This window comes from Vibrio sp. 10N.222.49.C9 (assembly GCF_041474985.1).
Taxonomy (GTDB): Bacteria; Pseudomonadota; Gammaproteobacteria; order Enterobacterales; family Vibrionaceae; genus Vibrio; species Vibrio crassostreae_C.
Window position 1 is genome coordinate 1 of the sequence record NZ_JBFRVD010000025.1, and the last position, 57,671, is coordinate 57,671.

43 protein-coding genes and 2 pseudogenes are annotated in these 57,671 nt (G+C 44.9%); 18 read left to right on the forward strand and 27 right to left on the reverse strand.

Translation table 11 applies throughout. The features are described from left to right. Positions 1-145: 145 nt before the first annotated feature. Positions 146-922 (forward strand): annotated as a pseudogene (locus AB4585_RS11265) (hypothetical protein); the annotation flags it as partial. 86 nt (positions 923-1,008) lie between these two features. Here AB4585_RS11265 and AB4585_RS11270 read toward each other — a convergent pair. From AB4585_RS11270 to AB4585_RS11280, 3 genes are all read right to left on the reverse strand, one after another. Continuing rightward, on the reverse strand, positions 1,009-2,232 hold the full coding sequence (locus AB4585_RS11270; protein ID WP_372169838.1) for a DUF819 domain-containing protein: 1,224 nt from the start codon (positions 2,230-2,232) through the stop codon (positions 1,009-1,011). Between the two features lie 540 nt (positions 2,233-2,772). Further along, positions 2,773-4,698: a monovalent cation:proton antiporter-2 (CPA2) family protein gene (locus tag AB4585_RS11275; protein WP_048608770.1), complete on the reverse strand. Its 1,926-nt coding sequence runs from the start codon at positions 4,696-4,698 to the stop codon at positions 2,773-2,775. Continuing rightward, complete coding sequence (locus tag AB4585_RS11280) at positions 4,698-5,315, reverse strand: NAD(P)H-dependent oxidoreductase (protein ID WP_046223961.1); 618 nt, start codon at positions 5,313-5,315, stop codon at positions 4,698-4,700. The genes AB4585_RS11275 and AB4585_RS11280 overlap by 1 nt, the downstream gene beginning before the upstream one ends. 303 nt (positions 5,316-5,618) lie before the next feature. Between AB4585_RS11280 and AB4585_RS11285 the strand changes: the two genes are divergently transcribed. Then, positions 5,619-6,695, forward strand: coding sequence for a low specificity L-threonine aldolase (locus AB4585_RS11285; protein WP_372155147.1), 1,077 nt, complete (start codon positions 5,619-5,621; stop codon positions 6,693-6,695). Between the two features lie 102 nt (positions 6,696-6,797). Here the strand turns inward: AB4585_RS11285 and AB4585_RS11290 are convergent, their stop codons facing one another. Beyond that, entirely contained in the window at positions 6,798-6,923 is a 126-nt protein-coding gene (locus AB4585_RS11290; RefSeq protein WP_017060906.1) for a hypothetical protein, read from the reverse strand. A 247-nt stretch (positions 6,924-7,170) separates the two neighbouring features. Here AB4585_RS11290 and AB4585_RS11295 point away from each other — a divergent pair, with 247 nt between their 5' ends. Beyond that, positions 7,171-7,605 carry a YccF domain-containing protein gene (locus AB4585_RS11295; protein ID WP_004730224.1) on the forward strand — a complete coding sequence of 145 codons (435 nt, stop codon included), beginning with the start codon at positions 7,171-7,173 and terminating at the stop codon, positions 7,603-7,605. Between the two features lie 104 nt (positions 7,606-7,709). On the opposite strand, the pseudogene AB4585_RS11300 reads toward AB4585_RS11295, so the two are convergent. From AB4585_RS11300 to AB4585_RS11310, 3 genes and pseudogenes are all read right to left on the reverse strand, one after another. Further along, positions 7,710-8,633: pseudogene (locus tag AB4585_RS11300) on the reverse strand (hypothetical protein). A gap of 195 nt (positions 8,634-8,828) precedes the next feature. Next, positions 8,829-9,977, reverse strand: coding sequence for an L-threonine dehydrogenase (yiaY, locus tag AB4585_RS11305; protein ID WP_102428336.1), 1,149 nt, complete (start codon positions 9,975-9,977; stop codon positions 8,829-8,831). A gap of 260 nt (positions 9,978-10,237) precedes the next feature. Beyond that, positions 10,238-10,390 (reverse strand): hypothetical protein, encoded by a 153-nt coding sequence (locus tag AB4585_RS11310; protein ID WP_372155149.1) that lies wholly within the window; start codon positions 10,388-10,390, stop codon positions 10,238-10,240. Between the two features lie 234 nt (positions 10,391-10,624). On the opposite strand from AB4585_RS11310, the gene yjjG reads away from it, so the two are divergent. Both yjjG and yddG read left to right on the forward strand, forming a co-directional pair. Beyond that, complete coding sequence (gene yjjG, locus AB4585_RS11315; RefSeq protein WP_065584585.1) at positions 10,625-11,299, forward strand: pyrimidine 5'-nucleotidase; 675 nt, start codon at positions 10,625-10,627, stop codon at positions 11,297-11,299. Positions 11,300-11,458: 159 nt separating this feature from the next. Then, the gene (yddG, locus tag AB4585_RS11320) at positions 11,459-12,391 is read left to right on the forward strand and encodes an aromatic amino acid DMT transporter YddG (protein WP_371721354.1); all 933 of its coding nucleotides are present in this window, start codon (positions 11,459-11,461) and stop codon (positions 12,389-12,391) included. 47 nt (positions 12,392-12,438) lie between these two features. Here the strand turns inward: yddG and AB4585_RS11325 are convergent, their stop codons facing one another. Continuing rightward, positions 12,439-13,335, reverse strand: a complete 897-nt coding sequence (locus AB4585_RS11325; RefSeq protein ID WP_017060900.1) for a cation diffusion facilitator family transporter — start codon at positions 13,333-13,335, stop codon at positions 12,439-12,441. 288 nt (positions 13,336-13,623) lie between these two features. On the opposite strand from AB4585_RS11325, the gene AB4585_RS11330 reads away from it, so the two are divergent. After that, positions 13,624-13,974: a hypothetical protein gene (locus tag AB4585_RS11330; RefSeq protein WP_052880051.1), complete on the forward strand. Its 351-nt coding sequence runs from the start codon at positions 13,624-13,626 to the stop codon at positions 13,972-13,974. 34 nt (positions 13,975-14,008) lie between these two features. On the opposite strand, the gene AB4585_RS11335 is transcribed toward AB4585_RS11330, so the two are convergent. Next, complete coding sequence (locus tag AB4585_RS11335; protein ID WP_016797108.1) at positions 14,009-14,887, reverse strand: LysR family transcriptional regulator; 879 nt, start codon at positions 14,885-14,887, stop codon at positions 14,009-14,011. Positions 14,888-15,048: 161 nt separating this feature from the next. On the opposite strand from AB4585_RS11335, the gene AB4585_RS11340 reads away from it, so the two are divergent. The 3 genes from AB4585_RS11340 (at position 15,049) to AB4585_RS11350 (ending at position 18,523) form a co-directional block, all read left to right on the forward strand. Beyond that, positions 15,049-15,648 (forward strand): class I SAM-dependent methyltransferase, encoded by a 600-nt coding sequence (locus AB4585_RS11340; protein WP_017064785.1) that lies wholly within the window; start codon positions 15,049-15,051, stop codon positions 15,646-15,648. 338 nt (positions 15,649-15,986) lie between these two features. Continuing rightward, complete coding sequence (locus AB4585_RS11345) at positions 15,987-17,552, forward strand: YjjI family glycine radical enzyme (protein ID WP_372155150.1); 1,566 nt, start codon at positions 15,987-15,989, stop codon at positions 17,550-17,552. 56 nt (positions 17,553-17,608) lie between these two features. Next, positions 17,609-18,523, forward strand: a complete 915-nt coding sequence (locus tag AB4585_RS11350) for a YjjW family glycine radical enzyme activase (protein ID WP_372111625.1) — start codon at positions 17,609-17,611, stop codon at positions 18,521-18,523. Between the two features lie 75 nt (positions 18,524-18,598). Here the strand turns inward: AB4585_RS11350 and AB4585_RS11355 are convergent, their stop codons facing one another. The 5 genes from AB4585_RS11355 to yccS form a co-directional block, all read right to left on the reverse strand. Continuing rightward, entirely contained in the window at positions 18,599-19,510 is a 912-nt protein-coding gene (locus AB4585_RS11355; protein WP_372155152.1) for a LysR family transcriptional regulator, read from the reverse strand. A 75-nt stretch (positions 19,511-19,585) separates the two neighbouring features. After that, positions 19,586-20,848: a hydroxymethylglutaryl-CoA reductase gene (locus tag AB4585_RS11360; protein WP_029235254.1), complete on the reverse strand. Its 1,263-nt coding sequence runs from the start codon at positions 20,846-20,848 to the stop codon at positions 19,586-19,588. Positions 20,849-21,009: 161 nt separating this feature from the next. After that, complete coding sequence (locus AB4585_RS11365) at positions 21,010-21,330, reverse strand: hypothetical protein (RefSeq protein WP_017060893.1); 321 nt, start codon at positions 21,328-21,330, stop codon at positions 21,010-21,012. Between the two features lie 121 nt (positions 21,331-21,451). Next, positions 21,452-21,637 (reverse strand): hypothetical protein, encoded by a 186-nt coding sequence (locus AB4585_RS11370; RefSeq protein ID WP_029235859.1) that lies wholly within the window; start codon positions 21,635-21,637, stop codon positions 21,452-21,454. A gap of 332 nt (positions 21,638-21,969) precedes the next feature. Next, positions 21,970-24,153, reverse strand: a complete 2,184-nt coding sequence (yccS, locus tag AB4585_RS11375) for a YccS family putative transporter (RefSeq protein WP_017067021.1) — start codon at positions 24,151-24,153, stop codon at positions 21,970-21,972. 177 nt (positions 24,154-24,330) lie between these two features. On the opposite strand from yccS, the gene helD reads away from it, so the two are divergent. Together helD and AB4585_RS11385 are read left to right on the forward strand one after the other, a co-directional pair. Beyond that, entirely contained in the window at positions 24,331-26,406 is a 2,076-nt protein-coding gene (gene helD, locus AB4585_RS11380; RefSeq protein WP_372169844.1) for a DNA helicase IV, read from the forward strand. An 87-nt stretch (positions 26,407-26,493) separates the two neighbouring features. Next, the gene (locus AB4585_RS11385; RefSeq protein ID WP_017071128.1) at positions 26,494-26,844 is read left to right on the forward strand and encodes a VOC family protein; all 351 of its coding nucleotides are present in this window, start codon (positions 26,494-26,496) and stop codon (positions 26,842-26,844) included. Between the two features lie 120 nt (positions 26,845-26,964). Here AB4585_RS11385 and AB4585_RS11390 read toward each other — a convergent pair whose 3' ends face one another. Next, on the reverse strand, positions 26,965-27,420 hold the full coding sequence (locus tag AB4585_RS11390) for a methylglyoxal synthase (RefSeq protein WP_017064778.1): 456 nt from the start codon (positions 27,418-27,420) through the stop codon (positions 26,965-26,967). A gap of 60 nt (positions 27,421-27,480) precedes the next feature. After that, a complete protein-coding gene (gene torT, locus AB4585_RS11395) occupies positions 27,481-28,509 on the reverse strand; it encodes a TMAO reductase system periplasmic protein TorT (RefSeq protein WP_102332911.1) in 1,029 nt (342 codons plus the stop codon). 92 nt (positions 28,510-28,601) lie between these two features. Here torT and torS point away from each other — a divergent pair, with 92 nt between their 5' ends. Then, a complete protein-coding gene (gene torS / locus AB4585_RS11400) occupies positions 28,602-31,607 on the forward strand; it encodes a TMAO reductase system sensor histidine kinase/response regulator TorS (protein WP_017060885.1) in 3,006 nt (1,001 codons plus the stop codon). Between the two features lie 135 nt (positions 31,608-31,742). Here torS and AB4585_RS11405 read toward each other — a convergent pair whose 3' ends face one another. The 3 genes from AB4585_RS11405 to AB4585_RS11415 are packed head-to-tail and all read right to left on the reverse strand — an operon-like array spanning position 31,743 to position 35,783. Next, positions 31,743-33,323, reverse strand: coding sequence for a hydantoinase/oxoprolinase N-terminal domain-containing protein (locus AB4585_RS11405; protein ID WP_065584595.1), 1,581 nt, complete (start codon positions 33,321-33,323; stop codon positions 31,743-31,745). 4 nt (positions 33,324-33,327) lie between these two features. Beyond that, positions 33,328-34,452 carry a DUF917 domain-containing protein gene (locus tag AB4585_RS11410; RefSeq protein WP_102332909.1) on the reverse strand — a complete coding sequence of 375 codons (1,125 nt, stop codon included), beginning with the start codon at positions 34,450-34,452 and terminating at the stop codon, positions 33,328-33,330. A gap of 5 nt (positions 34,453-34,457) precedes the next feature. Further along, entirely contained in the window at positions 34,458-35,783 is a 1,326-nt protein-coding gene (locus tag AB4585_RS11415; protein ID WP_017064775.1) for a cytosine permease, read from the reverse strand. Positions 35,784-35,876: 93 nt separating this feature from the next. Here AB4585_RS11415 and AB4585_RS11420 point away from each other — a divergent pair, with 93 nt between their 5' ends. Further along, positions 35,877-36,815 (forward strand): LysR family transcriptional regulator, encoded by a 939-nt coding sequence (locus AB4585_RS11420; RefSeq protein ID WP_017071124.1) that lies wholly within the window; start codon positions 35,877-35,879, stop codon positions 36,813-36,815. Positions 36,816-36,916: 101 nt separating this feature from the next. Here the strand turns inward: AB4585_RS11420 and AB4585_RS11425 are convergent, their stop codons facing one another. The 3 genes from AB4585_RS11425 to AB4585_RS11435 form a co-directional block, all read right to left on the reverse strand. After that, a complete protein-coding gene (locus AB4585_RS11425) occupies positions 36,917-39,271 on the reverse strand; it encodes a fatty acid cis/trans isomerase (protein WP_372169846.1) in 2,355 nt (784 codons plus the stop codon). A 215-nt stretch (positions 39,272-39,486) separates the two neighbouring features. After that, positions 39,487-41,151, reverse strand: coding sequence for a VRR-NUC domain-containing protein (locus AB4585_RS11430; RefSeq protein ID WP_136974410.1), 1,665 nt, complete (start codon positions 41,149-41,151; stop codon positions 39,487-39,489). Positions 41,152-41,208: 57 nt separating this feature from the next. Then, a complete protein-coding gene (locus AB4585_RS11435; protein ID WP_017067032.1) occupies positions 41,209-42,447 on the reverse strand; it encodes an OFA family MFS transporter in 1,239 nt (412 codons plus the stop codon). Positions 42,448-43,041: 594 nt separating this feature from the next. On the opposite strand from AB4585_RS11435, the gene AB4585_RS11440 reads away from it, so the two are divergent. Beyond that, positions 43,042-43,422, forward strand: a complete 381-nt coding sequence (locus tag AB4585_RS11440) for a hypothetical protein (protein WP_017064770.1) — start codon at positions 43,042-43,044, stop codon at positions 43,420-43,422. Positions 43,423-43,602: 180 nt separating this feature from the next. Here the strand turns inward: AB4585_RS11440 and AB4585_RS11445 are convergent, their stop codons facing one another. Continuing rightward, the gene (locus AB4585_RS11445; protein ID WP_017060876.1) at positions 43,603-43,947 is read right to left on the reverse strand and encodes a YajD family HNH nuclease; all 345 of its coding nucleotides are present in this window, start codon (positions 43,945-43,947) and stop codon (positions 43,603-43,605) included. Positions 43,948-44,231: 284 nt separating this feature from the next. On the opposite strand from AB4585_RS11445, the gene yghU reads away from it, so the two are divergent. From yghU to AB4585_RS11460, 3 genes are all read left to right on the forward strand, one after another. Further along, positions 44,232-45,089, forward strand: coding sequence for a glutathione-dependent disulfide-bond oxidoreductase (yghU, locus tag AB4585_RS11450; protein ID WP_017064768.1), 858 nt, complete (start codon positions 44,232-44,234; stop codon positions 45,087-45,089). A 276-nt stretch (positions 45,090-45,365) separates the two neighbouring features. After that, complete coding sequence (locus AB4585_RS11455; RefSeq protein ID WP_372169850.1) at positions 45,366-49,853, forward strand: SslE/AcfD family lipoprotein zinc metalloprotease; 4,488 nt, start codon at positions 45,366-45,368, stop codon at positions 49,851-49,853. Between the two features lie 204 nt (positions 49,854-50,057). After that, positions 50,058-50,381: a DOPA 4,5-dioxygenase family protein gene (locus AB4585_RS11460; RefSeq protein ID WP_017060873.1), complete on the forward strand. Its 324-nt coding sequence runs from the start codon at positions 50,058-50,060 to the stop codon at positions 50,379-50,381. Between the two features lie 165 nt (positions 50,382-50,546). Here the strand turns inward: AB4585_RS11460 and fruA are convergent, their stop codons facing one another. The 3 genes from fruA to fruB are packed head-to-tail and all read right to left on the reverse strand — an operon-like array spanning position 50,547 to position 54,425. After that, the gene (gene fruA / locus AB4585_RS11465) at positions 50,547-52,289 is read right to left on the reverse strand and encodes a PTS fructose transporter subunit IIBC (RefSeq protein ID WP_372155164.1); all 1,743 of its coding nucleotides are present in this window, start codon (positions 52,287-52,289) and stop codon (positions 50,547-50,549) included. 15 nt (positions 52,290-52,304) lie between these two features. Then, complete coding sequence (gene pfkB / locus AB4585_RS11470) at positions 52,305-53,282, reverse strand: 1-phosphofructokinase (protein ID WP_372155165.1); 978 nt, start codon at positions 53,280-53,282, stop codon at positions 52,305-52,307. A gap of 9 nt (positions 53,283-53,291) precedes the next feature. Beyond that, positions 53,292-54,425: a fused PTS fructose transporter subunit IIA/HPr protein gene (gene fruB, locus AB4585_RS11475; RefSeq protein ID WP_372169851.1), complete on the reverse strand. Its 1,134-nt coding sequence runs from the start codon at positions 54,423-54,425 to the stop codon at positions 53,292-53,294. A gap of 363 nt (positions 54,426-54,788) precedes the next feature. On the opposite strand from fruB, the gene cra reads away from it, so the two are divergent. After that, positions 54,789-55,793 (forward strand): catabolite repressor/activator, encoded by a 1,005-nt coding sequence (gene cra, locus AB4585_RS11480; protein ID WP_048608697.1) that lies wholly within the window; start codon positions 54,789-54,791, stop codon positions 55,791-55,793. A 50-nt stretch (positions 55,794-55,843) separates the two neighbouring features. Here cra and AB4585_RS11485 read toward each other — a convergent pair whose 3' ends face one another. Then, complete coding sequence (locus AB4585_RS11485) at positions 55,844-57,634, reverse strand: protein kinase domain-containing protein (protein WP_372169854.1); 1,791 nt, start codon at positions 57,632-57,634, stop codon at positions 55,844-55,846. Between the last annotated feature and the right edge of the window lie 37 nt (positions 57,635-57,671).

Sequence of the window (57,671 nt, forward strand, 5' to 3'; positions counted from 1 at the left end):
ATAATGCTCAGGTTGGTGAAACCTACGCCATGATTAAAGCGTTGAATAAGCTCACAGGGTTAGGTATGCCTAAAACGATAGAAATAGCCTAATAATCACCCATACTGGCCGTTTCTATCTGAGATCCAATTAGGAAACAAAGCCATCTGAAAGCGATCAAGCAGCAGAACAGGCAGCAAAGGAACTTGCAAACCCAAACACAGCTTACGCTAGCCTTAATTTAAAGCTCCAGTATTCAGGTGGTTACGATGGTGGAGGGGACAGTTTCGCTACAGTATTACAGCCGACACTGCCGTTTCCCATGGATAACGGCGACAAAGTGATCTTCCGCCCGGCCATCTCTTATGTACAGAACGATTTCCATGTGGACGCACCAGCAAGCTCGCAACACACGGAGCAGTCAGGCTTTACAGACATCTCATTTGATTTAGCTTATGCGCCTAAAATGGAGGGCGGTACTATTGTCGCGTTCGGTATCTTTGCTTCGTTGCCAACGGGCAGCAGTGACTTAACAGCGGATCAATTTGCTGTCGGACCAGAGTTTATGGTCGGGAAAGCGAGTAGCGAGCGAGTTGTCGGTATGTTCCCAAATCACTTGTATGGTGTTTCTGGAGACGGAGCCGACCATTCTGATACTCGAATCAACAGGACGTCGACACAAGTGTTTTGGGTGGAGATCTTAGGAGGCGGTTGGACGGTGGGCTCTGCACCAACATTCTCGTACGACTGGAATAAGGATCTGGCGGAAATTCCGTTAAACATCAGTGTTAGTAAAACAACGGTTCTGAATGGACGCCCTTGGAAGTTTGGCATTGAAGCGAACTATTACCTTGAGAAAGACGAAAAAACGCGTCCAGATTTTATGTTGAGCTTTAATATCAGCCCTGTGGTGGAAAATAAACTGACATCTTTGTTCGATTAAGCCGTTATTTGAAATACAGTTTTAGAAACGAAAAAGGCTGAACGATCATCGTTCAGCCTTTGGTGTTATTGGATTAAGCGATTCTATTAACCAGCAGCAACTTGCATGATGAGACCACAGATGTAAGCGCCGTATGTACCGAGAGCATAACCCAATACCGCCATTAGGATACCTACTGGTGCCAATGCTGGGTGGAATGCAGCCGCGACGATAGGTGCCGATGCAGCGCCGCCTACGTTAGCTTGGCTACCTACAGCCATAAAGAACAATGGTGCACGAATTAGCTTCGCCATCACAATCATTAGAAGGGCATGGATAGTTAACCATGTAATACCAATGAAGAAGTAACCTGGGTTGTCTAATATAGCTGTCACATCCATTTGCATACCGATAGTTGCAACTAGGATGTAGATGAACGCTGAACCTACTTTAGACGCGCCGCTGTGCTCAAGGCTACGTGTAGATTTGAAGCATGAAGCGATCAGCGCGAACGTTGTCACCATTACGATCAGCCAGAAGAAGCCAGATGTTAGGCTATATTTCGCAAGCTCCGGCGCGTTGGTTGAGATCCATGGTGCAATCATGTCACTGAATAAGTGAGCTAAACCCGTCAAACCGAAAGCAATTGCCGTGATCTTCATAAGATCGGTTGTTGTTGTTGGGCGAGCGTTCTCTTCTTGGTATTTAGATACCGTCTCTTTTAGCTCTTCGATAGCTGATGTGTCTGCTTTTAACCATGCATCAATTTTCTTCTGGCGACCTGCCATGATAAGTAACACGGCCATCCAAATGTTCGCACAGATAACATCAACCGTAATCATTGCAGAGAATAGTTGATCATCAACCTCGAACACTTCTTTCATTGCTGCTTGGTTCGCACCGCCGCCGATCCAAGAACCAGCGACAGTTGTAAGGCCACGCCATACATCGCCAGATACGAGGTCAGGGTTAACTTGATCGATAATTAAAATCGCCAAAGGGCCACCAATGATGATGCCGACAGTACCCGTTAGGAACATGATGACGGCTTTTGAGCCAAGGCCGAAGATTTTGCGTAGGTCAGCTGAGATGATCAGTAGAACGAGTGCGCTTGGTAATAGGTAACGACTTGCAACAAAGTACAGCTTTGAGTTTGATGCGTCGATGATGCCTAGGCTGTTCAATAGAGAAGGAACAAAGTAACAGAGCAATAGACCCGGAACGAACGAGTAGAATTTTTTCAGTGCGCTATTTTGGCTACTTTCCGTGATAAAAACACCGCCAAGAATAACAGCTAACATGCCCATTATTACAGCATCATTAGTAATCATTATTATATCTCCTTTAAGGTGAGCGCAAAGGTCTCACTTTTTGAATTGCAGGACTATACCGACAACCGCCATTCGTTACAAATTGTAACGATAGACATATTTTGAAATGTTTATGTTAATTTTGATAGTTTGAATTTGTGAATGTTGTGCGTTATTTATTTGATTGATGAATGGGTTTGTTGGGGCTTTTGCGGCGCATTTCGATATATGCAATGTAATTCAAGCCTTAGTTAGTGGTCGCTATGAATTGGGTGGGTGCTTGAATGGTAGGAATGAGTGCATATATAGCCATGTTTATGGTGTGGTTTATGCAGGGGTGGAATGTTTCAATAATGTAAAAATTGAATCCACTTTTGCTATGTGGTCAGAAATTAAAAATTTTAGCTAGATCACACAAATCTCTCGGATTACGAGTTTCAGCACCCGCTACTTATGCTCATTTGACGTTTTGTAGGGGGTAAATGAAAGAAAAAGCGGCTTAAATAGCCGCTTTTGATGGTTGAATTGCATGGTTATCTAGAGCTGAAGTCTAGATGCCGTTTAAGACTCTTCTTCCTCAAAGCCATCTGCATAGCCTTTTGGTGGTGGTGTCCAACCACGTTCAGAGCGAGAGTGTTTGTCTGAACGGTCTTTTTTCATATCTTCTTTCATTGCTTCTTCAAGGTGAATGAAGATTTGTCGGTAGTTGTTGTCGTAGCGTGGGTTCTCTTCCGCTTCAGACCAAGCTTGATAGAGCTTTTCAGACTTACGGCTTTCAACGCGTTGATACGTCGATTTTTGCTGTTCAACGAAGAATGGGTGATGACCCAAAGAGCGCAAGGCTTCTGCACCCATTTCAAGAGCAGAATGGTAGGTCTCTGATTCCACAAAGTCTGCACCTGCTTCTCGTAAGCGATAACTATGACCACGGTCGAATGCGCGGGCTAAGATTTTCACTTTAGGGTAGGTGTGTTTAACGTATTTGACCAATTCAACGCTTGAGTCTTGATTATCGATTGCTACTACTAGCATCGCGGCTTCTTCGATTCCGGCGGTATGCAATAAGTCGTGACGTGTCGCATCACCAAAGTAAGATTTGATATTGATAGAGCGTAGTAAGTCTACTTGGTTCGCTTGGTGATCAAGAACCACCGTATTGACATCGTTCGACACCAACAAGCGGTTAACGATTTGACCGAATCGACCAATGCCCGCAATGATAACGGTACCTTTCTCTTCGATGGTATCTTCTTCGCGGTCGTTAGATTTTTGTTCGTAACGAGGAAGAATCACTTTATCAAATAGAATGAACAGCCCTGGTGTTAGGAACATTGAAAGTGCCACAACCAGCGACAATGTTTGAACGATGTCAGCAGGTAATACGTGGTTTTGAGCTGAGAAGCTTAGTAGTACAAAACCAAACTCACCGGCTTGCGCCAAGCTCAGTGTAAACAGCCAACGGTCACTGTTTTTGATTTTGAAGATCAATGCCAACGTAAATAGCACCAAGGCTTTAAGAAGCATAACGCCAAGAGTGAGGCCAATGATCAAACCAAAGTCGTTGAATAGAACATCAAAGTTGATGCCAGCACCAACGGTAATGAAGAACAAGCCAAGTAGCAGCCCTTTAAACGGGTCAATATTAGACTCAAGCTCGTGGCGGAATTCACTGTTCGCTAAAACCACACCCGCAAGGAAGGTACCCAAAGCCGGTGATAGGCCGACTAGGCTCATCAGTGCAGCAATACCAATCACCAACATCAGTGCGGTTGCAGTAAAGATTTCACGCAGGCCTGAGCTTGCCACGAAGCGGAACAGTGGACGACTCAAGAAGTGTCCGCCGACCACAACAATCGCAATAGATGCTGTGATCACAAGGCCATAAGCCCAACCGGGTAGGCCAGCAACAAGACTTAACTCTTCATGATGATCAGAGGCCGAAGCGACCGCGCTTTGTGCAGCTTCAATTAATTCTGGCAACGCTAATAGAGGAATGAACGCCAACATAGGGATGACGGCAATATCTTGGAACAGTAGGACTGAAAAAGCGTTCTTGCCGCCTTCTGTTTTGGATAGCCCTTTTTCGTTAAAGGTTTGGAGTACAATCGCGGTAGATGACAGTGCGAAGATCAAACCGATAGTCAGCGCAATGGTCCAAGGTTGTCCGAAGAAAAGGGCGATACCCATTACAATCGCGGTAGTGCCACCAACTTGCAGGCCACCCAGCCCCATCAGTCGGTTTCTCATTGCCCAAAGCATCTTAGGCTCAAGTTCAAGGCCGACCAAGAACAGCATCATAACCACGCCGAACTCGGCAAAGTGTTGGATGGTTGTGGTCTCTTCACCCACTAAGCCGATGATTGGGCCAATCACAACACCAGCAATGAGGTAACCTAATACAGAACCAAGACCAAGTCTTTTGGCAATAGGCACGGCAATAACTGCTGCGACTAAGTAGATAAACGCTTGTAGAAAATATCCCGTCATTATTTAACCTCTGCCATTAGTTCTTCTACGTAGTGGTTGAGTTTTTCTGCTTTGCTGGCTTTCTTAATATTGATCTTGCCGGCAACCAACGCCTCTAACAGCACTTTATAGCTATCGACATGCTCTTGAATGCGGTTTTCTTCCAACGCGGTACGCGAGCCAAATAACGCAAAGGGCGCGAGATAGTTCATCCCACACAGAGAAGCAGTTTGTTCGATTGGGTGAAGCAGCTCTCGAATAGTGAAATGGTTGTAACCATCACTTTGGTAGGCATCTTTTTTACCACCTGCAGTAATGCTACATAATAAGTTCTTACCCTGTAGTTCATTGCCATCGGCGCCGTAGGCGAAGCCGTATTCAAGAACAAGGTCTTGCCACTCTTTAAGAATTGCCGGTGTTGAGTACCAATACAAAGGAAACTGAAAAATGATGATGTCATGGTCTAACAGGCGTTTCTGTTCACGGTCGATGTTGATTTTAAATGTCGGATACTCGGCATAGAGATCGACACAGGTAACACCGTCAACGCGTTTGGCTTGTTCAAATAAGGGTTTGTTTGCTTCAGAACGATGTTGAGAAGGGTGGGCGAATAGCACCAAGACTCGATTTTTCGACATATAGCCCTCTTTGTCCATTAACGAATAATATTTATTGGAATTATAGTTATACAATAATAGAAGAATGGTTGAACAACAACGAATTAGCCCATACTTCTTTGTTTAGATACGTGTGCTTTCTGCGTTTAATTATATAAGACACCAGTCATTTTGTGTCTTTCAGGCACAAGTAGCCGATGACTGAGTAAAACTAATTATTCACGAATAGTAAAAGCGAATGTGGGCATTTTATGTCACCGTTGGTGGGTAACGTAAATAATCCAATAACCCTACATAGAACGATAATGAATAAAGGAAAAAACTATGAGCATGGACTTGCGTCAACAATGTGATTTGTTGCTTTCTGGTCATCTAGAACCGACACCAGCACAAACATTCGCTCAGATGGCTGAATGGTGTGAAACACACAATGTGAGCCATGATAGCTACGGTGATGGCGAGTTTATCGAGAGCTTTGAAAATAAGGTCGCAGAGCTGCTTGGTTATGAAGCCGCCGTGTTTGTTATTACCGGCACCATGAATCAACCCACAGCATTAGAAATTGCCTGCCAAGAGAAAAGAAACCCGGTAGTAGCGATGCATGAGTCGAGTCATATCATTCGCCATGAACGCCAAGGGTATCAGCTCCAAAATCGTTTCAACGTGCTTCCGGTCGGCAATGTATTTCGCACTTGGAATGTTGATGACTTAAAGGCATGGCCTGATGAGATTGCAGCCGCTCTATATGAATTACCCATGCGTGAAATCGGCGGCCAATTACCAGAATGGGATGAGCTTGAAGCGATCAAGCAATACTGCAAAGAACAATCGATTCACCTTCATATGGACGGTGCACGTTTGTGGGAATGCGGCGCGTATTATCAAAAGCCATACAGCGAGATTGCTCAGGGCTTCGATAGTGCTTATGTTTCGCTGTACAAAGGTCTCAATGGCCTTGGTGGTTCGTTATTGTTGGGCGATAAAGCCTTTGTCGCGAAAGCATCGGCGTGGATGAAGCGCCAAGGTGGCAATGTTTATCACCGAACGCCTTATGTGGTTTCAGCAGCAATGCAGTTTGATGAGCGATTAGAGTTGATGCCATCACTGTTTGAGCGAACAAAACAGATCTACCAAATCTTATTAGACTATCCTCAGTTCACTGTTAATCCGCAGCAACCGCAGGTCAACATGCTTCACCTATATTTACCTGTGAGCTATGAAGACGGCATTATTGTGAGAGATAACATAGCGAAGAAACACAAGATTTGGATAGGAAACCCAGCGATCAGTGAGTTGCCAAACCAATGTAAGATTGAATGGTATGTAGGGGATAACCTACTAAATTTGCCTGATCATGAGCTGATAGACATTCTAGATTTTATTAGCGAAGAGCTGATTTGATTAACGAAGAGCTGGCTGAAGAAGAACTGATCTAATTGGAACTGAAATGGATACAGGAAAGGGTTCTTATATCCATTTATATAGCTAGGATGTCCGGCTCTGTTACATATACTGGTTGATGTACACATCAACTAAGAACATGAACACTGGAACCGTACTGAGAAGTCCGAAGAAGACGATTGGCACCCAGTTTTTCATTTTCTTTTTAGGTTGCTCAGTGTTATTCATAAATTCGGCCTTAAATTCGTTGTTGAGTCTGTTTAGCTTTTTGGTACTAAAAATCTAAGTGTATGGTATCAAATAAATGGGTTTAGCCCTATGTAGATTTAGAGAACCGTGGTGTATATCAATCACATAAAATGTAAGTGATTCATAAACGGTTCATAAAGGTTCAACAATAATGAACCTATTACAACAAGCATTGCCTTACTCGGCATATCAAATAAACAGCATTTAAAGATTTGGAGAATACAGAATGAAAACAATAGGAAACATCATTTGGTTTCTGTTCGGTGGCGTATTTATGGGACTAGCTTGGTGGTTCTTCGGACTGCTCGCATTCCTAACCATCGTTGGTATTCCATGGGGTAGAGCGTGTTTCGTTATGGGTAACTTCTCATTCTTCCCATTTGGTCAGGAAGCGATTTCGCGTGATGAGCTAACCAATGAAATGGACATCGGCACGAGCCCGCTAGGCGTGATTGGTAACGTGATTTGGTTCTTATTTGCGGGTATCTGGCTAGCGATTGGTCACATCATGTCAGCTGTGGCGTGTTTCATTACCATCATCGGTATTCCGTTCGCGATTCAGCACCTTAAATTAGCGGTTATCTCGCTGGCGCCAATCGGTAAGACGGTTGTCGATAAACGTGAAGCAGAAGCGGCGCGAGTAAGAAATTACAAAGGTTAAGACTACAGTTTAAGCCTTATATAGAACTGAAAAAGCACATCACATGATGTGCTTTTTTGTGCCTCGTTTTCTATCTAACGATGCCCCAATCTCACAAACACTCACTAGACATTGTTGAACAAGACTTCAAGCCTAAGGGTGATGTTGGCTTCTTCCGTGTGTTTCTCGTAAGGCTCTCGTTCCCACTGGTAACGCGGGGTGACCTCGTAAAACAGCCATTCCTTCCATACATTTTCTCTATACGTTACCGACACTTGCGAATATTCGTTGTGGTTATACGGTTCGCTGGTCGCGGTTATCGTGGCGCTGTATTACAGAGCTTGGTCTTGAGAAAGGTAATGGTACAAGGTAATGCCCGTACCATACTCCCAGCCTTTGAGGTCATCGTTATAGCCAGCAAAGTTAGACCAACGCGCTAAGAAATCGTCACTCAAAGAGAGGTCAAAATCGATATCAGTGCTCTCTCCCGTCTCTTTCTTCTCTTGATACACACGTTGGGTTAGCCGGAATACTGCATCTGTGGTGAGCGGGTAGGTAAAACGATAGCGAGCCTCTATTCTTGGGCGTAATGTCGCTTTGATATTGAAACTACTGTAACCCTTGGCATAGGCGTCATAACGAAGGCCAAGTGCATTTTCTAACTCTTCAGAATCTTGTGGGAAGAAGTCTAAGAATTCTTCATCGCCAACAGACTCGTAGATTAGCTTAAGCCTTTTGCTGACAAAGGGTAAATGCAGGCGTGCGTTGAGCTTGGTGGAATAATCCACGTCACCGCCCTCAGAATAGATGAAATCATTATACCAACGTACAGAGGTTCCGGCTCTGGCGTCCTCGGTAATACGGTCATCCACAAAGAAGTTATCGAACCATATTGCGGGCTGACAAAACTTGCTGTTTAGGTAGTGGTAAGCTTTTTCGACGCGCGTGTCTTCTAACGGTTGGCTGTGACACTCATCCTGTTCCTCCGCGAAGGCAGAGTGGGAAACGAGCGATGCTAATAATGAGGAGTTAACTATCCAACGACTCAATGGAACCTGTTTGTCATTCTATGTATCAATAGTTTGACTATAACTAAGCAGTTATGACAATGCGACTTTTAAAGAGATTTATCTTAATCAGTGGCTATTCAAAACAGAGACTTGAATAACATATGGCAGGTAAAGAAAACGGGCTCAGTAGGTGAGCCCGTTTGTCGATAAGTTTATAAGTGACTTAATGGCAGATTACATTGCCGCTTCGAAAATCGCAGAGATTTCTTCGTGGGTCGCTTGTTTAGGATTAGTAAAACCACATGCGTCTTTCAGTGCGTTGTCAGACAGAGTAGGGATATCTTCTAGCTTCGCACCAAGTTGCGCGATACCTGTTGGGATGTTCACGTCATTTGCTAGTTGAACAATTGCTTCGATCGCAGCTTCTGCACCTTGCTCTGGTGACATACCTTCAACGTTAACGCCCATTGCTTTTGCAACATCACGTAGACGCTCAGGACAAACTTGCGCGTTGTAGCGTTGAACGTGTGGTAGCAAGATAGCATTACACACACCGTGTGGAAGATCGTAGAAGCCGCCTAGCTGATGCGCCATCGCATGAACATAACCTAGTGACGCGTTGTTGAACGCCATACCCGCCATGAACTGTGCGTAAGCCATTTGCTCACGAGCTTCAATGTCTTCGCCGTGCGTAACCGCTGTTCTTAGGTGTGCTTGTACAAGTTCAATGGCTTTAATCGCTACAGCGTCTGTAATTGGTGTCGCTGCGATAGAAACGTAAGCTTCGATTGCGTGTGTTAGCGCATCCATACCTGTTGCAGCAGTCAGTGATGCAGGCTTAGCAAGCATTAGTTCAGGATCGTTTACTGAAATAAGCGGTGTTGTGTGCTTATCAACGATAGCCATCTTAATGTGGCGCTCTTCATCAGTGATGATGCAGAAACGTGTCATTTCTGAAGCGGTGCCCGCAGTCGTGTTGATAGCGATAAGAGGCATCATCGGTTTTTCAGATTGATCGACACCTTCGTAATCTGCAATCTTGCCGCCGTTAGAAGCAACCAGAGCGATACCTTTTGCACAGTCGTGTGGAGAACCGCCACCTAGAGAAACAACAAAATCACAATCGTTGTCAGTCAGCAATTCTAGACCATCGTTCACGTTAGTGATGGTTGGGTTTGGTTGAGTGCCGTCGAATACAACTGCGTCTACGCCACGCTGGCTAAGAAGGTCTTGTACCTGCTTAACTACGCCAATTTGATTCAGGATCTTATCAGTAACGATCAGACCTTTTTTAAAGCCTTGAGACTGAATGCTATCAGCAGCATCCTTCAGACAGCCAGTACCCATGAAGTTGATTGTAGGGATGTAAAATGCAGTAGACATTGGAAAACTCCGTTAATTATGATTTTTAATTTCCTACATGTTGTCGGCATTCAAGTGGTCGACCATTGATCTGGAATAACTTTGATTCCGAACTACCACTTTGTGGCTAGTCGTTGTGATAGGGCTCATATAGCAATCGTTTTCATGGTTTTTGGCTGTGTTCTTTGTCAGTAGTGATTAGCGATAAATTGGCTCCACCAAGAGCAGAATGGTGCTCTATAACAATGAAAAATAAGGTTTTTCATTGAAAACTCTTCTAGTTAGGCTGGTGTCGACGTTTTATCTGAGTCATCGCTGCATTCAATTTCAGGTTCTTGTGACTCTTCAGAATCAAGCGTGTCTTCTGGCTCCTCGTCATAGTATTTGACAAGAAATGGGGTGAGCATGACAGATGACGGTAAGAAGTGTTTCATAATACCTCCCGGTACTTAAATGTATTTCTTGTATGGTATTGGTTTAATATGTGGCAAAATTTGCGATACATCATGAGTTGCGACTTGTTTTATATAAATTATTAGATTTATATACAGGCTCACAGATTTACGAGTAAAGTGATTGCCAGCCTACAAGGCGAAGAGAAAAATTAAGCAAAACTACGATAAAAACAAACACAGCACTGCTCAACAACGCGAATAACAGGACAGAAAATGAAGTACGATTGGATATTCTTTGATGCGGATGAAACCTTGTTCCACTTTGATGCTTTTCAAGGAATGAAGCTGATGTTCTCCCGTTTTGGTGTGGACTTTAGTGAACAGGATTATTCGGTTTACCAAGAGGTTAATTTACCACTTTGGGTAGATTATCAAGATGGCCGCATTACGGCAGCTCAACTGAAGCACGCGCGTTTTGAAAGCTGGGCAACAAAGTTAGAGACAACAACAGCAGAACTAAACAGTGCATTTTTGACCGCAATGGCGGATATCTGTTCTCTGCTCCCAGGTGCAAAAGAGTTGATGGAGTCTTTAAAAGGCAAAGTGAACATGGGTATCATCACGAATGGGTTTACCGAGCTGCAATCTATACGTTTAGAACGCACAGGCATGACAGATTACTTTGACCATGTGATCATCTCTGAAGAAGTCGGTGTCGCGAAACCAGACGCTGAAATCTTTGAACATGCACACAAGCTTGTTGGCTTACCAGCAAAACAACGCGTATTGATGGTCGGAGATAACCCGCATTCAGATATTTTAGGCGGCTTGGATTTTGGTATTGAGACGTGTTGGTTGAACAGCCAAGAGAAAGCAGCACCAGCAGGTATTAACCCTCATTATCAAGTTAAGTCTTTAGCTGACCTGCAAGCTCTGTTATTGGCATAATTGCTTTTAGATTTTTGAGTGAATGATTGATAGCCGAGTGCAGTTATGTGCTCGGCTACTTATTTTTACCTACTGTAAGTTATCGATAGTGGTGCTTAAGTCTATCTTTGCTTTAAGCTCGCTTTGATTACCCAATGACAATAAAGAAAAGGAAGAGGTGTGTTTAAATCTCATCGCCATAGCTGCTACGGCATTGCTGCCATTCTACTTTGGAGCTGCTTAATCGCGCTGTCTCGAAGCGTATCTGAACAACTGGGCCCAATCGGTGGTGCGGCCAGCCTTTACACGGTGAGTGCGCTGTTGTTGATCTGTGTTATGGGTCTACCAAAGCTGTCACGCTTTTCTAAGTCTTATTTGCTGATTGGCGGCACCTTGTTCGTTTGTTATGAGATCTTCTTGGCTCTGGCTTTAGGAATGGCAAACAATAGACATCAAGCCTTGGAAATGGCTGTCATCAACTACTTATGGCCAGCACTGACGGTGTTATTTGCGGTGCTGCTGAGCGACAAGAAAATTAACTGGTTGGTTTACCCAAGTATCTTCTTGGCCTTCTTTGGCGTCGCTTGGAGCATCAGCGGCGATCAGGGGCTTTCTGTTGAACAAATCGCTGCCAATGTTGCTACTAACCCAAAAACTTATTCAATGGCGTTTTTCGGCGCGATTATTTGGGCGGTTTACTGTAATTACACTCAGAAAGTGGCGAAAGGGCAGAATGCGATTGTGTTGTTCTTTATCGCAACGGCAATCACCTTGTGGATCAAATACGCATTGAGTAACGAAACCGGCATGGTGATGACAACCAGTGCTGCGATTGACTTAGTGTTGGCAGGCGTGTGTATGGGCGCAGGTTACGCGCTTTGGAATACAGCGATACTTGGCGGCAATATGGTCTTCTTGGCGACCATGTCGTATTTCACGCCTATTTTTGCGACCTTACTGTCTTCTATTATTTTGGGTTTGTCATTGAGCATGACGTTTTGGCAGGGCGTTTGTATGGTAACGATTGGCTCTTTAGCTTGCTGGTGGGTAACCAGAGACAAAAAGCCGACGGTTACGGCGTCGGCTTCTAAAAAGGTTCAATCAGAGTCTTAGTCAGCGAGAGGTTGATTGGTTAGCTCTTGGTTCTTAACTCTCGACTCTTAACTCGCGATATTGAGATTCAATTGAAGCTCATATGGCATCTTCGATAGGCGTCGCTTAAGTTGGCGGCGCGTACGTTCAATATCATCGACCGCAATCGCTTGTTGGTCGTTGGTATGAATATCAACATTGATTCGTAATTCTGGACCAACCTTAGTCACACCCATCAGCTCCAAATCTTGCTCCGCTTCTTTGTCTACCGCGACAACGTTCTTATCTACCGCATCACAAATATCTTTGTTTGCCGACATCATAAGCAGTTCGCGCATCGCCTCACGTAACATGTCGAAAGGAACTTTGATGAAGTAGAAAGACATTAGCAACATCATCATTGGGTCGGCATACACTGCGTATTCTGCAAGCGGAGAAAAAGTAATTAACCAAGCCGCTACGAAACCCGCTGTTACCGCTACACTCAGTAGCGTATCCATCTGCCACTGCTTAGATTCAGCCTGAATCAGACCTGAAGAAATACGTTTGCTCTTATTCGCGATGTACCACCAAGCGTAACCACAACCCAACACGTTGAAAATACCAAACAGAGTTGCAATAGAAGCATCAACTTCACGACCACCCGTCATTAGGGCACCAATCGCAGAGTAAAGTGAATAACCAACCACAAGCAGAATCACAACGGCTTTAATCGCAATCACAATCGGCTCGATGATAGCTCGACCGAACGGGAACTCTCTATCTGAAGGGCGGTTAATGTATTTTGAAGCAGCTAGTGACAATAAAGTTAACAGTAAGCTGATAAGAGAATAGACACCGTCAAACACTATGACCAGAGAGCCAACGAGAAGACCCAACACCAATCCGCCAATTGCGAAGCCTGATGCTAAAAGGGCTGAGAACAATAGTACTCGATTTTCGTTTTGACTTTTCCTGTCACACATAATATTTTCCAGATGTTTTTGATAACTTCATTGTTCTAATATCGAGCTAACTTTACAAACTTTATCTGATGACGTTTATATGTCTTATTTAATTAAAACATATAAATCAATAAAATTCAGTGACTTAAGGTTAGGGTTTGGTGTCAATAAAGTTGACGTTGAGTGTTTTTTGGGGATGATGTGCAACTGAAATAGGATCGTTTATGATTAATACAACACATTAGTCGCTAAGGTCTTATTGGTCTTCTAGATTTGACTGCGACTGCAATGGACAAGGAGAGAATCAATATGAAGTTTGACGATATCAGTGATAACGAGTTGTGGGTGATTGCTAACCCGATTATGGATAATCTGATGGACGGTTCAACCAAGGTCGATCATGAACAGCACTGTCGAGACTTTACTCAAAGGATGAAAGACATTGTTACGCCGGAATATTTAGAAAAGGTGTGTCACCATTATCAGCACAGTAATGGCTTTTTTGCTGAGCGAGAGCAAGTCGCGCTGTTTAGACGTTCAGACTCCATCGCTTTTGTGTGGAAACAAGCTTACACCATCGCCAAAGGCGAGTTTGTCGCCGAAATGGTATTGGTTGAAGAAGACGGACGCTACTTAGTGGATCACGTGATGGTTTTCTAGAGCAAGACTTAAGTATGGAGTAAAAGTCGTCCGTCTAGAAATCAAACAAATAATCACTAAGCTGGTCGGCCAACCAATTCATTCCTGGGTGCTCTGCCATGCCAGCCGCGGTAAACATACAGTAGTCTTCTTGTGTTAAACCGTAGGTGTGTTTGATCACGGCAAGCTCTTGTTCACGCAGTAAATGGCGAATCAATGGCTCAGGCATTACGCCCCATGCTTCTTCACGTAGAATCGTATCCAACATAAAGTCGAAGCTAGAGAAGCCAATGTAACGACGCGAGAAGGGCTCAAGCTCAGGATTATCCTTTTCATTAAGATAAACCATGGTTGCTTGCATCGAATTTCTCAGTACTTCATCAGACACTCGTCGCATCGCACTCAAATCATGTCCTTTCTTGCATACAGACATCATTCGAATCTTACCAAGCGGGTTGTAGATAATTCTTGGGTCATCGACGCGTTCGTAATCGACACCAAATGCGAAGTCGACTTGCTGAGTTTCAACTAGGTTAGCTAAGTCACCGCTCGATGCGAGAACGAAGTTGAATGAGGTAGAAGGGTACTTGTTATTTAAGGCGTGAGATAAGTCCTGCCACATTTCATCGGGTAGGGAGTCATCTCGTGCTATCCAAATTTCTGCGTTGAATTCGCCCGAAACATGCAAGCAGGTTTGTTTAATACGCGCGGCTGTCACCAACATGCCTTCGCAATCTTTGTAAATCGCTTTACCCGCTTCTGAAAGCTCAACGTGGTTTCCGCTGCGGACGAACAGCTCGACATCTAACTCTTTTTCCAAGGCTTTAATCGACATGCTGAGTTTGGTTCGGTTGCATTCTAACTGGCGTGCAGCTTCAGAAACTGATCCTAAATCAGCAACGGAACAAAAGGCTTGGACTTGAGAAAGGTTCATTTCATTTCCATATTGAGCGGGGGTTGGTGCATATTATCTGAATATTGTGCTGACTATCTTAGAAATAGTCCATCTTTGCATGATAACTCTATGACGAATTGACTAATTTGGTTTACTCTGGGGAAGTTCCCAACCTACAAGAAGTAAAGATGGAGGCCATGATGGCGAAACAATGGGACGAATACGCCGTTGATTGGGATAAAGATCCCGCAACTGCAGTATTCGCACAATCCGTATTTGACCAGTTAACACAGCTCGTTGATTTAAACGGAACCCGTGTCCTTGATTTTGGTTGTGGTACAGGACTACTCAGCCAGAAAATATCTCCTTTAGCAAAAGAGATCATCGCACTTGATATCTCTGAAGGGATGATTGAAGAGTTAGATAAGAAAGAGTTACCTAACGTTGAACCGGTAGTTGATATTTTATCGCGCGGACTTGCAGCGCAGCATCCAGCATTCAGAAACCAGTTTGACCTAGTGGTAGCCTCTTCGGTGTGTGGTTTTATCCCGAACCTACAAGACACAGTCAGTCTGATTTACACGCTGCTTGAAAACGACGGTACGTTTGTACACTGGGATTGGTACTTGGAAAGCGACAGTGAAGACTACGGTGTAAGCCAACAGCGCTCAGAAAATGTATTGAGTGCAGCGGGCTTTGCAGTAGTTGAAGTCTCTACACCGTTCTCGATTGACACTCCACAAGGAGAGTTAAAGGTATTAATGGGTGTTGGACGTAAACAAGCGCTTCCAGATCTGTAATCGTGTGTATGCCTTGAGCTAGCATTCAGAATGCTCATTTAAACTACTAAACCCACATTAACGACTCTAACGTCAGTTATGTGGGTTTTCTCTTTTTGGCGCTATCGTTTTAAACAGAACGAATTAGCGCTTTCTCATTTCTTCACTACTAACTCTGGTTTCTCTATTTCTCTATTTCTTTATTTCTCTATTTCTCATCTCGCTCATAGAAAACTCAACACCGCTAATTTACAAATTATTTATTTCCATTTTGGAAATGTAGTCTTGCATACATTTCATTAGTGGAAATATAACGGTGAGATATAAAATAAGCCCATAACAACACTAAGGGTTTAATCATGAGCCACCAATCTGCGTCATCTACTTCTTCACCACTTTCAGAGCAACAACAACGCTTTAGCAATATCATTTCAGATGCCAACCTGTCACCAAAACAGAAGTCGAGCTATCTTGCCTTAGAAGCTGAAGCCAGCTTACCGTATATGCCGGTAAGCAAAGAAGTAGAGCAAGCCTTACAACAAGGTGTGCTGTGTGACATGTTTGAAGGGCACGCCCCATTTAAGCCGCGCTATGTACTTCCAGATTATTCTAAATACTTACATCAAGGCTCAGAGTATTTAGAGCTTAGCGCGGCAACCAACTTCGATGAAGCATTGAACATGCTTACCATCCTTTACCACCATGTTCCGTCTGTCACTTCAATTCCGGTTTACCTAGGTCAGTTGGATGATGTGTTGATGCCTTTCGTGGGCGACTTAACAGAAGAGCAGGTATACCAAAAGATTAAGCTGTTCTGGATCATGTTGGATCGCACACTGCCAGACGCCTTTATGCATGTGAATATCGGCCCGACAGACAACATTATCTGCCGTACGATTTTACGTGTAGACGCTGAATTGAAGCAGATCGCGCCAAACTTAACCTTTATGTACGACCCAGCCTTGACACCTGATGATCTACTTCGTCATGCGGCGAGCAACATCTGTGAATGCAGTAAACCACATATTGCAAACTATCCAGCGCATGCCGAGGCTTACGGCGATAAGCGTTTTGGTATTGTGAGCTGCTACAACTCTCTGCCGTTAGCGGGCGGTTCAAATACCTTGGTGCGTATGAACCTAAAGCAAGTGGCGTTGAAGTCTGAGGACAGTGCTGATTTCTTACAACAAGTACTGCCGAACTACAGTGGCATCATGGTTGAGTTGATGAACGCTCGTAGCCGCTTCTTGCATGAAGAGTCTAACTTCTTCGAAGGTTTCCTGACCAAAGAAGGCCTTATCGAAGAAGATCGCTTTGCGCCAATGTTTGGTATTTATGGCATGGCGGAAGCAGTCAACATCTTGTTGGAGAAAGAGGGCCAAGCAGGGCGCTATGGTCACGATGAACAGGCAAATCAGCTTGGTCACCGTATCTCCGAAAAACTGGCTGAGATCGTTGAACGCTCTGACGTGAAGTATGGGTTAGAAGGTAAAGCTCTGCTGCATGCTCAAGGCGGTATTAGCTTAGATGAAGATGTGACGCCGGGTGTCCGTATTCCTTATGGTACCGAACCGGATCCTGTCTCTTACGTTCGTGCAACCGCGGGTCACCATAAGTTCTACACCTCGGGCATCAGTGACATTCTGACCATCGACGAAACAGTGAAATCTAACCCTGAAGCGATGTTTAACCTGTGTAAAGGCGCGATTCAAGCGGGTTACCGAGAGTTCACGGCTAACGTTGCATCAAATGATTTGGTTCGTGTCACGGGTTACATGATTAAGCTATCTGACATTGCCAAATATGACGAGCAAGGCTCACGCACCAATACCACCTTTTTAGGTGCCGAAGCTGCGAAGAACACGGGCATATTAGAGCGTAAACCACGCGTGGTGAGTTCAGAGATGTCGCCGACATACGAATAGCTTTAACGTGCGTGCGTTATGTGTATGGTGCGTTTCGAATACGAACAATGTGAATTATGAAAATTTCTGATCTAACAACTCAAATGGCTAGGGTTAAAAATAATAAGACAGAAAAACAAGCGAAGGTCAGCCGTGTGCTGACCTTTTCTTGTGTTGACGGCCCGGGAAACCGCTTGGTGCTGTTTCTTCAGGGCTGCAACTTTGACTGTATTACTTGCCACAACCCACACACAATTAATCACTGTAACCATTGTGGTGACTGCATTAGCGGCTGTCCGAGCAGTGCTCTGAGTCTTATTGATGGCAAAGTGAAGTGGGACCCAGCAGCCTGTACGAATTGCGATCAGTGCATTGATGTCTGCGATCATAAGTCGAGCCCGAAAATTACCACAATGACGGCCTCAGAGGTTCTGGAGCTTGTCAGGCATAATCAGTTTTTCTTGAGTGGCATTACCGTTTCTGGCGGTGAAGCGACCATGCAGTTGCCGTTTATCATAGAGCTGTTTCAAGCGATTAAACGTGATTCACAGTTAGCGCATCTCACGTGTTTTATTGATAGTAATGGTTCGCTGTCACTTCAAGGGTGGGACAAGGTGTTGCCTTATCTTGATGGCGCGATGATTGACCTAAAATCATGGCAATCGGAAACACATCAATGGTTAGTGGGTAGAGGTAATCATAGGGTGTTTGAAACCATTAACTACTTAGCAGATAAAGGAAAACTGCACGAAGTTAGGTTGCTACATATCCCAAATAAAAGCGATCTTGAGGACGAAATTGAACAAGTGGGGCGTTACTTGAAGACTCTACCAAGTGATATTCGAATTCGGCTGAATGCGTTTCAGCATCATGGTGTCATTGGCGACGCGTTAGATTGGCCGAAATGCACCGAAAAACAGATGCAGAGCTTTCACGATAAGCTCTACACCATAGTTCAAAGACCGATGCAAACTCCTGAGGTTTATACCTAGTCTTTAGATTTCTTAGGCGGTCAATCAGGCTTCTAAGAACGTTAACTTTCTAAAGATATTAAGTCTCTAAAAATATTAAGCTTCTAAAAACAGGTCACACAACCATTTGATCGCTTGATCATTCATGTTGGGTTTATTCCACACCAAGCTGTACGCCACCTTACCGTAATCAAAAGGCAAGGGCTTGCTCACTAAGCCCTGAGCTTGTTTAGCATGCTCAGCCCACTGTTTAGAGCAAGTGAACAGGAAAGGTGTGTGGTGACACAACACAGCCGCAGCGCCGAAGTCCGCGACCGATATTGCCATCTCTCTTGGTTGGTGGCATTGAACCAAGTTTTGTTCAAAGTAAGGCTGAGACAGTTCGTTATCTAAAATCCCAATGTGCTTGTAATCTAAGTAGCCTTCTACCGTCAGTTCTTGCTGAGCGAGAGGCTGGTGTGCGCCCATCAAACAAACCATTTCATCTGGAAGAATTGTTTCCCAAACCAGCTCTTTGTTATCGGTCGGCGGCTGAGATATATCATGAGGCAACAAGATCAAATTGACCTTGCCACTGAGTAAAGCATCGAAGCCGAGCTGTTGTTTCGAATAGATGTTGAGCTTCGCGCTTGGCGCGAGCTCAGTGGTAATTTTACTGATCTTTGAGGCAAATACTTCGAAAGTACTTTCACGCATCGAAAGTGAAAAACTGCCTTGGTACTCTTGAGGGGTAAAACTCTTTTGATGAAGCAGTCCATTCATGCTTGAAAGAATTGCGTGAACAGTGGGCGCTATCTTCAGAGCAAAGGGAGTCGGGATAAGCTTGGTACCATCTCGATAGAAAAGCTCATCATTCAGGATGTCACGCAACTGAGACAGGGTTTTGCTTACACTCGAAGGGCTGACACAGAGTTGCTCTGAGGTCTGAGTGACGCTGTGGGTGTTCAGCATAATATGAAGCGCAGTGAGGTGCTTAAGGCTCACCCTAGATAAGTGTAAGTAATCCATTTATGACTCACGCATTCAGATTGGCTTGTGATTTTGCATGAACGACAAAATCGAACAAGCCAAATTGGATAAAGGTTATTTACGAGCTAGCTTATGGTGCGCTCGTGAAAAGTGGCCTGCGCAAAATGCGCCCACAATCGATAGTTCACCCGCTAAACACAGTGCAGCACAAACTTCAGCTAGGGCTTGTGATTTACCGTTACCATGCAGCCCAAGTAAATCTAAACAGGCTTTTTGACTTGGCAAGCCAGTACCACCGCCGACAGTCCCCACCATTAGGTTAGGCAGTGTCACGCTAGCGTATAAACCGCCTTCTTTGTTGAGTTCCATACGCGTCATACCAATCGCTGACTCGGCGACACAGGCCGCGTCTTGGCCACAAGCGATGTAAAGTGCCGCCAGTGCATTCGCATAATGGGCGTTGATACCGATAGTGCCGCTCAAAGCGCCACCGACTGTGGTCATTTGGCCAAACTGGACCATCTTCTCTGGTGTCGTGTGTAGGTACTTCGCGACAAGCTCTGCAGGGATATTAACCTCAGCAGTTACCTTTTTGCCACGAACGCTGCGCAAGGTTTGGGTATTGGCTTTCTTATCGCCTGACAAGTTGCCATCAAGGAAAGCATGGTCAGGCTTAACTGGCGTATTTTCGATGATGTACTCAAACACGGCATTGGTTGCGATGGTCACCATATTCTGACCAGAAGCGTCTCCGGTTAGAAATTCGAACACCAAGTAAACATGGTTACCTTCGATGTTGATATTAATGTCGGTCAGCTTGCCGTGTGATGTTGTTGATTCTGCCAAGATCTTGAACTGGTCATACTGAGTCACAGCCCAAGCCACAAACTGTCCGGCTTCAACTAATCCTTGAAATGCAAAGCCAGGAGTACGTGTTACGCCTTCATTGAGCAACATAGCACTTGCGCCACCACAAGCCGTAATCAGCTTAGAACCACGGTTATAAGACGCGACAAGCGCAGCTTCTGTGGTCGCGAGTGGTACGAGGTAATCGCCCGTAGCAAATAGGCCATTGACTCTTAAAGGGCCAGATATTCCCACAGGGACTTTAACGGTGCCAATAAAGTGCTCAATGTTTTTCTCATAAGCTTGGAACTGACTTTGTGTATGAGGGTCGAGCAGTTCTTGCTGTGAATCTGCATTATCGAGCGCTGTCCAGCGACGTGTGAGATTCTTTTCTGTCAGGTAGGGGCTAGGTGTCAGCTTATTTACTGGCTTTTCAAAATGAGGCTGAAGCTTTTTTTCTAATTCGTCTGCGGAGATGTCGCCTCCTAAAATAGAAACATAGTCACGGCGATGCAGATTTAGTTTTGGCATAAATAGTATGAAGTAAAGTTTGTGCAGCAAATTGGTTTGCGCTGATTCTACCGAGTAATAAACCAGAAACAAGCGCCTGATATAATGAGTTACAGTTTGTGTGGTTGTTGAAGCAAAAAGCAGCGAAGTTTCGCGAAATATAGGCTGTATTTGAGCGAAATTTAGATATGAATGTCGAGAAGGCTACCGATGGCTTCGTTTTGACGATCAACCACACTTGCACCAACGCGGTTATAACTTGCGCTTTGTGTCAGTTTAATCAAGGAATCGGTTGAAGATGAAGCAGGTTCAGGTTCTTTGTCTTTAAAGGAAATGGCTTGTTCAGGCTCTATTTGATTAAAGCTGAGATCGCTAGCTTCGAAAGTGTCGTCGGATTCTAGAGCGTGTTTGGAGGCTTGGTTGAGCTCGATTGCGGCTTCTTCAGCCATGTTGGTGGATTGCTGAATAATGGCGTAACCAGATTGAATACCAGATATCGACATATCAGAACCTTTTATTGACGTATGAAATGAGTCTAGGCGGACGATATTTTGAGCGCAATGGTGAACAGATGAAATTTACGGTGAAAATGTGAACTTAAGCTAAAATAGTGATGTCTGTCTATTAACTGAACAGGTCATTTAGCGCGTTTAATTCTTCATCAGTAAGCAAAGAAGGCTTCTCTGTTTCAAGGTTGCCGTCGATCTCACCCTGAAGTGCTTTTAATTGTTGTGGGCTAAGAAGCTGTATTTGCTGCTTAAATGCTTCAAATTGCTGTGTATTCATAGTGTGACCTTTGTTCAAATCAATATGCTCTTTAGAGCATAGCCTACTGATTCAGGAAATCAAACAAGATTAAGTGAATTTTAAATGATGTTTGAAGTTTCTTGAAACTAAGACAACTATAAATTCCTGTGGTCGTTTTTTGTCCGAGAAATGTTAGGAAAAGTTAAGGCTTGGTCAATCAAAGTCAGAAAATTCCTACAATGTAAAAACGCCTTCAACCCTTGTGGCACAAGGGTAGGTAAGTAATTTCTCTACCCAATTAGGGGTATGGGTAAAGCAATGTATAAATATTTGTGATGATCAAAAGATAAGCAATTGGCGTTATCTTTTTGTTTTTACGGTATTTTGTTTGTTGCTCAAGAAGCTTCTGTTTCAAACGACTTGTCGATCTTAACCTTAACTGCAAACTTGGTCGCTAAGGTATGCAGTTCTGGAAGCATTCGATAGATCAAATGGAGCTGTTGTAGAACCATTTTGACAGAATTCTCATCTTCTTCTCGCCATTCACTCAAACGTTTATCCAGCTCCGGGTCATAAGCGTTTTTCACTTCACAATGCTCTTTATGAGAATAGAGTTGATCATTTAGAGCGTCGAGATGCTGGTGGATTACTCTGTGCGCATCTAGCACCAGTTTGTGTGTCGCTTCATCATCAATACGCGTTCTGTGAGCACCCAGAGCCGAGATATAGCTAAGTAGAGCATGATTGAGTGTTAAGAATCGGAAGCTCTCATCTTCAGAGGTGCGGTACTTACCCGGTTCAACCAACATGCTACTGATCGCGGCAGTCAGGTTTGCATCATTATTATGCGCACTACGTCGAGCGATACGATAGTTTAGGCTATCTTTCTTACCGACACGGTATTGGCCGATGATCTGAGCGAGATAGTTCTTATTGGAATCGAGCGCATTCGCCATCACTTTGTGCAGTCGCTTCGACTGCCAATCAGGTAACACATAAATGACAGCAAGCACGGCGAGAGCACAACCAATAAAGGTATCCGCTAACCTTGGCAATACTACCGCGTAGCCTTCACCTAATTGGTTAAAGCAGAAGAGCACAAGCAGTGTGATAAAGCCGGTCGCAAACCCGTAGTTATTGATTCGAAACGCAAAGAACATCACGCCACTGATCACAATGAACACTAATTGGCTCTCTTGCGACGGGAAGAAAGTCAGTAACGGTACTCCGATCAATAAGCCTGCGACCGTGCCAATGACACGCGCCGTCAGTTTTTGACGGGTTGCACTGTAGTTTGGCTGACACACAAACAGTGTCGTCAGTAGAATCCAATAACCTCGTTCGATATCAAAACCCTGGATAATCCCGTAGCCCAGCGTCAAAGTGATCGCCATGCGAATCGCGTGGCGGAATAGCATAGAATCGGTGTGCAAGTTAGCTTTGATCTTGTGCCACATTGCCGTCAAAGTATGAGGGTTGGTATCGTCCAATACACCTTCTTCAATCTTCTCTGCATCTGGGTTGCTGATATTCGAGAGCTGTTTTTCAACGGTTGCTAGGTTATTGAATAAGTAATCCAACTGGTTCAGCAGTGATTTCCATTTAGGATTATTCTGTTGGTGCAGATGATTGAGCGAAGACATCAGCTCATCGAGTGCCAATACAGACTTGTCACCATGCTGGTATTCAGCGCCAACTTTCAACGAGCTCGCCACTTCTTTACACGCAGTGGCCTGCGCTTCCAGTAGATACTTAAATCTAAACAACACGTCAGAGCGCTCAAAGTGTTTTGCTAGCTCTTGATAGCGATAGTGGCTAGAGCTGACGCGTTCATGAATATCTTGTGCGATGAAGTAGGTGTTAAGAAATCGGTCACTAGGGCCGTCAATGTGTCCGCGCTTAGAGCGATTAAGCAGCGTCGCTTTACACATGTTGAGTGCGTTAACGGTACTCGCGTTGAGTTTGGCTTCAATGATTCGGTGTGGCTGGGGAATCAAGTCAGAAACGGGGTAGAAGAGTTCCGCTTTTGAATCGATGTAGTTACCGATTTGATCGAATACCGTGGCTAAGTTTTGCTGCACGGGTTGCATTGGCCACACTATCTGCCAAATCATCGACATGAAGTAGTACCAAGCGGCGCCAGTTAACAGTAGAAGCGGTTGAAACCAAAGGTTGGTGCTCTCGTGTGCACCAAGCATGGTATAGATGGCAACCAAGAGAGAACCAAACGCGATACTCGCGTATTTAGGGCCAATTGCCCCGAGAATGATAAAAGAGAAGGTTGAAACAAAAAGCCCGATCGCGAACAGCCAAGGCGTATCGAAGAGAAGCTCAATAGAGAAAGCCGCAACGGCGAAACAGATAAAGGTCAGCGTGAGTGCTTTCAAGCGCCCGGTAAAGCTGTCATCACTTTCCGCAAGAGCCGCAGCAATAACGCCTAAGATCAAAGGCGTGATCAGTGTGTTTTGTCCATAATACCAAGCAGGCACCACCACGCCGAGCAGAGTGATGAGAATTAATACGCTGTAATTTATGGTTTTATTCGCCCAATAGAGGCGTAATTTGGCTGAAAAGTCCACAGTCGCTCACTTGACACACTAAAAACCATAATCCTAACAGAAATCAAGCACAAGAATTTGATACTTATCCATAATTGCCCGTAGGTGGTCATGAAAGCGTCGATAAGATATGAGATATTATTAATTCTCATTGCATCATGATATAAATTCAATATTCCCAATTAAGAGCACACTCCAATGCAGCTAAGCGCTAACAAGACTGCACAGTTTTTTATTCAAAATGAATATCATCAGGTTGAACTTGATGGTCCACGCTTGCTGTTATCTTCAGTAGGCAGTGAAGAGCGTATCCCATTTACTATTTGGAGTGGCAAGATCGCGATAAAGCGCGGATTGTTCTGGGGATCGCTACAATTTTTTGCTAATCAACAAGATGGAACACAGTGCAGTTGGTTAGTACAAGGCTTACCTTGGGATCAATGCCGTCAATTTGCACGCGCGTCAGTTAGTGCTTATCAGAAGTGGCACGACACTCAATGTGAACAATTGGCTGAACACGTACCTCAGTGGGAAGCTGAATTAACACGTCTTGAGCAATTACCAGCCTTTCTACCGCATTCTAAGGTCAACACTTGGGTTGATATGGTCAACTCAGGCTTAGAGAGTATGACAATGACGCTAGAAGAGGCCGCACAACGCATGCCAAACCGCATCGCAAGAATGCAGCCATGGTTATCTGAAACGGAAATCAAGCAAGCTGAAAGAAACCAGCAATGGCTAGAGACCGAGCGAAAAAACTGGGAAGTGTTGTTTGCGCAATGTGAGTCGTCACCACTGAACTTATCGCAGCAATATGCGGTGTTGATGAATGATGATCACAACCTTATTTTAGCGGGTGCAGGCTCGGGTAAAACCAGTGTTCTAACGGCTCGCGTCGCGTATTTACTGCAAAGCCATCAAGCTCAAGCTGAAGAGTTGCTATTGCTCGCTTTTGGTCGTGAAGCGGCAGAAGAGATGAAGCAACGTCTCGACAGCAAAATTGGTTTATCAGCAGAGAAGGTGCAAGTCAGCACTTTCCACCAGTTGGGTTTAAAGATACTGAATCAAGTTGAACCCGAACGTGTGGTTATTTCTCCTTTAGCGCTCGATGACAACCAACGCCAAGCATGGTGCATTGATTGGTTGAAGAAGCACTGGATGACACCGACCAACTTTAAACGTTGGCAAAAGCATTTGTCTAAATGGCCAATCGCTTATTTAACCGGTGACGATGAGCTTGGTAGCCACGTTTCAAACCTCAAATTGATCGGTTGGCTTGAAAAGCAGCTAGAACAGTTGAATGCGTCGGGCTTAACCAAAAAAGAAGTACAGCAACAGCTGATTGATCATCGAGACTATACGCGCCTCAACAGCGAACTGTCACTGTGTTGGCCATGTGTAACCGCGTGGCAAAAGGAGCTGAAAGAACAGAATCATATCGACTTCTCAATCATGATCAGTCGAGCGACCCAGCATGTCGAGAAGGGCAAGTTTATCTCACCTTGGAAGTTCATCATGATCGATGAGTACCAAGACATCTCACCTGATCGTCTTGCCTTGGTTGAAGCACTTTGTAATCAGTCTAAAGCCGAGCATCAAGCCTCTATTTTTGCAGTAGGCGATGACTGGCAGTCGATTTATCAGTTTGCGGGTGCGGATGTGGATTTGACCACGGGCTTTAAGGATCGCTTTGAAAGCTCGACCATTCATCACCTAGATACCACTTATCGCTTTAACAATCAGCTAGGTGCAGTTGCCAATCGCTTTGTACAAGAAAACCCAATTCAGATTCCGAAAGAACTGAACAGCTTCAAGCAACAAAAGCAGAAGGCGGTGTACAGTGCGCCAAGCAAAGAAGTTGAGAAGATTCTTGATCAACTGAACCGTCAATCCAAAGGCAAAACCAATAAATCGGTGTTGCTACTTGGACGTAATCATTACCACAAGCCAGAGTTGTTGGAAGATTGGAAGAAGATCTTCACCTCCATTGATATCAAGTTCATGACTTGCCACGGCAGTAAAGGTAAAGAGGCGGACTTTGTCATTATTCTTTGTGTTGATGAAGGACAGTTCCCGACCAAGAAAAAACAGCTGCATATTGATGGCGCATTGACTGAATCATCAGACGCGTTCCCTTATGCGGAAGAGCGTCGTTTGTTCTATGTAGCAATGACGCGGGCAAAAGAGAAAGTATGGATCACGCACAGCGGTGACGGTTCTGGCTTTGTGCAGGAGCTGCATGGTTCTGATTACCCAGTTGTTCGTAAAAAGTGATGTTACTTGACTTGATTGTCTAAGATTAGATCTTCAATCCCTGCCCTAATATCACAAGGCAGACGCATAAAGCATAAGGAATTTGCTATGGAACACGGCTCTATTAACTACATTGAATTTGCTGCGAAAGACATCGCCGCAACTAAGGCATTTTTCAGTCAAGTGTTTGGTTGGAGCTTTGAAGACTATGGCCCTGAGTATTCTGCGTTTGAAGGCAAAGGCTTAATGGGCGGCTTCTATTTGGCGGATCTGGCGTCGAATACGGATAATGGCGCGGCGCTGATGGTTTTTTATAGCCAAGATCTTGAGCAAACCGAGCGCGATGTAATTGATGCTGGTGGTCAGATAAACCGTGAGATCTTTAGCTTTCCCGGCGGCAGACGTTTCCATTTCAGAGAGCCAAGTGGCAACGAGATGGCAGTGTGGAGCGATAAATAGAGAGACTCTCGCACTGTTTTATGATTGAACTGTTTAATGTCTGAAAACGAGACATAAAAAAGCCTGCGATAAAATGCAGGCTTTTTAGTCTGTTCAGTAGAGAGCACATTTAACGTGCGATTACGTGCGCTCAGCTAGGTACGCTTCGTAGTCTGGGATCTCGATGATTACTTCTTCTTCAAGCAGTGAAGAGTTAAACAAGAAATTAGCGGTAGCGCGGTTAGTGGCCACAGGAATGTTCCAAACACTTGCGATACGAAGCAGTGCTTTTACGTCTGGGTCGTGTGGTACAGCATTAAGCGGATCCCAGAAGAAAATCAGCATATCGATTTTGCCTTCAGAGATAAGCGCGCCAAGTTGTTGGTCGCCGCCCATTGGGCCGCTGATCATGCTCTTGATTGCTAAGCCTGTCTCTTTACTGAGTAGAGAACCAGTCGTGCCCGTTGCGTAAAGGAAGTGCTTTTGTAGTTTTTCTTTGTTCTCTTTGACCCATCTTAGTAGCTCAGGTTTGAAGTGGTCATGAGCGACCAAAGCGATATGCTTGTGTGTTGGCATAGTGCGCGTTGTTTTTTGCATGAATGTTCCCTAAATTGTTGTTTCGTTTTTATTGTTTTGAGTTCTTCAGCCAATATAGCACTATGGATTCACACTGAATACCGGACGAAACTCAGAAGGTGACAATGAGTCGGCGATAATTTGATCTTTGAGAGTTGCAGGTGTCAGCGCTTCGATAATCGGTGCGCTGTGTTGCTCGTAAGGTTGACCGCGTAAGTAACTCGTGGCTTGTTTTACCGACAAGCGACCTTGCTCAACCATTTTATCTGTTGGCGCAAAAAGTACCTTGTTACGGAGTAAACCACGGTAGGTTCCGTGACTTAGGTAACTTGAGATTAACCCAATATCTTCGGTTTTATCGGCCGCTCGTAGCTCACTGATCGCTGCTTCAATCGCGACGGCACTTCCGACTATATATTGGATATCAGGTTCTTCTATCACCTGCTGTACTAGATTTCTTTGAAGTTCTTTATCGTTATCTGCCCAATAGCTGATCGCAATTTTGATATCACTCGACTTGATCGCATCATAAAACCCCAGTGCTACAGGCTTAGTGCCGCCACTCGCTTGTGGGCCAAGTAACAGGGCGATAGGTGTTTCGCCTGATCCTTTCGGGTGTCGTTTCGACAAAAAATCTCCGACTTGGTATCCCATTTGGTACCAATCGACACCGACCGTACCTTTTAATACCTTCTGTTGTTCTTCATTGACGGTTAACTCATTTACCGTAGCAAACACAGGCGTCGAGCCAACCCAATCGCTGAGATTGTCATGATACGCATCGGGTGAAACCGTACCTAAAATAATGGCATCGGCTCCCCATTGCGTGCAAAGCACCAGTTGCGAGGCTTGTTTGGCCACGTTGGGGTAACCGCCAGCTTCCAATACTCTTAGCTCAACTTGCTGCTTTTCTGCTTCAGAGATCATTCCATAGTTTACCGACAACCAATAAGAGTCTTTGAGGTGCGGATAAATGGCACAGATTTTCTCTTTTTGTGATGTGGCATTGGCGGGCTTTATTGGGCTCAAAGGCTCACTAGCACCTGCGACAGTAGTTACTGAGGCCAGTAGTGAGAGAAGAATTATTGAAGCGAAAGGTCTAGATAGCATGAATTGCCGTTTTGTTGGTTTTAGATAAGAAACACTGCAAAATATAGCGTATTCTGCATGGGTAAAGAAGAACGTTTTAAGGTTTAGAGTTTATGTTGTTAGCTTCAGCGAGTATTGGACGCAAGCTGCTGGCCTCATTCTTAGTGATGGCACTGTTGGTTCTATTGTCTGCATTGATCGGTGTTTCTGGTTTTAGCTTTGTAGCCAAAACGGAAAGAAACGTCGTTGATTCGGCGCTTCCTGCCATGATCGAAGCTCGTCAGGTTTCTGAGTTGAGTAACCGTATTATTTCGTCAGTACAAACACTTTCTAATGCGAGAAACGAAGCTGAAAGAAAAGAGGCTGGCACCGTACTGTTTGACCAACTTGAGTCGCTTCTTCAACATATCAAAGAGCTTGGTGTCGACAGTTTCGATTCTCAGCTCCTCAATAAACTCGAAAACAATGTTCAAAGCGTTATTAACACACTGGCTGAGTTGGGTGTGTCGGTTGAGCGTAAGCTTTGGTTAAGCAAAGAGTTGTCGTCTCGTGTCGAAGAGATGCGCCTATTGGCCGAAGAGCTAGAGCAGTTGACGCGAACCCAAGTTTTGAACACGGCTACCATTGCGGTTGCTAACGTCACGCATATCTATGACCTGCTAGAAACCAAAGAAACGGATAAAGCCTACCAAGCCTTAGATGCGCTTGTAGAGGTTGACCTTGATTTGTCTGAGCGCCTACACGAATTGCATTTGCTGGCGTTCAAAATGCTTAACCAAATTGAAGAAACGCAAACCGTTACCAACGTAGAGCGTATTCATCAAATCCAATCAGAATTTGAATCCAACCTAAGAATCATGGCGCGCCGCGTTAAAGCGGTCGAAGATCCTACTCGTTCAGCGCAGATGTCTCAGCTTCTAGAAGAGCTCAGAAAACGCCAAGTCGTGTTCGATATTTCATTAGAACAATATGAGAACACCAAAAAGTCAGAGTTTCTGATGCAAAATACGTTGGAGCTGTTCTCTCAGCTGAATACAACGGTTAACCAACTGGTTGATGATTCAAACCGCAGTACCAAAAAAGCGGTTGATGAGCTGACCAGCACGTTGAATTTGGCTCAATGGTCACTGTCTGTGATTTCGGTTATTGGTTTGGTTATCGTTGCATTTATCGTGTGGCGAGTGGTGTATATCTCGGTTGTTAAACGTCTTACTGAATACTCATCGGCCTTGATGTCTATCGCACAAGGTCGCCTGAATATTGATATCTCGGTAAAGGGTAATGATGAGCTGGCTCATATGGGCGAGGCGATCATCACTGCCAGAAACACCGCGCAGGCGCTACAAGTGGTTGCGGTGGGTGAAGCAAAGGCGAAACGCGAACTTGAAGAGCACAAAGAACACTTAGAAGAGTTGGTCACAGACCGAACCTACCAGCTGCAAAAGACCAATGAGAAGCTGAACATCGAGGTAGGGAACCACGCTAAGGCTCGTAACGCCGCAGAACAAGCAAGCCGCGCAAAATCCGCTTTCCTTGCGACGATGAGTCATGAAATACGAACGCCGATGAACGGTGTATTAGGTACTGCAAGATTGCTCAAAGATACTGGGTTAGACCCGCTGCAATCCGGCTATGCAGACATCATTAACCGCAGCGGTAAGAACCTACTCGCGATTTTGAATGACGTGTTGGATTACTCAAAGATTGAAGCAGGGCATTTAGAAATCCGCACTGCTTCGTTTGATCTTCATCAGATGGTTCAAGATACCTACCAATTGATGGAAGGGCGTGCCGCTGAGAAGAAGCTGAACTTTGATTTCCATATTGAAAGTGATGTGCAACGCTATTGGCGTGGTGACGTAACGCGAATCAGCCAAATCTTGAATAATTTGGTCGGTAACGCGATTAAGTTTACGGAAAGTGGCTCGGTCGATATCTTTATCAGCTTAGATATCGAAGATGAAAATCGAGTGATGTTTGAAGTGTCAGATACAGGTGTCGGTATTGATGCTAGCGAACAAGCTTGTCTGTTTGATGCCTTTACCCAAACCGATAGCGGTCGCAACAAAACCGGCGGCACAGGGCTTGGATTAGCGATCAGTAAAAGCATCATGTTGGCAATGAACGGGGATATTGGCGTTCATTCTGAAGAAGGCGAGGGTAGCCAGTTTTGGTTCTCACTGCCACTTGAAGCCGGTGAGAAGATAGAAACGAAAGTACCGGTCATTGAAGCGTGTATTCGAGCTAAAGTACTTCTGATTGAAGATAACCCCGTAAACTGCATCGTTGCTGAAGGCTTCTTGCATAACTTGGGGCACGAGGTTGTGATTGCGACAACCGGACAAGAAGCGAGAGCCATATTCAGTGAGCAAGAGTTCGATATTGCGCTGGTGGACATTAACTTACCCGACTGCGATGGCGTCGAGTTAATTCAACAACTCAAAGACGATGCGCTTCAGCATAAAAGTGAAGAAGACGTAATTCGAAAAGTACCCCCAATGATCGCAGTATCGGCTCATGTGTTTAACGAAGAAGTGGAAAGCTATTTGTCGTCTGGCTTTGATGGATTCTTACCTAAGCCGTTAGAGAAGGAAGCATTATCGGAATTGATTGTTGAGCAGTTGGACGGTCACACGCTGTTGCTGCCTCAGCCGGATCCGTCAGATGCTGTTTGCTGTCAGCTAAACTCTAAACCTCAGGAAACCGAGCTAGACTTATCAGCATTGGCATTTGCAAGCTCGACACAACGAGCAAACCAAGACGCGGAACATAATCAAGGAGAACCGATTGTGCAGATGATTAACCCTAAGATTATCAAAGACGACTTGGCCATTCTCGGTCGAGAAAAAATAGTGCAGATTGTTGGGTTGTTTGACCAAAGCAGCCAAGTCACTCTCGATGAACTGATTGTGGCAAGTGCCGCTGACAACGCTCGTGAAATTAAGTCTTTAGCTCATAAACTGAAAGGGTCTGCCGGCAGCCTAGGATTATCTGCACTGTTTGCTTTATGCCAGAGCATTGAAGCGAGCGAGGATCCATTACTTCAATATCGCGATAATGCAGACTCATTACCTGAATTGGTGAAAGACTCGTTAGCAGCGCTCCGAGAGCAACTATAGAGTGGCTATTGGGCGGAAAGCCCCAAAATAAGAACAGAAAACAAAAAGCAGGCTATTTCTCCGTTTTAATATGAAGAAGTGACCTGCTTTTTTATTGTCGAATAAGAATCTAAGTAAGGCTTTCAAGGAACGGCTCTAAGCCATCTTGATATGTCCAGCAGCTTTGATCTTAACGTGAACCATATTGCCTTGTAGGTAGCTTAATGGAATCTCGCTGCGTTCAATGATCGCGACATTATCGCTGCATGCGCCAGCTTCAATCGCCAGTTGCTTTGATTGCGCTTCCAAGCCCTTTAAGGTCTCTTCACGTGATGCTGGGTCAATCGGTACGATCTTATCGAATTGACCTGATATTTCACCCAACGCAACACCAATCGCATTAGCCACTTCAAAGTGCTCAGGACGAACCACTTGGCTCACACCTTCAAAATGATCTGGGAATAGGGCACTACCACCACCAACCATGATTACGGGTACACTCGCCGCAGAGGTCTTCATCTTATCGATGCCTTCTTCAACATCCGTGACCATTTGTTGATAAATCTTGCTTGCTTGTTCGGCTGAAACACCAATCTCATCACTCAGTTGATGTTCTGCCTGCCACTGCATTTGTCCTGTTTTGAGTGCAATATCGGTGAGCGTAAGTTCATCACCACCAAAGCTACGCGCCGTTTGCGTCAAGGTATGGCCAACACTTTCTGGGCCTAGCTCTATACGCTGCTGTTCAAAGCGAACCTTGGTACCACCACCAATGGCTAACGCCAAAATATCAGGCATACGGAAGTTGGTTCTCACTTCACCGATTTCTACTGCTAAGCTCGATTCTCTTGGGTAGCCGTGAGTCAGTACGCCGATATCAGACGTAGTACCGCCCACATCGACCACAATCGCGTCTTTTAACTTAGTTAAGTGACTCGCTCCACGAATCGAGTTTGTTGGCCCACAAGCCACGGTAAGAATCGGGTACATCAATGCGAACTGCTGTGACATCAGTGTTCCGTCGTTCTGACCGAAATAAGGCGTGGTGTGGATTTCATGATTGATGAGTGCACTGCAAAAGCCGTCAACGAATCGTTTTGCTGTCCCTTGCAGAGCCGCATTGAGGATAGTGGCGTTCTCACGCTCTAAAAGCCCTAAACTGCCCACTTTATGGGATAACGATAGGTTCACGCCCGGAAGTTCTTGTTGAATCCATTCTGCTGCTTGAAGCTCCTGGTCGCCGTTGACGGGAGAGAACACTCCGCAGATAGCAATGGAATCCACTTGGCCTTTCATTTTCTGGCAAAGCTCGCGGATCTCAGACTCTTGAATGTCGGCGATCAACTGGCCGTCGTATTCATAGCCGCCGTGAGCTTGGTAGAAGTGTTCACCAAGCAAGTTTTGCCACGCTTTGCTCCAACCACAAAGGGGCGGGACGCTATCACCACTGGGAAGCGCTAAACGAATCATCCCGACTCTATCTAAGCCTTTTCGTTCAACGATTGCGTTGGTGCATTGAGTCGTGCCAAGCATCGCATGTTTCACTTGCTGACCATCAATGTTTGCTTGGCTTAATAGCGCAGCAATCGCGTTATCAATACCTGTTGAAATGTCATGTGTGGTTGCGGTTTTTACTTTGGCAATCACATTCAAGTCTGCGTCGAGCAGCACACCGTCGGTATTGGTGCCACCTACGTCAATGCCCAAACGGCAGTAATCAAGCGTAATGTTTGTCATGCGACTACCTCTTCAATGCAGACTTTAGTTGTTCAATGGTTTGATACTCGACGGTGTAGCCAAAGTAACCCGGGCCCGCGACTTCAATACCTTTGTCAGTGCGCCATTTGGGGTCGCAAGGGTAAGCGATAAGGTCGATGCGCTGCCCGTAACGAAGTTGTTCGGTTGTGATTGGCTTACCCGTTTCATGATCCAAGATCGAAATAAGATCCGGTGTTGATGCCAGCAGGTTATCTTGGCTCATGTCTGCGCGGCTTGTACCTTTGTGCGCGAGAAGTAATTCGTTTTGGAACTGCACAAACACGTTATCGACGCCGGTATCTTCAAACTGAGCCAGCTTTTCAATCACGACACCACCTGTTGCAAAACCACCATCGGTTTCACGTTGAATATCAACAATCTTGCCACTGATGATGGTATGGCCGCCGACAATGTCTAATACGGCCTGTGTGCCACTTTTATTGTTGTCGTTCGCCAGTCTAATCGCTTCACCAATCTTCATTGCTTGGGTCAGTGTTGCAGGCAGTGCGCTGCGTTTTAGGTTCTTACCGTTCATTGGGTAATCGCACATTGCTGCAGAGCCGCCCATCTGCTCGGTAATTGGCCTCGCAAACTTTTCAGACCAAATACCGTCAATCGGATAAAGCGTGACGATATTGCCACGCTCATCGGCCAATGTGTTCGGTGCCGAAGGGAGACCATCAAGAAAGAAGGTCACCATCTGAGCTTCTGGGAACGCACGTCCCATCGCATCACAATCGATCACAGGAATGTTCTTTTGTGCTGCAACGAGAATTGGAATCAATGAATTGAAGCCGCCTACTTCGATAGGAAACGTTGCCGCTACTTCAGTGCCGAGCGCTTTTTCCATCGCTTCGAAAGCAATCAACATTTGACCTTTCGAATTGAGTTTCTCTACTGCGACTGTTGGTGCGCCAATCATTGAAGAGGGCACTGTCATCCAATCGTCTTGCACGTCTTCTAAAGGAATCATGCGTACAGGGTGCTTTGCCGTTGCAATGGCTACTTTCGCCATCAAGGCACCGCTGTATGGGTCACCGCCGCCGCCAGTACCTAATACCGTCGCACCCAGCGCGATATCATCAATCATTTGTTCAGTAATAATCACAACTACTATTCCTTATCACTTGAAGGAGAAAGCTTCATTAGGGCGAGGTAAATCACACCAGCGGCAAGAATGCCGTCTAACGCCGAGATGCTGGTGAACGAAAACAGGTTGAAAAACTCTGGTGCAGTACAAGCGCTGAATGCAGTACCAAATGCCCAAGAAGCCAAGCCTTTAAACATCCAAGCTGGAACTTGTTGGATGTTCTCAAAGCTCATTTTTGTCGAATCTAAAACATAATATTGAACGATGTAGACACCCGCAGCAGGCGCAATGGTTACGCTGAGTAGCATTAAGAAGTCGGTAAACTTGTTCACCATGCCGAGTTGAGCGATACCAATGCCGACGATGGTCATGATCACAACCAGAACAGGGCGCGGAATCTTAGGTAGAACCATCGACATGCATAAGCCGCCAGAGGTTAGGTTGCTACTGTTGGTGGTCCATTGTGCGAATACCAGTACTATAATGGCCGCCATGCCTAAACCTAGGGTGAAGAAGACTTCGACTAGGTCGTCGGTGCCGGTCATTTTGGTCAAGATCAATGCGATAAGAATGATGGCACTGTTGCCGACGAGGAAACCGATACCCGCTCCTAAAATCGCATCACGGCGTGTTTTGGCGTAGCGAGCAATATCAGGTGCAGCAACCGCAGCTAGAATCCAGATAGACATAACAAAAGAGATGGCTTGGCCAAGCGTCAAAGGATCTTCAATCGATGGCGCTGCGCCACCTTGATAATCAGCAGCCATAAACAAACCGATGGTAATCAACGTCACCATCAATGGAACAGAATAGGTACTGAGTTTGCCTAAAGCACGAACGCCATAGATAGCCGTCATCATCATTAACACACTGCCGCCAATAAGAGCGGTGAGGTGTGAAATTATGATGTCGTATTTCGCCAGTGCATCGACCATGATGAAAGCGAAGAAATCAGCCTGGAATGCGAACCAGCCGACTAATGAGATGCCGTTGATGAAGCCAAGAATTTTACCGCCGTTACGGCCAAATACCGCGCTGCTCACCAGCGGGGTAGACACGCCAGCTTGAAAGCCAATGTTGGCACACAGCATCGCGATGATCGCCAATAAGCCGGAACCAATAAACGTGGCAAGCAGTGCGTCTTCAAAACCAATACCGCTGCTTAGAATCGAGCCGAGAAACAGTCCCGAAATGTCGATGCCGATTGCCAACCAAATAAGGCTGATGACCCACCAAGATCGTTTGGCCTTCTCGGGAACGGGTTCCAACTCGAAGTCATCTATCTTTTTGTGGCTGTGTGTTGCTTCGGGTTTATTCACGTAAGCTTCTGCCGCCATAGTGCCATCCATGCATTGTTATTCCATAAGTGTGAATAAAGCATACTGATGTATTTATTGTTAATAAATGAATATAATCAGATGTAAACATAACAAAAAACAAATGTGAGTGGCAAAGTGAATCCAAACAATAAGTTAGATAAAAGAGACCTACGTAGATTAGAGCTTTTTTGTGAAATTGTTGAACAAGGAGGCATCAATCAGGCGGTCGCAAGCACTGGGATTAGTCAACCAGTGCTGAGTAATCAGCTTATTGCCTTGGAAAAAAGCTTAGAATTAACATTATGCCAACGTGGTCGACGTGGTTTTAAGCTGACTCATGAAGGTGAGCAAGTGTATAAATATGCGAACCAACTAAAATCGACCTTAACCGACTTCGCTTATAAGTTACGAGGTGTACAGACGGAACTCTCTGGGCATGTGCGAATTGGATGTTTGGATAACACCGTCACTTTGCCTTATAACCCACTTCCCAAAGCGATCGAGACGTTTTACCAACGCAGTAACAGTGTTGAGGTGAGTGTTGATGTCGGGGATTTCACCCAGTTGAATGAGAAGTTAGCAAAGAACCAGATTGATATGATGATAGTGGTTCTAGGGTCACATCAAAAATCAGCGTTTCAACATAAATACCCACTGTTTGAAGAGCACAGTTATCTGTATGCGCGTAAGGATCTGGCTGAGAAGATCATGGACAAGGATTTCTCATTGGATGGCTGTCGTATCAACATGGGCGGCTATGCCAAAGATGAGATGTTCCGATTACTGAATATTGAGCAGTACGATTCCGTAAAGCCTTTTGATGGCTGGCATGTCGAGTCGGGTGTAATTTTAACCTTGGCGGGCACACACCTGAGTTTTTTACCGTCTCATTTAATCGACCGTGGCCATTATGACCAAGCCTTGATTCCGCTTCAGCCCGAGAAGTGGAGCCTTAAGAGTCAGTTTTATGTGGTGTTGAAGCAACCTGTAGATTCCCTTTCCCCCGCCGCGCGTGCGTTTTTTGATGAGCTACACCAACCGGAAGCATCGGATTCAATATAGAGAACTCGTCGCTTCTCAATAGCACTTAAGATACTTTCTCATATACAAAAAATCCTCTGCCAAGACAGAGGATTTTTGCTTTTATGCTTTATGAGTGAAAACTAACGGTTCTCGAAGCGGTTGTAATCCAACAATCCGAACTCGATCGGTTGGTCTTGTTGATACCAACGATGCACGCGATCACTGAATGGCCAGAACTCGCTAGAACTGCGTCGTACCGCAAACTTATCCAGCAGCGCCACGTAGTCTTCTTCTGTGCTTAAGTTTTGCAGCGTTTTAACCAGAGTAGGAATCTCGCTCTCGGTTAATGATAGGTAAGCCGCAGGGTAGCTACCGACAACGCCTCGTACGAGGGTAAGGTCATCATTGGCGTAATCACGGTTACCTTCTTCATTAAACAAGCTAGAAATGTTGCTGTGCGCGTTATTGTGAATCATGGTGAACAGTTGCTCTTCGCCGTTTTCGCCTTCAATCATGATCATCACTAATTGAGGCACATGACGCAGGCCTTCGCCCTTTATCAAATTCACTTGGTTAAGCAGTGCTTCATTCTTCCTACCAAAACCTGTTTCAACAATCTCAAAGCGATTATCGAGAACAGGTGCGAGCTTATCTTTGATCATATCAAGAAGTTCGTGTTTCGGATCCGCCGTTTTGTAAACCACGCTGGTCGGCTGATCAAAAGGTGCAATGTTTCGCTGCAAATAGTCACTCAGTTGTGCGCTTTGGTTCTGGTACCAACTAGAGTGTTCAATGTGACGAACGTCTTTAGGAAGAAGACTTAAGAAGTTACTCTCACCTTCAAGACGCAAGAAGTCCATGAACATGCGTGTAATCAGCTGGTGGCCAAAGTTGCCGTAAACATCGAAGCCTGCAACGAGAAGATAATGAATACGCTCTAGAAGAGCATAATCAAGAATCCACGCAGTCTTAGGTTGCGTGCCAACTAACCCTTGTACAACAGAGGCGCTATCGAAGTGCCTAAAGACGGTGAGAGCAGCATTCGGGTTGATGCCATCGCCATCCCAAATGATGCCAGTGTCTAGGTGGACGCCACTCTCGAACCATTGGTTAGTGAAGTCTGATTTCGCGTTTAGGTATTGCGCTTGTTGCTTTGCGTATCTTACCCAGTTGGTCACAGGTACGGTGTTACTTTTTAGTTCGCTAGGTAGCTTTAAATTTTTCTTTTGACTTGCGTAGAAGGCGTTGATTTCCGGAACATCGGCTTTCTCTGGGTCGATGAAGAAAACCCAAAAACGGTCGTTAATTACGTTCAAGGCAAGTTGACCACGACACACAGGTCCTTTGATGTAGGCCATGATGGTGTTTTGCGCGTTATCTAACATGAAGTTGAAGCGCGAGTTTACTGGCAGCGCTTCAAATGATGTCATTGGGTTTGCTGAAACATCGATGTCGTAACTAAGTAGTTGTTTTACTTCGTAATTTACGTCGACAAACCAGGTGCTCCACTTTTGTAGACGCTCTTTATTAAGCGCGAAAGGCATGTGCGTTTTGTCGACGATAGTGCCTTGTTCTGGAATCAGACGGTAGTAAACACGGTCTACTTTTGGATCGTCATAAGGGCGACGAGTCGTGATGCGTTGTACCGCTTCACCTGGTGGTGTTGCAGAGCGAACAACAGTAAAGAAACGCGTTGGTTGAGCTAAATCAGAAAAATAGACATGAGATAAAAACAGGTGCTCGTAGATATAACGTGCTGAAAGTTGACTCTTATTGTCGCTCTTGTTTAAAAAGCTTTCGTAGACATTAACGAGCTCTTGTTCTGCATCAGTCAATGGAATGTGGTCGTTCATTAACGCGCCATTTTCCAACCAACTCATTAAAGTCGCGTATTCGGTTTTGTCTAAGTTTGGCATCCCATAAGGCATTCCCCAAGTTGGGTAATCTCTCTCGTATTGAGCGTATTCTTCAATGGTTGGGCACTGTTGGTCGCGATCGATTGAAAAGTCGAAACCTTCAAGCTGGGTTTGATCGGGCAGAGGGTGATTCTCTTTCTGGATCAACATACGAGAAACAAGACCAGCATCGAGGTTAGCCGTTGAGTTCTGCATACGCTCATTGAGGACAGGATGAAAATCCGCATCGCGCCACTCTTGCGTGGTTAAAGCATCTTCAAACAAGCGAGTAGGGGCTGATGCCGTTAAGCGGGTGCCTTGATAAACGAGTGCCTTGCTCGCGCCTCGGTCTATACCTTCCACTGAAGACATTTTGAGTTGGCAAGGGGCGTCATAACAAGCGTGACAAACCACGCATCGGTTATCAATGATGGGCTTTACTTCGTCAATGAAGTGCTGCGCTTGAGCTGAAAGAATAGGTGCTTGGCGATCGCGTACTTGTTGTTCACCAAACAGTTCGTCGAAGTTTAAACCCGCGTAGACGGCACAACCTGAGAAGACGCTAACAAAAGCTAAAATGAAGAGTTTTTTCAAATTCATACGTATTTAAATATTAGGCATTTTCTATAATTATATCGAAAATGATTGAAAATGCTCATGTTCTAACAATTTTGTAGACAAGATCTTGATGGGACGAGTGACTTGTCGATGCGCGTTACTCGCTTGTGATCAGAAATTGGAGTTTAGACTTAGCTAGATTTAAGTCCCAAGAGCTAAAAGCTAGCAGTTAAGAGTTAAGAGTTAAGAGCTAAGACTCATTGATTGACGTAACAAACAGAGAAGGGGACAGACAATCGCTCAAACTCTTTGATCCAGCGCCACTGGTTGTCTTGCAGTTTATCGCCAGGGCCTTTGACTTCAATCCAATGAAACTCATCGCCCTTGAACGCAATCAAATCCGGCATCCCAGTTCTAAATAGCTTTAAGTCACTCAATATCACTTTGAAGAGGTCTACAACCAAGGCATTTGGAATTGAAGCCATGCCGTGTTCGATGAGTGCTTTAGGAAAATAATTCCAATGAACAAAGGGGTTCGCGATACCTTGCTTTTCATCGTAAGTATCAAGAAAATGGTTCAGCCCATGTTTGGATATCGTTTGAAACACGGCTTCAATCTGTTCGGCTCGCTTGTCTACGAAATCTGAATGGTACAGATCCAATGGTCGATGTTGGTAACGATTGATAAAGGCGCCTTCAACGTCTGCGAAAATGACATCCCAGAAAGCCAAACCAAACAAGCCACACAGAAAACTGTTTTCTGAAAAGTAGACGTCCCAACCTTGGTTCTCAAAATGCTGCTTTACCGCAAGCTCGACTCGAGTTTGGCTGAGGTCTAATTCCAGTTTTAACTCTTTGCAGCTCGGCTTTATGGTTCGTGAAACTTTGTGCCCCTGTTTCCGTAGCAGCCGGTCTTCAAGCTTAATAGCGATTTCCAACTCTGACACATCCGATGGAGTAGCTTTCATTTGCGTGACAATGTCACACATTAAGTCTAGCGTACCTTGCTTATCATAGATGCGTGCAAGTCGTTCTCTGCTCGGAGGAAGTGTAGATTGTCTGAACCAAAAGATAGCTTGGTCGTTTAGATTAAGCCTTTCAAGATCGCGAGCAATATCATTGATCAAACGCGATCGTTTTCTGGCAATACTTCTGTGTTCTGATTCTTCAGGAATCGCATTTAAAAGCAGTTCCAGAAACTCGCCATCTTTGCGGTCACCTTCTGAATACAAGCGTTGAATATCGCGCATCTGGATTAATTGATTGAGCTGATCCCTAGAGGTGAAGAAGCGGTGTTGCTTGCTTAATGGGTAGTTCTCAAAGGTGTTTAGCCCAAGGTCGCTTAACACGAACTGACTTAAGTCTTGATAGGTGTTGGCAAAGAACAGCAACAGTAATACATCAATCACTTGAGATTCGATGACGTAAATACAGTCGAAAGAGAGGTTTTGAAATTGGTCAAAAGGTTGCTGATCAAGCCGTAACAACAGCTCGTCTTTCTTGGCATTTCTATGGCTCTTAAGGGCGGGGAATACACTCAACAGCTCTGGTTTGGTGAGCAAGTGAAATCCGAGCTCGACCTCACTAATGGCGAGGTCATGCTGTTCTTCGGGATGACTCAACCCAATGAAGCCTGAGCTGTTTAGCTCTTGCAGTACGGTCTTTAGATCTGGGATCTCAACATAGTTGAGTTTATCGCTGCGAAACCAACGGCCTTTACGAGAAAGCAAACGAACCATTAGGCATTGGCTTGAAACAGAAAGACGTTTGTATGCGGACAACCAACGACATTCATCATCACTCAGAAGATCGGGGTAGAGCGTTTGAGCGTGTTCAACCAGTCGATTGAAGTTGTCGAGATAATAAGTGGGGGAGAGCTGAAGAGTGGTTTCGGTCGTCAATGGAGAAGTCGCTTGATACAAAAAGAGCCTAACCCTAAGGTTAAGCTCTTCAGTAACAAATTCAATCTTTTCTGTTGATTAAGCTTGTGATGCTTTTAGTTCAGCAACTTTAGCTTCAGAGATTGGTTTAGTGATGATTGCTAGAACAATACACACTGCCATCATAACTGCAGAGATTGTGTAAGCTAGGCCGTAACCTTCGCCGTTTGACATTGAGAAGCCAACAACTGCAGCACCGATAGCGCCGCCGATACCCCATGCCGTGTAAAGCACGCCGTAGTTAGTACCGTAGTTTTTCAGGCCGTAGAACTCAGCAGTTAGTGTTGGGAATACTGCTAGAAGCGTACCGTAACCAACCGCTGCGATAGCCGTACCAATGATTAGCGTGAATTCAGAGTTGAACGTAGCGAATAGAGCCATGTTCGCGCCTTGAAGGATGAACGCTAGAAGTAGAGTACGTACGCCACCGATTTTATCTGCAAGCATACCCGCAGCAACACGGCCGCCTGAGTTGAATACTGCAAGGATAGACGCTAGGTAAACTGCGTTTGGCAGGTTAGCTTGAACGCTAGCAATTGTAGTGATGTTACCGATGATCATTAGACCAACAGATGCAGCGAATGCGTACATGATCCATAGAGAGTAGAACTGAGGAGTCTTCAGCATTACTTTCCAAGTTAGGTCTTCAGTCTTCTTAACCGCTTTAGGAGCTTGGCCTGCTTTTACTTTAGGCTCAGCTGGCGTGTAATCCGCTGGTGGGTTGTTGATTGTTGCTGCTAGAGGTACTGCGATTGCAAGTACACCAACACCAAGAATCATAAAGCTAGTTTGGATACCCATGCTGTCGATTAGCGCAGAAGTTACTGGTGCTAGGTAAATAGCCGCAAGACCGAAGCCTGCTGCGATAAGACCGTTAACCATACCTTTCTTAGAAGAGTGGAACCACTTCATTGCTGATGGAGACAGACATGCGTAACCGAAGCCGATACCTGCACCTGTTATAATACCGAACGTGATGTTCAGCATCATAGGCGTTGTAGCGAAACCAGAAGCAATCATACCTAGGCCTGTAAGCGCTGTACCTAGGATAAGGATCTTACGTGGACCCATACGGTCTTGTAGGATGCCCGCAACAAGAAGACAAACAGAGAATGTGATAGTTGCAATAGCGTAAGGTGAAGATGCTTCAGCAGCACTCCAACCAGCTTCAGTTACTAGCGCTTTGTTAAATACACTCCAAGCATACAGGATGCCAAGACAAAGGTTGATACAGAAGCCTGCTAGCAGGATACGTGTTGCTTTATCAATCTTGCTCATTTTTATTCTCAGTTTTGTCATCGGTTAGTGGAGAGCCACTTAACTAAAGACGGGTTATTGTGATTGTTTCTTCAAAATTAGTTTGCGTTTATCAACAGATAGCGCAAAAGAGCGCGGATTATAACCAATTAAAATGTGATTGGAATCTCTTTTTCCATTTTTGGTAAATTAAATTCAATTTGTTAATAAGTTGTTTTTCATTGGTTTTTGAAATGTTTTTAACACCTCTCTATTTTGTTCTTTTTCGCTCTGTCTTCTTATTATTTCAGGGATTTTGAGGTGATGGTTTTTGAATAGACGCGTATTGCGTGCGGATATCACAGAGTTACAAATAATTTTAATTAATTTCCAAGGTTAAATTTGTGTAACAAAATAAATCGTAACAGCGCTTTGTTCATATGAGACAAGGAGTAACGGAGTTTTATTAAAAACAGAATGTTAAGCAATTGTTAAGGGTGATTTTTGTTAGTACTTTTGCTTACATTTTGTTCGATTGGAGGGGTTGTGTTGTCCGTAAAAAGTGGGAAAATAGTATGCAAACTGAGATTCCAAATTTGAAAGGATGCGTTTCCAACTTATGGTGAGGCGAGTATTATGAAACTGTTTTTAATTTTATTGATGTCAATTTCTGGTGGTGTAGCGGCAGCTGACCATATTCACTCTTTCCTATTCGGCTTCTATGTTGCGGCTCTAGCAGTTGGTAGTTGCTACTGGCTTGCATTCCGCAGTACGCGTTTCCCACAGTTGGCATTAGTGCTATTGATGTGTGGCTTTTTTGCGAAAATTGCAGTGACTGTTATCGGTGTTTCTTGGGGTATCTCGAACGATATCATTCAATCGCCGTTCATTTTCTCATTGTCATACCTGTTCTTCTTAGTGGTTGTGTCTTACGTTTGGTTTGCATACCGCGATAAATTGACGCTAAAACAACGCGCTAAGAAGGTAGAAGAGTCTCGCAAGCAAGCGGCAGCATAATTCGATTTGATTCTTAAAAAGCCTTCTTCGGAAGGCTTTTTTGATCCTGCCTACCTGAACTCTATTATTTGGTTATGACGGCAGATAAAAGAAACCCCAGTATGGTGACATACTGGGGTTACTTGTTATGTATCTATTATCTAGCAGTTACCATCTACCAAAGACTACTCTGAAGGTGTGTTATTTCTTCATCATCTTAGCGAGATCGGCGAACGGGTTGTGTGTCGCTGACTGATGATCATCTAAACTCGCTTTTGCATCCACACCATAACGCTCATGGTCAGTGTATTTTGAATGCTCATGATCGTGACAGTACAGGCACAGTAGCTCCCAGTTGCTGCCATCTTCAGGGTTGTTTGTATGGTCGTGATCCACGTGGTGAACGGTAAGCTCTCGGAGGTTTGAGTAAACAAATTCGCGCGCACATTTACCACAAACCCAAGGGTACAGTTTTAGTGCTTTTTCGCGGTAGCCTTTCTCTTGGCGAGCATACGCTGCACTCGAACCTGTGAAATCAGAAGACATTGCCAAATCCTTATCAATTGTAATATCCCGATTTTATCACAGCTTTCTTGAAGCTGTCGGTATGTCGTTCGTAAAATCATTGCTAAATGATGCAGTGGACTTATCGATATTAGATTGAAGTTTGAATACAGACTTACCTTCTACACACTAACGCTTAAGCGGGTTATGTCTTTCTGGAATAAGCCATGCTTAACAGTTTGAAAATAAATCGTATTCAGGGGTTTTAACCGCAGGCATGTGACCTAATATCAGTTTGTGAGACCCTATATTAATAAGGAAATATCATGTCAGAACAATACACTCCGCCAAAAGTTTGGGTTAACGATACTGCTGGTGGTAACAAGTGGGCAAACATCAATAGTCCTGAATCTGGAGCTCGCTTTGATAAAGAGCTTCCTGTTGGTGACCATGCTTTTCAATTGTATTCTCTTGGCACACCTAACGGTCAAAAAGTCACTATCTTGCTGGAAGAGTTGTTAGCAGCGGGTGTTAAAGAAGCTGAATATGATGCGTACTTGATCAACATCGGTGAGGCTGATCAGTTCTCTTCTGGCTTTGTTGGCGTGAATCCAAACTCCAAAATACCAGCACTTGTCGACAAGTCTGGTGACGAAGACGTGAATGTATTCGAATCGGCATCTATCTTGATGCATCTAGCAGAAAAATTTGGTCACTTCTTACCAAAAGAAGGGGCAGCAAGAACGCAAACCATTAACTGGTTGTTCTGGGCACAAGGCTCGGCACCATTCCTAGGCGGTGGTTTCGGCCACTTCTACGCTTACGCGGATGAAAAGCAAGAGTACCCAATTAACCGCTTCGCAATGGAAGCTAAGCGTCAACTAGATGTGTTAGACAAACAGCTCGCAAATAACACATTTGTGGCGGGTGACGAGTTAAGCATCGCTGATATCGCGATTTGGCCTTGGTATGGCAACCTTGTGCTAGGCAAAATTTACGATGCGGCCGAGTTTCTACAAGTTGAGTCATACACCAACGTTGTGCGCTGGGCGAAGCAACTAGAAGCGCGCGAAGGCTTCCAACGCGGCCGAGTGGTTAACCGTTCATTTGGCGAAGAGTGGGAGCAAGTACCAGAGCGCCACTCTGCAGAAGACATTGACCGAGTTTTAAAGCTTAAGCCTTAGTTCTTTTTTGAACGTGTTTTTGGCAGATATACCCTATCGGTCTTAATGTTAATGGCTAATTGAAACGCCATATCTCAATCGAGATATGGCGTTTTTCCGTTTTAAGGTAGGGAGAGGTTTTGTAATTGGAATGAGAGTCTCAATTATCATTTTGTTTTTCTTATTCAATCGCTTATGAGTAATGGTCTTTGTGGTTAAGACAAAAAACAATAGTCATCGAGGTGGAGTAAATCTATAAGATAACGGTCCACTTTAAATTACGACTAACTTCGCTCAATGAAAAAAAACTTAATTGCGTTGGCTATCATATCCACGGCTCTTTCCGGGTGTAATCACGATTCACTAAGCTATAGTGACGGCCCTGATACGGTTCCTCCAACAGACATTATTCCACCAACGGATATTGTTCCACCGACAGATATTGTTCCACCAACGGATATTCTTCCGCCGACTGACATTATTCCACCAACAGATATTATCCCCCCAACAACTTACATAGGTTCACTGTTGTCGAGTGGGGCGTTTGTGTCTGGAGATGTATACTGTGACGGCGTTCATCTTGAAAACGGAACGTTCAGTGTTAAACAAGGCGTGAGTTTTAGTTGTACCTTGGGTCACCTTACTTTAGGTGATTTCACTGCTCCTTTCCCTGAAGTTACAGAAAGCACGATTTCAAATGATGCGCTTCATGCGGCATTTGAGTTGACAGAATTACATGGAGACAACGTTACCAAGGTACTCGAATCAATTGATGTTTGTGAGACTGAAAGTGCTATCTGTCTAAAAGAGCTGGATGCTTTTGATATTGAGGATGTGTTCTCGCAGCTTGATGATCAAGATGCTGTCGATGCGTACTTTTCATCGAAAGAAGAGGAGTCTACAGATGAAGTAGGTAAGGCTCCTAGTTCACACGTAGACACAACTGTTGTTCCTGCGGTTGACCCTAATGCGGACAATAACCTTAACGCTGGTTTTGTTTCTGCAGACGCGGAGTCTACCTATGCTTATAAGCCAAGTGTTGAAGGTAAGGTGTTAACTCGCAGTAAGCTTACAGACGCTAATGGTACGCCGATTTCTGGGATCAGTTTCTTTTCGGCTAACGCGACGGGCGTGACGGATGAAGAGGGAGTCTTTGAGTACCTGTGGGGCGACAGAATCGTTTTTGGTATTGATACGTTTGAGTTTGGCTCCATTACGGGTAATCAGGTTGCTTATAAATTGTCTGATGTGACCAATAATGTGGTTGAGAAAGCGAATATCCAGTCATTACTAGAGCGCTATGCGGTTGATCATGTAAGTTATTATGAGATATCTGAAGAAGTCCAAGATACCTTTTCAAATTACCCTAACGTTATAAATGAGTTGATCAACCTAACTCTGCCAAATGGGGGGCTGATAGAGGGTACAGACTTCGAACTTCCTAATGAGTTTGTTGGTCAGTTTAGCCAAGGGTTAACGGCAGTCATTGATGAGCAGCTGCGCCAAACGCCTCAGTTTATGGATTATGTTCGTCAACCTGCCGTTTTATCTATGAATTCTGGTCAGTATGTAACAGAGTCTCTGCAGCAAATCTTCCACAACGTCACCAAATTCCATGTCTTCAATGACAATGGTAGCTTTTACGGTGCGACGGGGTATACCCGTGGTATGCGAGCTCTGAACATATCGAACAGAGCATTCCCTGTGGTGATGCCAAGAACTGATAAAAACCGTGAGCTTTACTTTGGTGAGCAACAGGCTTGGACTCGTGAAGGTAAGCCTTACATCGCACAACACCCAAGCATCTCGATGCCTCCGATTCCTTTAGTCTCTGAAGACAACGCGACTTATGGTTTCCCATTCGTTACTGCAGGCGAGATAGGCAAAGGTAAGGTCGTGTTCATGGGCAATGGCTTATATCCAAGTATTCTGTCATGCCCAGAGAATTATTGGGCTAATCGCACATTACATATCGACAGCAACAAACAACAGTGCACTGTTTCGAAGTTTGAAAACCTACTACATGATGACCAAGGCAGCATGAGGTTGTTTTTCTCGAACTTGTTTGAGTGGTTCAATAATGGTTTGCCTATTGCTGGGATGAATGCAGTGACCAATATTGACCAAGCCTATTCGGCTTATCACCACTCCACAATGGGTAAGCAGTACACGTTTTTTGTTAGTCCTCAGTATGGTTTTGCGTCAGTAGAAAAGCGTGGTTCAGGTGACTTTGATGATTTGGATGCGAGTAATACGCCGATTTTGATCCTTCAGGCATACCCACCTAAGTTGGTTCAAGATGGCATGACTAACCAGTTTGTTGCTGACTTGGATAACCCGAACTTAAACCAAGACGATATTACGGCTCTTATTAACTATGTTAATGACGGTGGCAATATCTTGTTTATGGATGCGATTCAAACGACTAATCCTGAACCTGTTGGACGCTTGGCAGATGCCGTAGGTGTATCTCTTGGTGGTGAAAACGTTACCCCGACAAACCAAGCTTTCTGCGGTAGCTCTTATTACTGCCAAGCACCTTATCCTAATCTTCACGTGAAGAGTCAAAAGGAAATGGTGGTTCTTGAGCGTTTTCAAGATAACCAAGGAGAGCCTCCATTCACGGTAAATCAAGATGGTACGGTTGAGTGGATCAAAGATGAGTCCAAGATTAAGTTTGAGATCCCGACTTATGAGGTTACTAAGTTAGACGCTGAAGGGAAGCCAGTGCTTGATGCGTCTGGTGTAACAGTAATGGAGAAAAAATCCGCACGTATCTTTGTTGAATCGGCAGAAGAGCGTGAAGCGGCGATCAAAGAACTGCAATCTGCATTTGTTGGAACTGATCTTTGTACAAACGATTATGAATATGAATTTAACTGTATTGAGACTCGTTCTGGAGACGGTGTTACTGTTCGTGGTGCTTATCATCGCGCAGACTTTGATCGCTATGAAGTAAGTGAAGCTGTTGTTGGTAGCATGGTTAAAGCGGCGAACTTGGGCACTAACTTTACGGCGCTTTATGAGCATGAAATTTACTATAGAACAAAAGGTACTCAAGGTAAGCGTCTGTCTAACAGCGAATTGAATCAAGCGTTTGATAACCTGTCTGTTTGGATGTGGAATGACAACGCATACCATTTTGAAACAGAAATACAAGATGAGTTGGGGTTCAAGCAGGCTGTTCAGTTCCTTAACTGTTATACAGAAGACTTACATCAAACAGACACAATGGATGCACAGTGTCCTGTTGACCTAAAAGCGTCGTTAGTCGCTAATGGAATGATTCATGGCGAAGGTGAGTTATCTGGGCAGTTGAATCCTAGCTATCCATTAAATTACATGGAGAAACCTCTGACTCGTATTATGTTGGGGCGCTCATTCTGGGATCATGAAATCGTTGTTGATACCACAATGTATCCGGGTCGAACTTCGGGGGCATCTTCGTCAAGTACGGTAATGGTTCAGACCAACGGTAAAGCGGTGACGTATTCGGCAGGAAACAATCAATCGACAGGTCTGTGGGCACCTCAATTACAAGAAGTAACCATTCAAGATGGCGTGGCAGCTACGATTACTGTGATGATCGCGGATGATCTTACAGGTAAGCCGAATCACGAAACGAGTTTGAAACGCCCTCCACGTATGCAAACCAGCTTTGACTACAATGGTTCGAGCTTAACTTTCAAGGTTCCATATGGTGGCCTTATTTACATTCAACCGAAAGTAAAAGAGCTTGGTGAAGTCTCGTTTAGCATTGATGGCGCGTTAAAAGCGGCTTGGTGGAAAGAGGGACAGTGGATTAACACTATTCAATCGGCAGACGCACCAATTGCAGAAATCGATACGGGTTCATTTATTTACACTACACCAATCAGGAATCTAGAATCCGCTGATTTGAACCAATTCGCAACAGATATGAATCGATTCGCTGAAGCGGCAAGTGACTTCTACGGGCGTGATGAGAAACAAAGCACTGGTTTACACCGTAGGTTCACTTATCCAGAACTGAATGCGTTCCGCCATCGTTTTGTGAATGACGTGCAGATTTCGATTGGCGCTGCTCACTCTGGCTACCCAGTGATGAATTCAAGCTTTAACGCAAATCGGACATACATTCCAACCAACCCTGTGAACGATTGGTTGTTGTGGCATGAAGTTGGTCACAACTTAGCATCAGCTCCTTTCCTTGCGGCTGGTAGTACAGAAGTGACCAATAACCTTCTTGCGTTGTATATGCAGGAGTTAGAGGGGCGCAATGCAAACCCTGAAATGGATCGTATTAAATCGGATATTAAGAAAGCACCTAAATGGCTAGAGCTTAATAATGAACATGCGTGGTCACATGGTGATGCAGGTTTACGATTAGTTATGTTTGGTCAGCTAAAAATCTGGGCAAAATCGAACTTTGCAATTGATGATTGGTATACACGCGGCGCAAGCCAATCTGATGTGTATGGTGAAGATGAAGGCTGGAACATGTTCAAACTTATGCACCGTAAAGCTCGAGGTGATAGAGAAGGCGACTCGAATACGAACTATTGTAGTGCTAGCGAGACTGGGCTTTCTGGTGGAGACCTAATGATGGTGTGCGCTTCTTATGTTTCAAACTATGACTTAAGTGACTTCTTTGAAGTTTGGAACGTGGGCGAAACGTCCATGACTAATGCTGATGGCACGAAGTCTTATAGTGGCGGAATTAGCTCTAAAGGTCTTAGTGCGGTTGAACAATTAAAACTAGAGAAACCAAACAACAGTCCTTTGAATGTTGATTCAATTTACTAACGCTAATTATTGCTAAAGCATTTTATAGCTTAAAAACAAACGCCACACTGAAACTACGTGTGGCGTTTTTGTTGGAATGCTCTAGAAATTTCAGCTAGATCAGTCTTCTACATGATGTTTAATACTTCGGCTGCCATTGGTTGACTGTCCTTGCTAGAGAAAGCAGGTTAAACTGTTCGCATCATAATTCTAAAGGATGGTGCCATGTACCACGGTCATATCTATTTCCCTCTGCGATTTGCAGAGCAAGCAGAAACACTGCGTCAGAAAATTTTAGCGGAACGTAAAGATGTATTAGAGGTTTTCCCATTAATACAGCGTTTGGTTGGTCCACATAAGATGCCAATGTTTGAGATTCACTTTGCGAACAAAGAGTCGGGCATTGTTGAATGGCTTGAGCAAGAACGCGGTGATATGTCGGTGCTTATTCACCCTGTAACTGGCGGTGAAGAAACTTTGGATCACACAGTACGAGCGATCTGGCTTGGTCGTGAATTGGGTGTCTTTGAAGAAACGCTTACTAGCTAATCAAATATACCAATATTGCACTTAACTCATTCCGACCGGAAAATACATGAACAATAAAAAGGCTCCTCAAATGAGGAGCCTTTGTTTTAAGGAGCCGTTTTACCAAGAAACCGGTTATCAAGAGCCTCTGGTTATCGGGCTGAACCGTTAACCAGAGTAGGGGGATTAAGCCTCTGCCGTTACTTTAGAGCCGCTCATCTTTTTAAGTGCTGCGTAGCCAAAGCCTGTTACTAGCGTACCTGCTGCAATCGCTACTAGGTACATAAGTACTGGAGAGATAGCGCCAGGAATCAGTAGTACGAATAGACCGCCGTGTGGAGCCATTAGCTGCGCACCAAACATCATTGATAGAGCACCTGTTAGTGCACCACCTGCCATACAAGCTGGGATAACACGCATTGGATCTTTCGCTGCGAATGGGATTGCACCTTCAGAGATGAAACATAGGCCAAGAACGAATGATGCTTTACCTGCTTCACGCTCGCCTGCTTCAAACTTGTCTTTCACTAGGAAAGTCGCAAGGCCCATACCTAGAGCTGGAACCATACCTGCTGCCATGATAGCCGCCATTGGTGCGTAAGTTTGCGAAGCCAGTAGACCAACACCGAATGTGTAAGCGGCTTTGTTTACCGGACCACCAAGGTCGAAACACATCATTGCGCCTAGAATCACACCTAGAAGAATCGCATTAGACGTACCCATGTTGTTTAGGAAAGTTGTCATCGCGCTCATCACGCCAGAAACAGGACCACCTACGATGTAAACCATCACAAGACCAGTGAACAAACTCGCGATAAACGGAATGATCAGGATAGGCTTGAGGGCTTCCATGGATTGTGGAAGTTGAACCTTGTCGGCAATGAATTTCGCTGCGTAACCGGCAATGAAACCTGCTGCGATACCACCTAGGAAACCTGCGCCCGTTGAGCTAGCCAACATACCGCCGATTAGACCTGGAGCCAGACCCGGACGGTCAGCAATTGAGAATGCAATGAAACCAGCAAGAACAGGAATCATCAGTGCGAATGCAGAACCACCACCGATAGTCATCAGTGCTGCTGCTAGCGTGCCTTCTTCTTTAAACGCTTCGATACCGAATACGAAAGAGAGTGCAATGATCAAACCACCCGCAACCACCACAGGAAGCATGTGAGAAACACCTGTCATTAGGTGCTTGTACACGCCTTTCTTCTCGTCAGCAGGCGCTGAATTTGAAGAAGCAGTGTGTTGGTATGGTTTAGCTTCTGCGAATGCTTTTTCCATCTCTTGCTTTGTTTTCTTAAGCGCAGGACCCGTTGTCGTTTTGTATAGCGCTTTGCCGTTAAAACGATCCAGAGGAACGTCGATGTCAGCTGCGATGATAACAAGATCAGCGTCTGCGATTTCTTGGTCTGTCAGTTGGTTTTTCGCACCTACAGAGCCGCGAGTTTCCACTTTGATTTGGTGACCTAGGCGTTTGCCTTCTGCTTCAAGCGCTTCAGCTGCCATAAAGGTGTGTGCAACACCCGTTGGACAAGCGGTAATCGCTACGATCTTCTTGCTGCCTGTCGCTGGAGAAGTGCCAGTAACTTCCACTGTAGTCTCAACTTGAGAAGCGTCTAATACCGTTGCTTCTGCTACCGCTTTCTCTAGAAACGCTTTTGCATCTGCAGTGCATTCAGAGATAGCCGCTTGGTACACTTTCTTACCAACAAAACGTGCTTTATCAACATTTTTGTTAGCTGCGATAACTACAACGTCGCTGCTGTCGATAGCGTCTCGCGATACAGTTGAATCAGGTAACACGCTTGATTGACATTCAATAGCGGCGTTCCAACCCAGTGCTTTTGCCGCTTGCTCTAGCAAGCCTGCTGCGATGATGCTGTTTGCTACGCCACTAGGGCAAGCTGTGATAATGGTAATATTCATAATAAACCTTTTGTCCTATTTGCTTGTGTCTAACTGGCTAGTTGGAGCACTAAGCGACTGTAATTGGATATTTTGTAGTACTGAATCCAGCTCTTGTTGGCTGGTGATGCCCACGCCTACCTGTGAAACTGCTAGAGCAGATAGGGCGGTTGCGAATTTAATAAGTTCTGGTTTTGGCATCTGTTGCATGTGACCCCAACATAGACCAGCAACCAATGTGTCACCTGCGCCTACCGTGCTTACTACTTGCATGCGCGGTGGTTGAGCATGTAACCATTCACCTTGGTTTAGCCACATCACGCCTTCAGCGCCAAGTGATACCACGATGTTATCGATGCCTTTTTCACTTAGGGCTTGGCCTGCGTGTTGGCATTGGTCACGAGTTGTCAGCTCTGCATTGAACAGCTGAGACAGCTCTTCATCGTTTGGTTTGATCAACCATGGTTGTGCATTGATACCGGCTTTAAGTGCGTCACGGCTGCTATCAAATAGCACCTTCTTACCTAAATCGTGTAAGCGTTGAACCCAAGAAGCGCAAAGCTCAGGAGAGATACCTTGTGGCAAGCTGCCTGCAATGACGAAATAATCGTGCGTTTCAGCAAGTTCTAATAGGGTTTCTTCGAACGCTTTAATCGCGTCAGCATCAACAGGAACACCTGGGAAGTTGATGTCGCTTACTTGGCCTGAGTTCTCTACCAATTTCACGTTAATGCGAGTTGCGCCATCAACACGGATGAAGCGGTCAGTTGCACCCATCTCTTCAAACAGTTGGCAGAACGCTTCTTCGTTATTGCGACCAAGGAAACCTGTTACGGTCACTTTCGCGCCAAGCTCTGAAAGAACTTTTGCGACGTTTACGCCTTTGCCCGCTGCATGCAGAGAGCCTTTGTTTACTAGGCTAACTGAACCTACATTTAGTGCGTCGATAGCGCCTGTCAGGTCTAGAGCAGGGTTAAGCGTTACAGTAACGGCTTTGATTTGTTTATCAGACATATCGACTCCTTAACCTTCGCCAAGGCCTGAAGCGATAGCTTTGCCAATCGATTCAAGTGCTTGTGCTGCGTCTTCACCTTCAGCAACAAACTGAAGCTGGTGGCCGTGTTTAACGCCAAGTGCGATGACTTTCATCAAGCTCTTCGCGTTCACTTCTTTTCCGTCGCCATCTAGGTTTGAAACGCGGATCGTTGATTCGAATTTCTTCGCTTCAGCAACCAGCATTGCACCTGGACGAGCGTGTAGGCCGTGTGCGTTTTTGATTTTGAATACTGCGCAGTTGTCATCGTCTTGAGACGCTGTAGAAACTGCTTCACCTTTTAGAAGGCCAATCACTTGTGCTGCATCTGCAGTCAACAGTTGTTGCTGTTTACCTTCGAAAACCATTTTGCTTATGTTTGCCAGAATAGATTGGTGCGCACTGTTACAAGCAGCAAATGCCACCAATGCTTTAACCGGTGTGCCTTCGAATTCACAATGGTTCGCTGTTGAAACGAAAGACACGCCAGTGCGAGTTACACCTTTATCACTGCCCAACAACCACAGGCCTTGGCCTAGATGAGTTGGTGTTTTTGTTACTAGGTCAGCAACGAATGCGTTGTCTGTGCAACCTGTGTTCTTAAGTAGGCCACCCGCAACGGCAGACATTTGAATCATGTCGCTCGCAGGGAACAGTAGCTGAACTAAAGAAGCGTCTAGGTCGGCTTCTAGCTGAACTTCGCCGTTAAGTAGGGCGATGATTTCGTCTTCTGATTTAGCTTGCTTTAATTTCTCTTCAACACCGTCAGCCGCTAGCACTTTCGTTAGCTGCTTAAGAATACCTAAGTGCTCGTCAGATTTCGCTGCAATACCAATTGCTACGTAAACACGGTTGCCGTCTGCCCAATCAATACCTTCAGGGAAGTGGTGTACCGCAACGCCTGTCTCTTTTACTAGGCCACGAGTATCCGTCGTTCCGTGAGGAATCGCGATGCCGTTACCTAGGAACGTAGAGTTCTGGTTTTCACGGTTCAGCATTCCTTCAACGTAACCAGAGTCAACTAAACCTTTAGCTGTCAGGTCGCCAGCAATGTTTTGGATTGCTTTGAATTTGTCTTCGGCAGTTTGGCCTAGAGTGATGTCAGATTTTGATAATTTAAGCATGGTGCCTCTTTAGCGTATCGCTTGAGAATTTGTGTATCGCTACGATTCAGTCTAGAGCAATATTTGCCCGCTGCTTTATGCTTGCTGAATCGGTTCAGCATTCAGTGTAAAAAAATTCAGCAAAGCCGATTTTGGTTTTCAAAATAGTTTTGCTGCGTGTCGTAATTCCAGTTTCGTTAACAACAAGAAGCTGAATCACGACAAATGACGCTCAATCCATTCAAAAGGATGATTGAAGTCACTTTTCAGATTTTGCTGAATCCTTTCAGCTTTTATACTGAATCGATTCAGCATATAATTCAACTAATCCAAGGATCAGAAGATTGGTTATATGATCCTACGCACAAAATACAGGTCACCCATATGACACTAGATGAGATTGCCAAACTAGCCGGTGTATCGAAAACGACAGCCAGTTATGTGATCAATGGCAAGGCGCAGAAATACAGAATCAGTGAAAAGACACAGCAGAAAGTGATGGCAGTGGTGGAAGAGTATAACTACCGACCAGACCATGCTGCTTCCTCGCTGCGCGCTGGTAATAGCCGTTCATTTGGTTTGATTATTCCTGATCTGGAAAACAGCAGTTACGCGCGTTTAGCAAAATTGATAGAGCAGAACTCACGTAAAGTGGGCTATCAGATTTTGATTGGTTGCTCAGATGATGACGCTGAAACCGAGCGAAAGGTCGCTGAAGCCTTGGTAAGCCGTCGTATTGATGCCTTGCTGGTGGCGAGCTCAATGCCAGACGCCAATGAGTTCTACTTGAAGTTGCAAAACTCAGGCACACCCGTTATTGCGATTGACCGTCCTTTAGATGATGAGCACTTTGCCTGTGTGATCAGTGAAGATTTCGAAGCTGCATTTGAACTGACGCATTCGATTCTTGATGACAGTATTCATAGTGTTGGTTTGATTGGTGCACTGCCTGATCTGAACATTTCACGTGAACGTCAGTTGGGTTTTGAAGCGGCGAATAAAGCACATACTCAACAAACAGGGTTAACCGAAAACAAGCCGATGGTTGTCGGTTATGGCGAGCACTTTGACCGAGAATCAGGGCGTGAGATTTTTGAAGAGTGGATTGCTAAAGGCACAGTACCTGATGCGATTGTCACTATGTCTTATACCTTACTAGAAGGTGTGTTGGATGTGATGGTCGAAAAGCCAGAGCTGATCAGCCAAGTAAAGCTGGCAACCTTTGGTGATAACCGTTTATTGGATTTCTTACCTTTTAAAGTCCATTCATTGCCACAGCAATTCGAAGTGATTGCAGACAGCGCCTTTGCACTTGCTTTGAACGCGTCTGCTAAACGTTACCAAGCGGGTATTGAGTTAGTGCCAAGAAGCTTAGTAAAACGAGGCTAGCTCGAATTTTACAGTTAGCTAGAAGCCTCGCGTTTAGCTCGAACCTGTAATTAACTCGAACTCAGTAATAAGCCCATTTCTACAATGGCAACAATGCCGAGCAACAAAGCCAACACTTTCCAAAACTGGATTGGGTTTCGGTTTATCAAAGGTTGCTTGGCTTTGCTTTTCACCAAGCTTTGGTTTGGTGTGTAAAGGTCTGCTACAAAATCCCCCAACACTTGATGACGTTCGCTTGGTGATTCCGCGCAGGCTTTTTGTAACACTAAATCCACCCAACTTGGTAAGTCCGCTCGTTTCTGAGTTATGGGTTGGTATTCCCATTGATGGTGGCGAGATTGTTTAAGCGATTGGGCAGTCATTTCAGAGTAGGGCAATGCACCGGTTAGCATCTCATAGCCGATCACAGCGATAGAGAACAGATCTGAGCTGGTGGTCGCGCTGTTGTGCTTGATGGTCTCTGGCGCTATGTAATTGACCGCGCCTAATGGTGTGTCGTCTTTGTCGGTGAGCTCTCCCTCTTCAAGGCCTCTCACTAACACCGCACCAAGGTCGATGATTTTTACCTCACCATCACGTTGAATCATGATGTTTTCCGGTTTTAAGTCTCGGTGCACCATGTCTGCACGTTGTAATACTCGAATGCCTTGTGTGATTTTTTCTAGTATGTCGCGCACTTCATTGAGTGACGGCTTTGGATTGTCGTACATCCATTGTCTTAGGGTGATGCCTTCTACCCATTCGCAGATTTGATATAAGAATTGCGAGTTCTCTGGCGTCGGGTAAACCTTCATTATTCTCTTGTTTTTTAACAAGATCCCCGCCCATTGTTCATTAAAGAAAGCTCTGAGTTGCGAAGGGCTATCGTGATATTGGACGGAAGGGACTTTCAGCACGAACTCGGTCTGTGTCTCTTTCTGCATCACACGATACACATGGCTTCTAGATCCTGCATACAACACCTCAAGCACCATGAAGTTGTCGATACTTTGCCCGAGCTTTAAAGCGGGGGGGATGGCACGTTTAGCTAGCTTCTCATGGAACTCAATCAGCGAAGGTTTAGGCAGATGGCTGACTTGCACAATCAAGCAACTCACGTTGTCTGAGCTATTGTGGCTTAAAGCGGTGTTACAGATGGTTTGTGCTGCGTATTCGAAATCTGCTCCGGGTTTGTCGATGTGTTCCTTGAAGGTATTGGGAGAGACAAACTCGTGCACGCCATCAGATGTCAGGATAAAGCAGTCGTTTTTCTTGATAGGCAGGGTTTGATAGTCAACGTTGAGTTGGTTGTCCATGCCTAAGGCGCGTGTTAGATAATGCTTTTGCCCCATATTTTTACGGGTGTGATCGCGCGTTAGCTGGCGTAATTCTCCATCTCTTAGTAAGTAAATGCGACTGTCGCCCACGTGGAAGATATGTGCGGTGTTCGATTTTAATATCACGCTGCTGAACGTCGAAACGAGGGCATTGTGGTTCACTTGTTGTGCGGGATGAATATTAGAAACAGACGTGTTGAAGAGCCAAGAATTGAGGGACGTTAAGACCTTTTGCGCCGAACGTTGGATGCTCCAGCTTTGGGGAGTTGCGTAATAGTCGTCGATAAACTGCATCACGCTGGTGTGACTGGCTTTCTGGCCATGTTCACTGCAACTTGCGCCGTCTGCTATGCAGGCAACACTACCTTTCAACTCTTGCTCTACGCGAGTTTTGGGGTGTTTTACAATGATGGCGTCTTGGTTTTCATCACGTACGCCTTGATTCGAATAACCACCAAACTTAAGCGTTAACTGGTTGTTGGATTCTGGCGTGATGACTTGCCCTTGGCTGAATGAAATTGTCATAACTGGTCTTCTTCTTAACTGCTCTTCTTCCCGCTTC

What these genes read in the sequence shown, in the direction of transcription:
- helD (WP_372169844.1), top strand. Translation starts at nt 24,331, where the DNA reads ATGCAGCTAAGCGCTAACAAGACTGCACAGTTTTTTATTCAAAATGAA.
- AB4585_RS11390 (WP_017064778.1), bottom strand. Translation starts at nt 27,420, where the DNA reads ATGCAAAAAACAACGCGCACTATGCCAACACACAAGCATATCGCTTTG.
- AB4585_RS11290 (WP_017060906.1), bottom strand. Translation starts at nt 6,923, where the DNA reads ATGAATAACACTGAGCAACCTAAAAAGAAAATGAAAAACTGGGTGCCA.
- AB4585_RS11335 (WP_016797108.1), bottom strand. Translation starts at nt 14,887, where the DNA reads ATGAACCTTTCTCAAGTCCAAGCCTTTTGTTCCGTTGCTGATTTAGGA.
- torT (WP_102332911.1), bottom strand. Translation starts at nt 28,509, where the DNA reads ATGCTATCTAGACCTTTCGCTTCAATAATTCTTCTCTCACTACTGGCC.
- AB4585_RS11425 (WP_372169846.1), bottom strand. Translation starts at nt 39,271, where the DNA reads ATGAATTTGAAAAAACTCTTCATTTTAGCTTTTGTTAGCGTCTTCTCA.
- AB4585_RS11275 (WP_048608770.1), bottom strand. Translation starts at nt 4,698, where the DNA reads ATGACGGGATATTTTCTACAAGCGTTTATCTACTTAGTCGCAGCAGTT.
- AB4585_RS11310 (WP_372155149.1), bottom strand. Translation starts at nt 10,390, where the DNA reads ATGAAACACTTCTTACCGTCATCTGTCATGCTCACCCCATTTCTTGTC.
- AB4585_RS11435 (WP_017067032.1), bottom strand. Translation starts at nt 42,447, where the DNA reads ATGAGCAAGATTGATAAAGCAACACGTATCCTGCTAGCAGGCTTCTGT.
- AB4585_RS11330 (WP_052880051.1), top strand. Translation starts at nt 13,624, where the DNA reads ATGAAGTTTGACGATATCAGTGATAACGAGTTGTGGGTGATTGCTAAC.
- cra (WP_048608697.1), top strand. Translation starts at nt 54,789, where the DNA reads ATGACACTAGATGAGATTGCCAAACTAGCCGGTGTATCGAAAACGACA.
- AB4585_RS11415 (WP_017064775.1), bottom strand. Translation starts at nt 35,783, where the DNA reads ATGGATGGCACTATGGCGGCAGAAGCTTACGTGAATAAACCCGAAGCA.
- AB4585_RS11340 (WP_017064785.1), top strand. Translation starts at nt 15,049, where the DNA reads ATGGCGAAACAATGGGACGAATACGCCGTTGATTGGGATAAAGATCCC.
- yiaY (WP_102428336.1), bottom strand. Translation starts at nt 9,977, where the DNA reads ATGTCTACTGCATTTTACATCCCTACAATCAACTTCATGGGTACTGGC.
- AB4585_RS11350 (WP_372111625.1), top strand. Translation starts at nt 17,609, where the DNA reads ATGAAAATTTCTGATCTAACAACTCAAATGGCTAGGGTTAAAAATAAT.
- fruB (WP_372169851.1), bottom strand. Translation starts at nt 54,425, where the DNA reads ATGCTTAAATTATCAAAATCTGACATCACTCTAGGCCAAACTGCCGAA.
- pfkB (WP_372155165.1), bottom strand. Translation starts at nt 53,282, where the DNA reads ATGTCTGATAAACAAATCAAAGCCGTTACTGTAACGCTTAACCCTGCT.
- yjjG (WP_065584585.1), top strand. Translation starts at nt 10,625, where the DNA reads ATGAAGTACGATTGGATATTCTTTGATGCGGATGAAACCTTGTTCCAC.
- AB4585_RS11345 (WP_372155150.1), top strand. Translation starts at nt 15,987, where the DNA reads ATGAGCCACCAATCTGCGTCATCTACTTCTTCACCACTTTCAGAGCAA.
- AB4585_RS11280 (WP_046223961.1), bottom strand. Translation starts at nt 5,315, where the DNA reads ATGTCGAAAAATCGAGTCTTGGTGCTATTCGCCCACCCTTCTCAACAT.
- AB4585_RS11440 (WP_017064770.1), top strand. Translation starts at nt 43,042, where the DNA reads ATGAAACTGTTTTTAATTTTATTGATGTCAATTTCTGGTGGTGTAGCG.
- AB4585_RS11365 (WP_017060893.1), bottom strand. Translation starts at nt 21,330, where the DNA reads ATGTCGATATCTGGTATTCAATCTGGTTACGCCATTATTCAGCAATCC.
- AB4585_RS11460 (WP_017060873.1), top strand. Translation starts at nt 50,058, where the DNA reads ATGTACCACGGTCATATCTATTTCCCTCTGCGATTTGCAGAGCAAGCA.
- AB4585_RS11355 (WP_372155152.1), bottom strand. Translation starts at nt 19,510, where the DNA reads ATGGATTACTTACACTTATCTAGGGTGAGCCTTAAGCACCTCACTGCG.
- AB4585_RS11455 (WP_372169850.1), top strand. Translation starts at nt 45,366, where the DNA reads ATGAAAAAAAACTTAATTGCGTTGGCTATCATATCCACGGCTCTTTCC.
- AB4585_RS11325 (WP_017060900.1), bottom strand. Translation starts at nt 13,335, where the DNA reads ATGTGTGACAGGAAAAGTCAAAACGAAAATCGAGTACTATTGTTCTCA.
- fruA (WP_372155164.1), bottom strand. Translation starts at nt 52,289, where the DNA reads ATGAATATTACCATTATCACAGCTTGCCCTAGTGGCGTAGCAAACAGC.
- AB4585_RS11485 (WP_372169854.1), bottom strand. Translation starts at nt 57,634, where the DNA reads ATGACAATTTCATTCAGCCAAGGGCAAGTCATCACGCCAGAATCCAAC.
- yghU (WP_017064768.1), top strand. Translation starts at nt 44,232, where the DNA reads ATGTCAGAACAATACACTCCGCCAAAAGTTTGGGTTAACGATACTGCT.
- AB4585_RS11445 (WP_017060876.1), bottom strand. Translation starts at nt 43,947, where the DNA reads ATGTCTTCTGATTTCACAGGTTCGAGTGCAGCGTATGCTCGCCAAGAG.
- torS (WP_017060885.1), top strand. Translation starts at nt 28,602, where the DNA reads ATGTTGTTAGCTTCAGCGAGTATTGGACGCAAGCTGCTGGCCTCATTC.
- AB4585_RS11295 (WP_004730224.1), top strand. Translation starts at nt 7,171, where the DNA reads ATGAAAACAATAGGAAACATCATTTGGTTTCTGTTCGGTGGCGTATTT.
- AB4585_RS11270 (WP_372169838.1), bottom strand. Translation starts at nt 2,232, where the DNA reads ATGATTACTAATGATGCTGTAATAATGGGCATGTTAGCTGTTATTCTT.
- AB4585_RS11360 (WP_029235254.1), bottom strand. Translation starts at nt 20,848, where the DNA reads ATGCCAAAACTAAATCTGCATCGCCGTGACTATGTTTCTATTTTAGGA.
- AB4585_RS11385 (WP_017071128.1), top strand. Translation starts at nt 26,494, where the DNA reads ATGGAACACGGCTCTATTAACTACATTGAATTTGCTGCGAAAGACATC.
- AB4585_RS11285 (WP_372155147.1), top strand. Translation starts at nt 5,619, where the DNA reads ATGAGCATGGACTTGCGTCAACAATGTGATTTGTTGCTTTCTGGTCAT.
- AB4585_RS11405 (WP_065584595.1), bottom strand. Translation starts at nt 33,323, where the DNA reads ATGACAAACATTACGCTTGATTACTGCCGTTTGGGCATTGACGTAGGT.